The organism is Shigella sp. SIG6, from assembly GCF_053555815.1.
Map to the genome: position 1 here is coordinate 1 of NZ_JBQZXC010000006.1, position 57,671 is coordinate 57,671.

The 57,671-nt window shown below is 52.9% G+C and carries 50 protein-coding genes, 3 tRNA genes and 8 pseudogenes (1 of these 61 running past the window's edge); 31 read left to right on the top strand and 30 right to left on the bottom strand.

Features of this window, described 5'->3' with window-relative positions; genetic code table 11:
- Window positions 1-52: 52 nt before the first annotated feature.
- The 14 genes and pseudogenes from ACUU1M_RS02035 (at window position 53) to emrB (ending at window position 14,064) form a co-directional block, all read left to right on the top strand.
- Window positions 53-382 (top strand): annotated as a pseudogene (locus ACUU1M_RS02035) (DUF883 domain-containing protein).
- A 247-nt stretch (window positions 383-629) separates the two neighbouring features.
- A complete protein-coding gene (gene nrdH, locus ACUU1M_RS02040) occupies window positions 630-875 on the top strand; it encodes a glutaredoxin-like protein NrdH (RefSeq protein WP_001223227.1) in 246 nt (81 codons plus the stop codon).
- The gene (gene nrdI, locus ACUU1M_RS02045) at window positions 872-1,282 is read left to right on the top strand and encodes a class Ib ribonucleoside-diphosphate reductase assembly flavoprotein NrdI (RefSeq protein ID WP_000080947.1); all 411 of its coding nucleotides are present in this window, start codon (window positions 872-874) and stop codon (window positions 1,280-1,282) included. The genes nrdH and nrdI overlap by 4 nt, the downstream gene beginning before the upstream one ends.
- Entirely contained in the window at window positions 1,255-3,399 is a 2,145-nt protein-coding gene (nrdE, locus tag ACUU1M_RS02050) for a class 1b ribonucleoside-diphosphate reductase subunit alpha (protein WP_000246547.1), read from the top strand. The genes nrdI and nrdE overlap by 28 nt, the downstream gene beginning before the upstream one ends.
- Window positions 3,400-3,408: 9 nt before the next feature.
- Window positions 3,409-4,368, top strand: a complete 960-nt coding sequence (nrdF, locus tag ACUU1M_RS02055; RefSeq protein ID WP_000777956.1) for a class 1b ribonucleoside-diphosphate reductase subunit beta — start codon at window positions 3,409-3,411, stop codon at window positions 4,366-4,368.
- Between the two features lie 354 nt (window positions 4,369-4,722).
- On the top strand, window positions 4,723-5,925 hold the full coding sequence (proV, locus tag ACUU1M_RS02060; RefSeq protein ID WP_000985494.1) for a glycine betaine/L-proline ABC transporter ATP-binding protein ProV: 1,203 nt from the start codon (window positions 4,723-4,725) through the stop codon (window positions 5,923-5,925).
- Complete coding sequence (proW, locus tag ACUU1M_RS02065; RefSeq protein ID WP_449144637.1) at window positions 5,918-6,982, top strand: glycine betaine/L-proline ABC transporter permease ProW; 1,065 nt, start codon at window positions 5,918-5,920, stop codon at window positions 6,980-6,982. Before proV ends, proW begins: the two co-directional genes overlap by 8 nt.
- A 57-nt stretch (window positions 6,983-7,039) precedes the next feature.
- On the top strand, window positions 7,040-8,032 hold the full coding sequence (gene proX, locus ACUU1M_RS02070) for a glycine betaine/L-proline ABC transporter substrate-binding protein ProX (protein ID WP_001216544.1): 993 nt from the start codon (window positions 7,040-7,042) through the stop codon (window positions 8,030-8,032).
- Window positions 8,033-8,223: 191 nt separating this feature from the next.
- Window positions 8,224-9,403 (top strand): annotated as a pseudogene (locus ACUU1M_RS02075) (MFS transporter).
- Window positions 9,404-9,526: 123 nt separating this feature from the next.
- The gene (gene ygaZ, locus ACUU1M_RS02080; RefSeq protein WP_000445658.1) at window positions 9,527-10,264 is read left to right on the top strand and encodes an L-valine exporter subunit YgaZ; all 738 of its coding nucleotides are present in this window, start codon (window positions 9,527-9,529) and stop codon (window positions 10,262-10,264) included.
- On the top strand, window positions 10,254-10,589 hold the full coding sequence (ygaH, locus tag ACUU1M_RS02085) for an L-valine transporter subunit YgaH (RefSeq protein WP_000119749.1): 336 nt from the start codon (window positions 10,254-10,256) through the stop codon (window positions 10,587-10,589). The genes ygaZ and ygaH overlap by 11 nt, the downstream gene beginning before the upstream one ends.
- A gap of 90 nt (window positions 10,590-10,679) precedes the next feature.
- Window positions 10,680-11,210 (top strand): multidrug efflux transporter EmrAB transcriptional repressor EmrR, encoded by a 531-nt coding sequence (gene emrR, locus ACUU1M_RS02090; protein ID WP_000378433.1) that lies wholly within the window; start codon window positions 10,680-10,682, stop codon window positions 11,208-11,210.
- A gap of 126 nt (window positions 11,211-11,336) precedes the next feature.
- Window positions 11,337-12,509: pseudogene (gene emrA / locus ACUU1M_RS02095) on the top strand (multidrug efflux MFS transporter periplasmic adaptor subunit EmrA).
- A gap of 16 nt (window positions 12,510-12,525) precedes the next feature.
- A pseudogene (gene emrB / locus ACUU1M_RS02100) lies at window positions 12,526-14,064 on the top strand (multidrug efflux MFS transporter permease subunit EmrB).
- A gap of 63 nt (window positions 14,065-14,127) precedes the next feature.
- Here emrB and luxS read toward each other — a convergent pair.
- From luxS to mltB, 13 genes and pseudogenes are all read right to left on the bottom strand, one after another.
- Entirely contained in the window at window positions 14,128-14,643 is a 516-nt protein-coding gene (luxS, locus tag ACUU1M_RS02105) for an S-ribosylhomocysteine lyase (protein ID WP_001130211.1), read from the bottom strand.
- Between the two features lie 149 nt (window positions 14,644-14,792).
- Entirely contained in the window at window positions 14,793-16,349 is a 1,557-nt protein-coding gene (gshA, locus tag ACUU1M_RS02110; protein WP_000611802.1) for a glutamate--cysteine ligase, read from the bottom strand.
- Window positions 16,350-16,421: 72 nt separating this feature from the next.
- Window positions 16,422-16,850 carry a YqaA family protein gene (locus ACUU1M_RS02115; protein WP_001287454.1) on the bottom strand — a complete coding sequence of 143 codons (429 nt, stop codon included), beginning with the start codon at window positions 16,848-16,850 and terminating at the stop codon, window positions 16,422-16,424.
- Window positions 16,847-17,413 carry a fructose-1-phosphate/6-phosphogluconate phosphatase gene (gene yqaB, locus ACUU1M_RS02120; protein WP_000273292.1) on the bottom strand — a complete coding sequence of 189 codons (567 nt, stop codon included), beginning with the start codon at window positions 17,411-17,413 and terminating at the stop codon, window positions 16,847-16,849. Before yqaB ends, ACUU1M_RS02115 begins: the two co-directional genes overlap by 4 nt.
- A 147-nt stretch (window positions 17,414-17,560) precedes the next feature.
- Window positions 17,561-17,637 (bottom strand) — tRNA-Arg (locus ACUU1M_RS02125).
- A 64-nt stretch (window positions 17,638-17,701) separates the two neighbouring features.
- Window positions 17,702-17,778 (bottom strand) — tRNA-Arg (locus ACUU1M_RS02130).
- Between the two features lie 3 nt (window positions 17,779-17,781).
- Window positions 17,782-17,874: transfer RNA gene (locus ACUU1M_RS02135), tRNA-Ser, on the bottom strand.
- 315 nt (window positions 17,875-18,189) lie between these two features.
- Window positions 18,190-18,375 (bottom strand): carbon storage regulator CsrA, encoded by a 186-nt coding sequence (csrA, locus tag ACUU1M_RS02140; RefSeq protein ID WP_000906486.1) that lies wholly within the window; start codon window positions 18,373-18,375, stop codon window positions 18,190-18,192.
- Window positions 18,376-18,609: 234 nt separating this feature from the next.
- Window positions 18,610-21,240: an alanine--tRNA ligase gene (gene alaS, locus ACUU1M_RS02145; protein ID WP_152028859.1), complete on the bottom strand. Its 2,631-nt coding sequence runs from the start codon at window positions 21,238-21,240 to the stop codon at window positions 18,610-18,612.
- A gap of 127 nt (window positions 21,241-21,367) precedes the next feature.
- Window positions 21,368-21,868: pseudogene (gene recX, locus ACUU1M_RS02150) on the bottom strand (recombination regulator RecX).
- A 242-nt stretch (window positions 21,869-22,110) separates the two neighbouring features.
- The gene (gene recA, locus ACUU1M_RS02155) at window positions 22,111-23,172 is read right to left on the bottom strand and encodes a recombinase RecA (RefSeq protein WP_000963143.1); all 1,062 of its coding nucleotides are present in this window, start codon (window positions 23,170-23,172) and stop codon (window positions 22,111-22,113) included.
- 79 nt (window positions 23,173-23,251) lie between these two features.
- On the bottom strand, window positions 23,252-23,749 hold the full coding sequence (gene pncC / locus ACUU1M_RS02160) for a nicotinamide-nucleotide amidase (RefSeq protein WP_000132231.1): 498 nt from the start codon (window positions 23,747-23,749) through the stop codon (window positions 23,252-23,254).
- A 144-nt stretch (window positions 23,750-23,893) separates the two neighbouring features.
- Window positions 23,894-24,979, bottom strand: coding sequence for a lytic murein transglycosylase B (mltB, locus tag ACUU1M_RS02165; RefSeq protein WP_005051417.1), 1,086 nt, complete (start codon window positions 24,977-24,979; stop codon window positions 23,894-23,896).
- 255 nt (window positions 24,980-25,234) lie between these two features.
- Between mltB and srlA the strand changes: the two genes are divergently transcribed.
- The 7 genes from srlA (at window position 25,235) to gutQ (ending at window position 30,181) form a co-directional block, all read left to right on the top strand.
- Entirely contained in the window at window positions 25,235-25,798 is a 564-nt protein-coding gene (srlA, locus tag ACUU1M_RS02170; protein ID WP_000573317.1) for a PTS glucitol/sorbitol transporter subunit IIC, read from the top strand.
- Window positions 25,795-26,754 carry a PTS glucitol/sorbitol transporter subunit IIB gene (srlE, locus tag ACUU1M_RS02175; RefSeq protein WP_000196940.1) on the top strand — a complete coding sequence of 320 codons (960 nt, stop codon included), beginning with the start codon at window positions 25,795-25,797 and terminating at the stop codon, window positions 26,752-26,754. The genes srlA and srlE overlap by 4 nt, the downstream gene beginning before the upstream one ends.
- Before the next feature lie 10 nt (window positions 26,755-26,764).
- Entirely contained in the window at window positions 26,765-27,136 is a 372-nt protein-coding gene (gene srlB / locus ACUU1M_RS02180; RefSeq protein ID WP_000216201.1) for a PTS glucitol/sorbitol transporter subunit IIA, read from the top strand.
- Window positions 27,137-27,139: 3 nt separating this feature from the next.
- Entirely contained in the window at window positions 27,140-27,919 is a 780-nt protein-coding gene (gene srlD, locus ACUU1M_RS02185; RefSeq protein ID WP_001077342.1) for a sorbitol-6-phosphate dehydrogenase, read from the top strand.
- 104 nt (window positions 27,920-28,023) lie between these two features.
- On the top strand, window positions 28,024-28,383 hold the full coding sequence (gene gutM / locus ACUU1M_RS02190) for a transcriptional regulator GutM (protein ID WP_000252904.1): 360 nt from the start codon (window positions 28,024-28,026) through the stop codon (window positions 28,381-28,383).
- 66 nt (window positions 28,384-28,449) lie between these two features.
- Window positions 28,450-29,223, top strand: coding sequence for a glucitol operon DNA-binding transcriptional repressor SrlR (gene srlR / locus ACUU1M_RS02195; RefSeq protein ID WP_000804550.1), 774 nt, complete (start codon window positions 28,450-28,452; stop codon window positions 29,221-29,223).
- Window positions 29,216-30,181 carry an arabinose-5-phosphate isomerase GutQ gene (gene gutQ / locus ACUU1M_RS02200; protein WP_001287417.1) on the top strand — a complete coding sequence of 322 codons (966 nt, stop codon included), beginning with the start codon at window positions 29,216-29,218 and terminating at the stop codon, window positions 30,179-30,181. Before srlR ends, gutQ begins: the two co-directional genes overlap by 8 nt.
- On the opposite strand, the pseudogene norR reads toward gutQ, so the two are convergent.
- Window positions 30,178-31,692: pseudogene (gene norR / locus ACUU1M_RS02205) on the bottom strand (nitric oxide reductase transcriptional regulator NorR). The gene gutQ and the pseudogene norR overlap by 4 nt on opposite strands.
- A gap of 186 nt (window positions 31,693-31,878) precedes the next feature.
- Between norR and norV the strand changes: the two are divergent.
- Together norV and norW are read left to right on the top strand one after the other, a co-directional pair.
- The gene (gene norV, locus ACUU1M_RS02210; protein WP_000029622.1) at window positions 31,879-33,318 is read left to right on the top strand and encodes an anaerobic nitric oxide reductase flavorubredoxin; all 1,440 of its coding nucleotides are present in this window, start codon (window positions 31,879-31,881) and stop codon (window positions 33,316-33,318) included.
- A pseudogene (norW, locus tag ACUU1M_RS02215) lies at window positions 33,315-34,448 on the top strand (NADH:flavorubredoxin reductase NorW). Before norV ends, norW begins: the two are co-directional and overlap by 4 nt.
- Window positions 34,449-34,575: 127 nt before the next feature.
- Here the strand turns inward: norW and hypF are convergent.
- From hypF to ascG, 3 genes are all read right to left on the bottom strand, one after another.
- A complete protein-coding gene (gene hypF / locus ACUU1M_RS02220; protein ID WP_001107667.1) occupies window positions 34,576-36,828 on the bottom strand; it encodes a carbamoyltransferase HypF in 2,253 nt (750 codons plus the stop codon).
- Window positions 36,829-36,980: 152 nt separating this feature from the next.
- The gene (hydN, locus tag ACUU1M_RS02225) at window positions 36,981-37,508 is read right to left on the bottom strand and encodes an electron transport protein HydN (RefSeq protein ID WP_001078777.1); all 528 of its coding nucleotides are present in this window, start codon (window positions 37,506-37,508) and stop codon (window positions 36,981-36,983) included.
- Between the two features lie 148 nt (window positions 37,509-37,656).
- Window positions 37,657-38,667: a DNA-binding transcriptional regulator AscG gene (gene ascG / locus ACUU1M_RS02230; RefSeq protein WP_024260799.1), complete on the bottom strand. Its 1,011-nt coding sequence runs from the start codon at window positions 38,665-38,667 to the stop codon at window positions 37,657-37,659.
- 259 nt (window positions 38,668-38,926) lie between these two features.
- Here ascG and ascF point away from each other — a divergent pair, with 259 nt between their 5' ends.
- A complete protein-coding gene (gene ascF, locus ACUU1M_RS02235; RefSeq protein WP_001107865.1) occupies window positions 38,927-40,384 on the top strand; it encodes a PTS cellobiose/arbutin/salicin transporter subunit IIBC in 1,458 nt (485 codons plus the stop codon).
- An 8-nt stretch (window positions 40,385-40,392) separates the two neighbouring features.
- A pseudogene (gene ascB / locus ACUU1M_RS02240) lies at window positions 40,393-41,816 on the top strand (6-phospho-beta-glucosidase AscB).
- Window positions 41,817-41,930: 114 nt separating this feature from the next.
- Here ascB and ACUU1M_RS02245 read toward each other — a convergent pair.
- From ACUU1M_RS02245 to hycA, 12 genes are all read right to left on the bottom strand, one after another.
- The gene (locus ACUU1M_RS02245) at window positions 41,931-42,350 is read right to left on the bottom strand and encodes a helix-turn-helix domain-containing protein (protein WP_000126296.1); all 420 of its coding nucleotides are present in this window, start codon (window positions 42,348-42,350) and stop codon (window positions 41,931-41,933) included.
- Window positions 42,347-42,658 carry a type II toxin-antitoxin system HigB family toxin gene (locus tag ACUU1M_RS02250; protein ID WP_000547563.1) on the bottom strand — a complete coding sequence of 104 codons (312 nt, stop codon included), beginning with the start codon at window positions 42,656-42,658 and terminating at the stop codon, window positions 42,347-42,349. Before ACUU1M_RS02250 ends, ACUU1M_RS02245 begins: the two co-directional genes overlap by 4 nt.
- A gap of 172 nt (window positions 42,659-42,830) precedes the next feature.
- Entirely contained in the window at window positions 42,831-43,574 is a 744-nt protein-coding gene (locus ACUU1M_RS02255; protein ID WP_005076621.1) for a hypothetical protein, read from the bottom strand.
- 42 nt (window positions 43,575-43,616) lie between these two features.
- Entirely contained in the window at window positions 43,617-44,087 is a 471-nt protein-coding gene (gene hycI / locus ACUU1M_RS02260; RefSeq protein WP_000132961.1) for a hydrogenase maturation peptidase HycI, read from the bottom strand.
- Window positions 44,080-44,490, bottom strand: a complete 411-nt coding sequence (hycH, locus tag ACUU1M_RS02265; RefSeq protein WP_001291916.1) for a formate hydrogenlyase assembly protein HycH — start codon at window positions 44,488-44,490, stop codon at window positions 44,080-44,082. The genes hycI and hycH overlap by 8 nt, the downstream gene beginning before the upstream one ends.
- Window positions 44,487-45,254 carry a formate hydrogenlyase subunit HycG gene (gene hycG, locus ACUU1M_RS02270; RefSeq protein WP_152028858.1) on the bottom strand — a complete coding sequence of 256 codons (768 nt, stop codon included), beginning with the start codon at window positions 45,252-45,254 and terminating at the stop codon, window positions 44,487-44,489. The genes hycH and hycG overlap by 4 nt, the downstream gene beginning before the upstream one ends.
- Entirely contained in the window at window positions 45,254-45,796 is a 543-nt protein-coding gene (gene hycF, locus ACUU1M_RS02275) for a formate hydrogenlyase subunit HycF (protein ID WP_000955078.1), read from the bottom strand. The genes hycG and hycF overlap by 1 nt, the downstream gene beginning before the upstream one ends.
- Window positions 45,797-45,805: 9 nt before the next feature.
- Window positions 45,806-47,515, bottom strand: coding sequence for a formate hydrogenlyase subunit HycE (hycE, locus tag ACUU1M_RS02280; RefSeq protein WP_152028857.1), 1,710 nt, complete (start codon window positions 47,513-47,515; stop codon window positions 45,806-45,808).
- A gap of 17 nt (window positions 47,516-47,532) precedes the next feature.
- Complete coding sequence (hycD, locus tag ACUU1M_RS02285) at window positions 47,533-48,456, bottom strand: formate hydrogenlyase subunit HycD (RefSeq protein WP_000115208.1); 924 nt, start codon at window positions 48,454-48,456, stop codon at window positions 47,533-47,535.
- A gap of 2 nt (window positions 48,457-48,458) precedes the next feature.
- Window positions 48,459-50,243 carry a formate hydrogenlyase subunit 3 gene (gene hycC, locus ACUU1M_RS02290; RefSeq protein WP_001274475.1) on the bottom strand — a complete coding sequence of 595 codons (1,785 nt, stop codon included), beginning with the start codon at window positions 50,241-50,243 and terminating at the stop codon, window positions 48,459-48,461.
- Window positions 50,240-50,851, bottom strand: coding sequence for a formate hydrogenlyase subunit HycB (gene hycB, locus ACUU1M_RS02295; RefSeq protein WP_001079186.1), 612 nt, complete (start codon window positions 50,849-50,851; stop codon window positions 50,240-50,242). Before hycB ends, hycC begins: the two co-directional genes overlap by 4 nt.
- Window positions 50,852-50,975: 124 nt before the next feature.
- Window positions 50,976-51,437: a formate hydrogenlyase regulator HycA gene (gene hycA, locus ACUU1M_RS02300; protein WP_000158056.1), complete on the bottom strand. Its 462-nt coding sequence runs from the start codon at window positions 51,435-51,437 to the stop codon at window positions 50,976-50,978.
- 212 nt (window positions 51,438-51,649) lie between these two features.
- Here hycA and hypA point away from each other — a divergent pair, with 212 nt between their 5' ends.
- The 6 genes from hypA to flhA all read left to right on the top strand — a co-directional run bounded on the left by hypA (window position 51,650) and on the right by flhA (window position 57,326).
- Entirely contained in the window at window positions 51,650-52,000 is a 351-nt protein-coding gene (hypA, locus tag ACUU1M_RS02305) for a hydrogenase maturation nickel metallochaperone HypA (RefSeq protein ID WP_001299100.1), read from the top strand.
- 3 nt (window positions 52,001-52,003) lie between these two features.
- The gene (gene hypB / locus ACUU1M_RS02310) at window positions 52,004-52,876 is read left to right on the top strand and encodes a hydrogenase nickel incorporation protein HypB (RefSeq protein ID WP_000337683.1); all 873 of its coding nucleotides are present in this window, start codon (window positions 52,004-52,006) and stop codon (window positions 52,874-52,876) included.
- Window positions 52,867-53,100 carry a HypC/HybG/HupF family hydrogenase formation chaperone gene (locus ACUU1M_RS02315; protein WP_000334880.1) on the top strand — a complete coding sequence of 78 codons (234 nt, stop codon included), beginning with the start codon at window positions 52,867-52,869 and terminating at the stop codon, window positions 53,098-53,100. The genes hypB and ACUU1M_RS02315 overlap by 10 nt, the downstream gene beginning before the upstream one ends.
- Before the next feature lie 38 nt (window positions 53,101-53,138).
- The gene (gene hypD / locus ACUU1M_RS02320; RefSeq protein ID WP_001212982.1) at window positions 53,139-54,260 is read left to right on the top strand and encodes a hydrogenase formation protein HypD; all 1,122 of its coding nucleotides are present in this window, start codon (window positions 53,139-53,141) and stop codon (window positions 54,258-54,260) included.
- A complete protein-coding gene (gene hypE, locus ACUU1M_RS02325; protein ID WP_001059931.1) occupies window positions 54,257-55,267 on the top strand; it encodes a hydrogenase maturation carbamoyl dehydratase HypE in 1,011 nt (336 codons plus the stop codon). The genes hypD and hypE overlap by 4 nt, the downstream gene beginning before the upstream one ends.
- Before the next feature lie 73 nt (window positions 55,268-55,340).
- On the top strand, window positions 55,341-57,326 hold the full coding sequence (gene flhA / locus ACUU1M_RS02330) for a formate hydrogenlyase transcriptional activator FlhA (protein WP_152028856.1): 1,986 nt from the start codon (window positions 55,341-55,343) through the stop codon (window positions 57,324-57,326).
- Between the two features lie 36 nt (window positions 57,327-57,362).
- On the opposite strand, the gene ACUU1M_RS02335 is transcribed toward flhA, so the two are convergent.
- A protein-coding gene (locus ACUU1M_RS02335) for a nitrous oxide-stimulated promoter family protein (protein ID WP_000015501.1) crosses the window boundary here: on the bottom strand, window positions 57,363-57,671 show its 3' portion. 45 nt of this gene lie beyond the right edge of the window; the window shows 309 of its 354 coding nt (coding positions 46-354); its start codon lies beyond the right edge, outside the window; the stop codon is at window positions 57,363-57,365.

The window sequence follows — 57,671 nt, forward strand, 5'->3', positions numbered from 1 at the left end:
TACGCAAGCACCTTAAAATCACCATCATACACTAAATCAGTAAGTTGGCAGCATTACCAACCGACCGAACCGCAACGACGTTGATGATGGCGTGCAGGATATCCAGAATGATGTCAATCAATTAGCTGACAGCCTCGAATCTGTATTGAAGTCCTGGGGCAGCGACGCCAAAGGGGAAGCTGAAGCCGCACGCAGTAAAGCTCAGGCGTTGCTGAAAGAAACCAGGGCGCGAATGCATGGTCGTACTCGCGTCCAGCAAGCCGCGCGCGATGCCGTTGGCTGCGCGGATTCTTTTGTTCGTGAAAGACCCTAGTGTAGCGTGGGTACAGCAGCTGCGGTAGGTATTTTTATCGGCGCACTGTTAAGCATGCGCAAATCGTAGTGCAAAAATGATAATAAATACGCGTCTTTGACCCCGAAGCCTGTCTTCGGGGTTTCTTTTTGCCTGGTGAATCACAAAAATCCCCCTCCCCCGTCACGCTCATATCCAGGGTAATTTCGATCACTATTTGCTATATATTGTGTGGTTGAATCTTTTTTCAACTACATCTAGTATCTCTGTATCAACAGAGAGACAACCCGACGCGTATCATCGCGCCGTATCTTCATTTTAAACGGAAATACGAATCATGCGCATAACTATTTATACTCGTAACGATTGCGTTCAGTGCCACGCCACCAAACGGGCGATGGAAAACCGGGGCTTTGATTTTGAAATGATTAATGTCGATCGCGTTCCTGAAGCAGCGGAAGCGTTGCGTGCTCAGGGCTTTCGTCAGTTGCCGGTAGTGATTGCTGGCGATCTTAGCTGGTCTGGTTTCCGTCCGGACATGATTAACCGTCTGCATCCAGCGCCACACGCGGCCAGTGCATGAGCCAGCTCGTCTACTTCTCCAGCAGCTCCGAAAACACGCAGCGTTTTATCGAACGTTTAGGTCTGCCCGCGGTGCGCATCCCGCTCAATGAGCGGGAACGGATTCAGGTAGACGAGCCTTACATCCTGATCGTGCCCTCTTACGGCGGCGGCGGTACGGCTGGCGCGGTGCCACGACAGGTAATTCGCTTTTTAAACGACGAGCACAACCGGGCGTTGCTTCGCGGCGTTATTGCTTCTGGTAATCGCAACTTTGGTGAGGCGTATGGCCGCGCCGGAGATGTGATTGCCCGGAAATGCGGCGTGCCGTGGCTGTACCGTTTTGAACTCATGGGTACGCAAAGCGATATCGAAAACGTTCGTAAAGGAGTAACCGAATTTTGGCAACGACAACCGCAGAATGCCTGACGCAGGAAACGATGGATTACCACGCGCTGAATGCGATGCTTAATCTTTACGATAGCGCAGGTCGCATTCAGTTCGATAAAGACCGCCAGGCCGTTAACGCCTTTATTGCGACGCATGTGCGTCCGAACAGTGTGACCTTCAGTAGCCAGCAGCAGCGCCTGAACTGGCTGGTCAACGAAGGTTACTATGATGAAAGCGTTCTTAATCGCTACTCTCGCGACTTTGTCATTACGCTGTTTGCCCACGCACACACCAGCGGTTTTCGTTTCCAGACATTCCTCGGGGCATGGAAGTTTTACACCAGCTATACGTTGAAGACATTCGACGGTAAACGTTATCTGGAAGATTTTGCCGATCGAGTCACGATGGTGGCGCTGACGCTGGCACAAGGCGATGAGACGCTGGCGTTGCAACTGACCGATGAAATGCTGTCAGGACGCTTTCAGCCAGCCACGCCAACATTCCTCAACTGCGGTAAGCAGCAGCGCGGCGAACTGGTTTCCTGTTTTTTGCTGCGTATTGAAGACAATATGGAGTCGATTGGTCGGGCGGTAAATTCCGCACTGCAGCTGTCGAAACGCGGCGGCGGCGTAGCATTTTTGCTGTCGAATCTGCGGGAAGCGGGCGCGCCAATTAAACGTATTGAAAATCAATCTTCTGGCGTAATTCCGGTGATGAAAATGTTGGAAGACGCATTTTCCTATGCCAACCAACTCGGCGCGCGTCAGGGGGCAGGTGCAGTCTATTTACATGCTCATCATCCCGATATTCTGCGTTTTCTCGACACGAAACGGGAAAATGCCGACGAAAAAATCCGCATTAAAACACTGTCGCTGGGCGTGGTGATCCCGGATATCACTTTCCATCTGGCAAAAGAGAATGCGCAGATGGCGCTGTTTTCGCCCTATGACGTTGAGCGAGTTTATGGCAAGCCGTTTGCCGATATCGCCATTAGCGAACACTATGACGAACTGGTTGCCGATGAACGCATCCGCAAAAAATACCTCAACGCCCGTGATTTCTTCCAGCGACTGGCAGAAATCCAGTTTGAGTCCGGCTATCCCTACATCATGTATGAAGACACAGTAAACCGTGCTAACCCTATCGCCGGGCGCATAAATATGAGTAATCTCTGCTCAGAAATTTTGCAGGTTAACAGCGCCTCAGAGTATGACGAGAATCTCGACTATGCCCGCACAGGCCATGATATTTCCTGCAATTTAGGTTCGTTGAATATTGCGCACACCATGGATTCCCCCGATTTTTCCCGCACGGTAGAGACTGCCGTGCGCGGTTTAACGGCGGTGTCAGATATGAGTCATATCCGCAGCGTGCCGTCCATCGAAGCCGGAAATGCCGCCTCGCACGCCATCGGACTGGGGCAGATGAATTTACATGGTTATCTGGCGAGGGAAGGCATCGCTTATGGTTCGCCGGAAGCCCTGGATTTCACCAATCTCTATTTCTATACCATCACCTGGCACGCACTGCGTACCTCGATGTTGCTGGCGCGCGAACGCGGTGAAACCTTCGCCGGGTTCAAACAGTCACGCTATGCCAGTGGTGAATATTTCAGCCAATATCTGCAAGGTAACTGGCAGCCGAAAACGGCGAAAGTTGGCGAACTGTTTGCCCGCAGCGGTATTACGTTACCTACCCGTGAGATGTGGGCGCAACTGCGCGACGACGTGATGCGCTACGGCATATACAACCAGAATCTCCAGGCGGTGCCGCCAACCGGGTCTATCTCTTATATCAACCATGCTACGTCGAGTATTCATCCGATTGTGGCGAAAGTAGAGATACGCAAAGAGGGCAAAACAGGACGCGTTTACTACCCTGCCCCGTTTATGACTAACGAAAATCTGGCGCTGTATCAGGACGCTTACGAAATTGGCGCAGAAAAGATCATCGACACCTACGCGGAAGCGACTCGCCATGTCGATCAGGGGCTGTCGCTGACGCTGTTTTTCCCCGATACCGCCACCACTCGCGATATCAACAAAGCGCAGATTTACGCCTGGCGCAAAGGTATCAAAACGCTCTATTACATCCGCCTGCGTCAGATGGCGCTGGAAGGCACTGAAATTGAAGGCTGCGTCTCCTGTGCACTTTAAGGAATATCTATGAAACTCTCACGTATCAGCGCCATCAACTGGAACAAGATATCTGACGATAAAGATCTGGAGGTGTGGAATCGCCTGACCAGCAATTTCTGGCTACCAGAAAAGGTGCCGCTGTCGAACGATATTCCCGCCTGGCAGACATTAACTGTCGTAGAACAACAACTGACGATGCGCGTTTTTACTGGCCTGACGCTGCTCGACACGCTGCAAAATGTTATCGGCGCGCCTTCGCTGATGCTCGATGCGCTCACGCCTCATGAAGAGGCGGTATTATCGAATATCAGCTTTATGGAAGCGGTTCATGCCCGCTCTTACAGTTCGATTTTCTCGACGCTGTGCCAGACCAAAGATGTCGATGCCGCCTACGCCTGGAGTGAAGAAAACGCACCGTTGCAGCGAAAAGCTCAGATTATTCAGCAACATTATCGCGGTGATGATCCGCTGAAAAAGAAAATCGCCAGTGTGTTTCTTGAATCTTTTTTGTTCTATTCCGGTTTCTGGCTGCCGATGTATTTTTCCAGCCGCGGAAAGCTGACCAATACCGCGGACCTGATCCGTCTGATTATCCGCGATGAAGCAGTCCACGGTTACTACATAGGCTATAAATATCAGAAAAACATGGAAAAGATATCTCTGGGACAACGTGAAGAGTTGAAGAGTTTCGCCTTCGATTTGTTGCTGGAACTCTACGACAACGAGTTGCAATACACCGATGAGCTGTACGCCGAAACCCCGTGGGCTGACGATGTGAAAGCGTTTCTCTGTTACAACACCAATAAGGCTTTGATGAATCTGGGCTACGAACCGTTATTTCCCGCAGAAATGGCGGAAGTGAATCCGGCAATCCTCGCCGCGCTTTCGCCGAATGCAGATGAAAATCACGATTTCTTTTCCGGTTCAGGCTCCTCTTATGTGATGGGGAAAGCGGTTGAAACAGAAGATGAAGACTGGAATTTCTGAGGGTGTTATTTTCAAAAATATCACTACCCGCAGCAGGGAAATAATTCCCGCCAAATAGCTTTTTATCACGCAAATATTCTGTAGTGATCTACACTGATATTCTGTTGCATTATTCGCCTGAAACTACAATATTCAGGCGTTTTTTCGCTATCTATGACAAAAAATATCAACTTTTCTCGATTTGCTCTCAGCCCTTATATCACGGAAAATTCCGGCGATTTGCTCGCATCAATATTCATGCCACATTTGCCCTCAGGGGTTGCCTCAGATTCTCAGTATGTTAGGGTAGAAAAAAGTGACTATTTCCATTGGGTAATATATCGACATAAACAAATAAAGGAATCATTCTATTGCATGGCCATTAAATTAGAAATTAAAAATCTTTATAAAATATTTGGTGAGCATCCACAGCGAGCGTTCAAATATATCGAACAAGGACTTTCAAAAGAACAAATTCTGGAAAAAACTGGGCTATCGCTTGGCGTAAAAGACGCCAGTCTGGCCATTGAAGAAGGCGAGATATTTGTCATCATGGGATTATCCGGCTCGGGTAAATCCACAATGGTACGCCTTCTCAATCGCCTGATTGAACCCACCCGCGGGCAAGTGCTGATTGATGGTGTGGATATTGCCAAAATATCCGACGCCGAACTCCGTGAGGTGCGCAGAAAAAAGATTGCGATGGTCTTCCAGTCCTTTGCCTTAATGCCGCATATGACCGTGCTGGACAATACTGCGTTCGGTATGGAATTGGCCGGAATTAATGCCGAAGAACGCCGGGAAAAAGCCCTTGATGCACTGCGTCAGGTCGGGCTGGAAAATTATGCCCACAGCTACCCGGATGAACTCTCTGGCGGGATGCGTCAACGTGTGGGATTAGCCCGCGCGTTAGCGATTAATCCGGATATATTATTAATGGACGAAGCCTTCTCGGCGCTCGATCCATTAATTCGCACCGAGATGCAGGATGAGCTGGTAAAATTACAGGCGAAACATCAGCGCACCATTGTCTTTATTTCCCACGATCTTGATGAAGCCATGCGTATTGGCGACCGAATTGCCATTATGCAAAATGGTGAAGTGGTACAGGTCGGCACACCGGATGAAATTCTCAATAATCCGGCGAATGATTATGTCCGTACCTTCTTCCGTGGCGTTGATATTAGTCAGGTGTTCAGTGCGAAAGATATTGCCCGCCGGACACCGAATGGCTTAATTCGTAAAACTCCTGGCTTCGGCCCACGTTCGGCACTGAAATTATTGCAGGATGAAGATCGCGAATATGGCTACGTTATCGAACGCGGTAATAAGTTTGTCGGCGCAGTCTCCATCGATTCGCTTAAAACCGCGTTAACGCAGCAGCAAGGTCTTGATGCGGCGCTGATTGATGCGCCGTTAGCAGTCGATGCACAAACGCCTCTTAGCGAGTTGCTCTCTCATGTCGGACAGGCACCCTGTGCGGTGCCCGTGGTCGACGAGGACCAACAGTATGTCGGCATCATTTCGAAAGGAATGCTGCTGCGCGCTTTAGATCGTGAGGGGGTAAATAATGGCTGATCAAAATAATCCGTGGGATACCACGCCAGCGGCGGACAGTGCCGCGCAATCCGCAGACGCCTGGGGTACACCGACGACTGCACCGGCTGACGGCGGTGGTGCTGACTGGCTGACCAGTACGCCTGCGCCAAACGTCGAGCATTTTAATATTCTCGATCCGTTCCATAAAACGCTGATCCCGCTCGACAGTTGGGTCACTGAAGGGATCGACTGGGTTGTTACCCATTTCCGTCCCGTCTTCCAGGGCGTGCGCGTTCCGGTTGATTATATCCTCAACGGTTTCCAGCAATTGCTGCTGGGTATGCCAGCGCCAGTGGCGATTATCGTTTTCGCTCTCATCGCCTGGCAGATTTCCGGGGTCGGAATGGGCGTGGCGACGCTGGTCTCGCTGATTGCCATCGGCGCAATCGGTGCCTGGTCGCAGGCAATGGTGACTCTGGCGCTGGTGTTAACTGCCCTGCTGTTCTGTATCGTCATCGGTTTGCCGTTGGGGATATGGCTGGCGAGAAGTCCGCGAGCGGCGAAAATTATTCGTCCACTGCTTGATGCCATGCAGACCACGCCAGCGTTTGTTTATCTGGTGCCAATCGTCATGCTATTTGGTATCGGTAACGTGCCGGGCGTGGTGGTGACGATCATCTTTGCGCTGCCGCCGATTATCCGTCTGACCATTCTGGGGATTAACCAGGTTCCGGCGGATCTGATTGAAGCCTCGCGCTCATTCGGTGCCAGCCCGCGCCAGATGCTGTTCAAAGTTCAGTTACCGCTGGCGATACCGACCATTATGGCGGGCGTTAACCAGACGCTGATGCTGGCCCTTTCTATGGTGGTCATTGCCTCGATGATTGCCGTCGGCGGGCTGGGTCAGATGGTACTTCGCGGTATCGGTCGTCTGGATATGGGGCTTGCCACCGTTGGCGGCGTCGGGATTGTGATCCTCGCCATTATCCTCGATCGCCTGACGCAGGCCGTTGGGCGCGACTCACGCAGTCGCGGCAACCGTCGCTGGTACACCACTGGCCCTGTTGGTCTGCTGACCCGCCCATTCATTAAGTAACTCTGCACTTGCCCGGTGACGCCGGGCATTATCACCCTGCCAAAAAAAGGAATAACAATGCGACATAGCGTACTTTTTGCGACAGCGTTTGTCACGCTTATCTCTACACAAACTTTTGCTGCCGATCTGCCGGGCAAAGGCATTACTGTTAATCCAGTTCAGAGCACCATCACTGAAGAAACCTTCCAGACGCTGCTGGTCAGTCGTGCGCTGGAGAAATTAGGTTATACCGTCAACAAACCCAGCGAAGTGGATTACAACGTTGGCTACACCTCGCTTGCTTCCGGCGATGCAACCTTCACCGCCGTGAACTGGACGCCACTCCATGACAACATGTACGAAGCTGCCGGTGGCGATAAGAAATTTTATCGTGAAGGGGTATTTGTTAACGGCGCAGCACAGGGTTACCTGATCGATAAGAAAACCGCCGACCAATACAAAATCACCAACATCGCACAACTGAAAGATCCGAAGATCGCCAAACTGTTCGATACCAACGGCGACGGTAAAGCGGATTTAACCGGTTGTAACCCTGGCTGGGGCTGCGAAGGTGCGATCAACCACCAGCTTGCCGCGTATGAACTGACCAACACCGTGACGCATAATCAGGGGAACTACGCAGCGATGATGGCCGACACCATCAGTCGCTACAAAGAGGGCAAACCGGTGTTTTATTACACCTGGACGCCGTACTGGGTGAGTAATGAGCTGAAGCCAGGGAAAGATGTGGTCTGGTTGCAGGTGCCGTTCTCCGCACTGCCGGGCGATAAAAATGCCGATACCAAACTGCCGAATGGCGCGAATTACGGCTTCCCGGTCAGCACCATGCATATCGTTGCCAACAAAGCCTGGACCGAGAAAAATCCGGCGGCAGCCAAACTGTTTGCCATTATGCAGTTGCCAGTGGCCGATATTAACGCCCAGAACGCCATTATGCATGACGGCAAAGCCTCAGAAGGCGATATTCAGGGCCACGTTGATGGCTGGATCAAAGCCCACCAGCAGCAGTTCGATGGCTGGGTGAATGAGGCGCTGGCAGCGCAGAAGTAATTTTTATTCGGGCGGATAAGGCGTTTTCGCCTCATCCGCCGCTCTGTACACAATGCCTGATGCGACGCTGACGCGTCCTATCATGCCTACAAACCACATCGCACATTTCAACAAGCTATCTTTCATCCCATATTCATCAACATCCGCTATTATTGATTTCCAGCTTAATCATCACCTGATGAACAAAAATAATGACTAAACCTAATCATGAGCTTAGCCCGGCGCTGATCGTGCTGATGTCTATCGCCACCGGTCTGGCGGTAGCCAGTAACTATTACGCCCAGCCATTGCTCGACACCATCGCGCGTAACTTTTCCCTTTCCGCCAGTTCGGCAGGCTTTATTGTTACCGCCGCGCAGTTGGGCTATGCCGCAGGTCTACTGTTTCTTGTTCCCCTCGGTGATATGTTTGAACGCCGCCGCCTGATTGTCTCGATGACCTTACTGGCAGCGGGCGGTATGTTAATCACTGCCAGCAGTCAGTCACTGGCGATGATGATCCTCGGAACGGCATTAACCGGTTTATTCTCAGTCGTGGCACAAATTCTGGTTCCGCTGGCAGCGACGCTGGCTTCACCGGATAAACGCGGCAAAGTGGTTGGCACCATTATGAGCGGTCTGCTGTTGGGGATATTGCTGGCACGAACCGTTGCCGGGTTACTGGCAAACCTCGGCGGCTGGCGCACCGTCTTTTGGGTTGCTTCGGTGTTTATGGCACTGATGGCGCTGGCATTATGGCGTGGTCTGCCACAAATGAAATCAGAAACCCACCTCAACTACCCACAGTTGTTGGGTTCCGTTTTCAGCATGTTCATCAGCGATAAGATCCTGCGCACCCGCGCGTTGCTGGGCTGCATGACCTTTGCCAACTTCAGCATTCTCTGGACCTCAATGGCCTTTTTGCTTGCCGCTCCACCTTTTAACTACAGCGATGGTGACATTGGTCTGTTTGGGCTTGCGGGAGCTGCCGGAGCGTTGGGCGCTCGTCCGGCGGGCGGTTTTGCCGACAAGGGCAAATCGCACCACAACTTTCGGTCTGCTTCTGCTGTTACTTTCATGGCTGGCAATCTGGTTTGGTCACACTTCCGTACTGGCGTTGATTATCGGCATTCTGGTGCTGGACCTCACCGTACAGGGCGTGCATATCACTAACCAGACGGTAATTTATCGAATACATCCTGATGCGCGTAATCGCCTGACCGCAGGTTACATGACCAGCTACTTTATTGGCGGTGCCGCCGGTTCGCTAATTTCAGCCTCAGCCTGGCAACATGGCGGTTGGGCTGGCGTTTGTCTGGCTGGCGCGACGATTGCCCTGGTTAACTTATTGGTCTGGTGGCGAGGTTTTCATCGTCAGGAAGCCGCAAATTAAGCAATCAGCAACCGTTTTCGTGGCTTTACACTTATAATGGTGTTAAGAAGCCCATCAGTCTGATAAGGTTAAGATATTCATTCAGTCTATTTATAATATTAACAATCGTTAAGCGTACACTCTATGGAAAGCCCTACTCCACAGCCTGCTCCTGGTTCGGCGACCTTCATGGAAGGATGCAAAGACAGTTTACCGATTGTTATTAGTTATATTCCGGTGGCCTTTGCGTTCGGTCTGAATGCGACCCGTCTGGGATTCTCTCCTCTCGAAAGCGTTTTTTTCTCCTGCATCATTTATGCAGGCGCGAGCCAGTTCGTCATTACCGCGATGCTGGCAGCCGGGAGTAGTTTGTGGGTTGCTGCACTGACCGTCATGGCAATGGATGTTCGCCATGTTTTGTATGGCCCGTCACTGCGTAGCCGTATTATTCAGCGTCTGCAAAAATCGAAAACCGCCCTATGGGCGTTTGGCCTGACGGATGAGGTTTTTGCCGCCGCCACCGCAAAACTGGTACGCAATAATCGCCGCTGGAGCGAGAACTGGATGATCGGCATTGCCTTCAGTTCATGGTCATCGTGGGTATTTGGTACGGTAATAGGGGCATTCTCCGGCAGCGGCTTGCTGCAAGGTTATCCCGCCGTTGAAGCTGCATTAGGTTTTATGCTTCCGGCACTCTTTATGAGTTTCCTGCTCGCCTCTTTCCAGCGCAAACAATCTCTTTGCGTTACCGCAGCTTTAGTTGGTGCCCTTGCAGGCGTAACGCTATTTTCTATTCCCGTCGCCATTCTGGCAGGCATTGTCTGTGGCTGCCTCACTGCGTTAATCCAAGCATTCTGGCAAGGAGCGCCCGATGAGCTATGAGGTTCTGCTGCTTGGGTTACTGGTTGGCGCGGCGAATTATTGCTTCCGCTATTTGCCGCTGCGCCTGCGTGTGGGTAATGCCCGCCCAACCAAACGTGGCGCGGTAGGTATTTTGCTCGACACCATTGGCATCGCCTCGATATGCGCTCTGCTGGTTGTCTCTACCGCACCAGAAGTGATGCACGATACACGCCGTTTCGTGCCCACGCTGGTCGGCTTCGCGGTACTGGGTGCCAGTTTCTATAAAACACGCAGCATTATCATCCCAACACTGCTTAGTGCGCTGGCCTATGGGCTCGCCTGGAAAGTGATGGCGATTATATAACCCACAAGAATCATTTTTCTAAAACAATACATTTACTTTATTTGTCACTGTCGTTACTATATCGGCTGAAATTAATGAGGTCATACCCAAATGGATAGTTCGTTTACGCCCATTGAACAAATGCTAAAATTTCGCGCCAGCCGCCACGAAGATTTTCCTTATCAGGAGATCCTTCTGACTCGTCTTTGCATGCACATGCAAAGCAAGCTGCTGGAGAACCGCAATAAAATGCTGAAGGCTCAGGGGATTAACGAGACGTTGTTTATGGCGTTGATTACGCTGGAGTCTCAGGAAAACCACAGTATTCAGCCTTCTGAATTAAGTTGTGCTCTTGGATCATCCCGTACCAACGCGACGCGTATTGCCGATGAACTGGAAAAACGCGGTTGGATCGAACGTCATGAAAGCGATAACGATCGCCGCTGCCTGCATCTGCAATTAACGGAAAAAGGTCACGAGTTTTTGCGCGAGGTTTTACCACCGCAGCATAACTGCCTGCATCAACTCTGGTCCGCGCTCAGCACAACAGAAAAAGATCAGCTCGAGCAAATCACCCGCAAATTGCTCTCCCGTCTCGACCAGATGGAACAAGACGGTGTGGTTCTCGAAGCGATGAGCTAACGCGTCATCTCGCTCAAAAATCCAGATTTATAAAAGAAAAAATGACCGGCCAGCATCGCAACATGCTGGCCTTTTTGGCAAGCAGGTCGGCTCAGCCGATGAGTTAAGAAGATCGTGGAGAACAATATGAGCGCAAATGCGGAGACTCAAATCCCGCAGCAACCGGTAAAGAAGAGCGGCAAACGTAAGCGTCTGCTCCTCCTTCTCACCTTGCTCTTTATAATTATTGCCGTAGCGATAGGGATTTATTGGTTTTTGGTACTGCGTCATTTCGAAGAAACCGATGACGCATACGTGGCAGGGAATCAGATTCAAATTATGTCTCAGGTGTCTGGCAGCGTGACGAAAGTCTGGGCCGATAACACCGATTTTGTAAAAGAAGGCGATGTTCTGGTCACTCTCGACCCGACAGATGCTCGCCAGGCGTTTGAAAAAGCCAAAACTGCACTGGCTTCCAGCGTTCGCCAAACCCACCAGCTGATGATTAACAGCAAACAGTTGCAGGCGAATATTGAGGTGCAAAAAATCGCCCTCGCGAAAGCACAAAGCGACTACAACCGCCGTGTGCCGCTGGGCAATGCCAACCTGATTGGTCGCGAAGAGCTGCAACACGCCCGCGACGCCGTCACCAGTGCCCAGGCGCAACTGGACGTCGCTATTCAACAATACAATGCCAATCAGGCGATGATTCTGGGGACTAAACTGGAAGAACAGCCTGCCGTGCAACAGGCTGCCACCGAAGTACGTAACGCCTAGCTGGCGCTGGAGCGTACCCGTATTGTCAGTCCGATGACCGGTTATGTTTCCCGTCGTGCCGTGCAACCGGGTGCGCAAATTAGCCCAACGACGCCGCTGATGGCGGTCGTTCCAGCCACCAATATGTGGGTGGATGCCAACTTTAAAGAGACGCAGATTGCCAATATGCGCATCGGTCAGCCGGTCACCATCACCACCGATATTTACGGCGATGATGTGAAATACACCGGTAAAGTGGTTGGTCTGGATATGGGCACAGGTAGCGCGTTCTCACTGCTTCCGGCGCAAAATGCGACCGGTAACTGGATCAAAGTCGTTCAGCGTCTACCTGTGCGTATCGAACTGGACCAGAAACAGCTGGAGCAATACCCGCTGCGCATTGGTTTGTCCACGCTGGTGAGCGTCAATACCACTAACCGTGACGGTCAGGTACTGGCAAATAAAGTACGTTCAACACCGGTCGCGGTAAGTACCGCGCGTGAAATCAGCCTGGCACCTGTCAATAAACTGATCGACGATATCGTAAAAGCTAACGCTGGCTAATCCAGAGGTGCGTGTGATGCAACAGCAAAAACCGCTGGAAGGCGCGCAACTGGTCATTATGACGATTGCGCTGTCACTGGCGACATTCATGCAGGTGCTGGACTCCACCATTGCTAACGTGGCGATCCCCACTATCGCCGGGAATCTGGGCTCATCGCTCAGCCAGGGAACGTGGGTAATCACTTCTTTCGGGGTGGCGAATGCCATCTCGATCCCGCTTACCTGCTGGCTGGCAAAGCGCGTCGGGGAAGTGAAACTGTTCCTTTGGTCCACCATCGCCTTTGCTATTGCGTCGTGGGCGTGTGGTGTCTCCAGCAGCCTGAATATGCTGATCTTCTTCCGCGTGATTCAGGGGATTGTCGCCGGGCCGTTGATCCCGCTTTCGCAAAGTCTATTGCTGAATAACTACCCGCCAGCCAAACGCTCGATCGCGCTGGCGTTGTGGTCGATGACGGTGATTGTCGCGCCAATTTGCGGCCCGATCCTCGGCGGTTATATCAGCGATAATTACCACTGGGGCTGGATATTCTTCATCAACGTGCCGATTGGCGTGGCGGTGGTGTTGATGACACTGCAAACTCTGCGCGGACGTGAAACCCGCACCGAACGGCGGCGGATTGATGCCGTGGGGCTGGCACTGCTGGTTATTGGTATCGGCAGCCTGCAGATTATGCTCGACCGCGGTAAAGAGCTGGACTGTTTTTCATCACAGGAAATTATCATTCTTACCGTGGTGGCGGTGGTGGCTATCTGCTTCCTGATTGTCTGGGAGCTGACCGACGATAACCCGATAGTCGATCTGTCGTTGTTTAAGTCGCGCAACTTCACCATCGGCTGCTTGTGTATCAGCCTCGCGTATATGCTCTACTTCGGCGCTATTGTTCTGCTGCCGCAGTTGTTGCAGGAGGTCTACGGTTACACGGCGACCTGGGCAGGTTTGGCCTCTGCGCCGGTAGGGATTATTCCGGTGATTCTGTCGCCGATTATCGGCCGCTTCGCGCATAAACTGGATATGCGGCGGCTGGTAACCTTCAGCTTTATTATGTATGCCGTCTGCTTCTACTGGCGTGCCTATACCTTTGAACCAGGTATGGATTTTGGCGCGTCGGCCTGGCCGCAGTTTATCTAGGGGTTTGCGGTGGCCTGCTTCTTTATGCCGCTGACCACCATTACGCTGTCTGATTTGCCACCGGAACGACTGGCGGCGGCATCGAGCCTCTCTAACTTTACGCGAACGCTGGCGGGGTCTATCGGCACGTCGATAACCACGACCATGTGGACCAACCGCGAGTCGATGCACCATGCGCAGTTGACTGAGTCGGTAAACCCGTTCAACCCGAATGCCCAGGCGATGTACAGTCAACTGGAAGGGCTTGGGATGACGCAACAGCAGGCATCAGGCTGGATTGCCCAGCAGATAACCAATCAGGGGCTGATTATTTCCGCCAATGAGATCTTCTGGATGTCAGCCGGGATATTCCTCGTACTGCTGGGGCTGGTGTGGTTTGCTAAACCGCCATTTGGCGCAGGTGGCGGCGGAGGCGGTGCGCACTAAGTACAACTAAGCCAGTTCATTTGAACTGGCTTTTTTCAATTAATTGTGAAGATAGTTTACTGACTAGATGTGCAGTTCCTGCAACTTCTCTTTCGGCAGTGCCAGTTCTTCGTTGCTGTTGATGCGTACGTCACGTTCCAGAATGCTACGCGCAATATCCTGCGCTTCCTGCAACGAGTGCATCTGGTAAGTGCCACACTGGTAGACGTTCAGTTCCGGGATCTGATTCTGATCCTGCACTTTCAGCACGTCTTCCATTGCCGCTTTCCAGGCATCAGCAACACGCTGCTCATCTGGCGTACCAATCAGACTCATATAAAAACCGGTGCGGCAGCCCATTGGCGAGATATCGATAATCTCTACACCATTACCGTTAAGATGGTTACGCATAAAACCAGCAAACAGGTGCTCCAGGGTATGGATCCCTCTTTCTGGCATCACTTCTTTGTTCGGCACGCAGAAGCGCAGATCGAACACGGTGATTGCGTCGCCATGCGGGGTGTTCATTGTTTTCGCCACCCGAACTGCAGGCGCTTCCATCCGGGTATGATCGACTGTGAAGCTATCTAACAACGGCATTTAGCCACCTCCGGTAATTTTTTTAAAAATTTTCTGAACTCTTTCTTCCCAGGCGAGTCTGAGTATATGAAAGACGCGCATTTGTTATCATCATCCCTGAATTCAGAGATGAAATTTTGGCCACTCACGAGTGGCCTTTTTCTTTTCTGTCAGGCGTGTTTTTCCAGCCACACCGCAAACGGTTCGGTATCAGCGGTTTCCATTTCCTGCTGACGGCGTTCAGATGCCTCGCGCTCGGCTACAAAATCCTCTTCGCGCAGAATTTCCAGCGGCTCTTCACGCAGCAGATTACGGTAGGCTTCTGCAAACGCTTTGCCTGTTCCGCCAATACCAGTATCAATCATAGACCTTAAGATACGGGCAGAGAAAGTCAGATCGGGATTATCGAAGCAGGCAACCAGTTCATCACACACTTTCTGATACGCTTCGCCGCCGTTAATGCTATCCAGCGTTTGCGCGACGCGTTTCAGATCGCGGAACAGATCTTTACCCACCTGCAGTAACGGGAACTGCGCGGTTTCGCAGCCGATACCCAGCGTCAGGCCCGGTTTGCGACCTTCAAGGATCACCCGGTTCCAGTTAACGCGCGTACAGGCAAGTTCGCTACTGCTCATTTCCGGTGCATCAGCCAGCGCACACCAGACCATAAACAGGTCGAGGAATCGCACCTGCTGTTCATCTACACCAATCGGCGAGAACGGGTTGATGTCCAGCGAACGCACTTCAATATATTCAATGCCGCCACGTAACAGCGCATCAGAAGGTGACTCGCCGCTGCGGGTAACGCGTTTTGGACGAATCGGCGCATACAGTTCGTTTTCAATCTGCAGCACGTTGCTATTGATTTGCAGCCTCTTACCGTCTTTCTCAATACCAATCTTCGCGTACTCTTCCGATGGCGTTTTGATTGCCTGTTTAAGGCCCGCTACGTACTCGTAAAGATCGTTGAAGGTAATACCAAGATTGCTTTGCGATTTATTGGTATAGCCGAGATCGCTCAAACGAAGAGAGGTCGCATACGGCAGGTAATACATACCGCACTCGGTTTTCTCAAACGGCAGCGACGTTGGTTTTCCTTGCAGGAAAGAAGAACAAATCGCCGGAGATGCACCAAACAGATAAGGAATGACCCAACCGAAACGATAGTAATTGCGGATAACGCGGAAATAGCCCGCAGAAATTTTCTCTTTGGCATCAGCGCCCGAGATATCACCGCACTTCGCTTGCCAGAATGCCATTGGCAAAGAGAAATTGTAGTGCACGCCGGAAATGGTTTGCATCAGTGCGCCGTAGCGATTTTTCAGCCCTTCACGATACAGCGTTTTAAAGCGTCCGGTGTTAGAAGTGCCGTACTGTGCCAGTTCGATGTCCTGACCTTCTGCGATGTAGCATGGCATACTTAACGGCCACATCCGCTCATCGCCCATATTGCGCGCCGTATAACGATGCAGATCGCGCATAAAGGTCAGCATATGTTCAATATCACCATCCACTGGTGTAATGAATTCCAGCAATGCTTCCGCAAAATCGGTAGTAATCCATTTGTGCGTCAGTGCGGAACCTAATGCTTCAGGATGACCTGTTGTTGCCAGTGTGCCATCAGCATTAACACGCAAAGTTTCGCGCTCCAGCCCACGCTGTATCCCTTTTAACGCCTGAGGATGTTTTTCCAGCCAGGCCAGCGCCTGTGATACGTCCGGGATCAAATTGACCTCCCGCCTGTCAAAATCGTTTTAATTAGCATAACTGTAATGGTGACCATATGTGCAGGCCTACAATTAGTGCCACCACATCATGCCCTGAACGGTCGCTGCTGCAACTGCAACATAGCGTAACGCTTTACCAAGGCACAAAAAAAAGATTACTGGCCCCCAGGAGATGCGCATCCATCCCGCTAACAGACACAGTAAATCGCCAACCACGGGCATCCAGCTTAATAATAGCGTGACTGCACCATAGCGTTTCAGCCAGCCGGTAGCTTTCTCTTGCCAGCGCGATGTTTTACGCAATGGAAAGAAACGCCCAAGGATAACGTTAGTTAACCCTCCAAGGCTATTACCCATTGTTGCTGTTAAAACTAAAACCCAGGGATGACTGATCCCGGAAAGCAACATTGCCACCAGCACGACTTCGGAGTTGCCGGGTAATAGTGTAGCGCTGAGAAAACTACTGGCAAACAACGAGAAAAGCGATAACGCTTCACTCACAGCAAGCGAACATCCACAGCGTCCATGCCTGCTGCACGGGCCGCCTGAATACCGAAATCGGCATCTTCAAAGACCACACACTGCGTCGGTTGCACGCCCATACGCTGCGCGCACAACAAAAATGTGTCTGGCGCGGGTTTATGGTGTTTGACGTGATCAGCAGCGACGACGGCGTCAAAATAACGGCGTAATCCCAGGTGCGCCAGCAATGCCTCAGCGATGGCGCTTTCACTCCCCGTTCCTACAGCCATTGGGCGACGACCATGCCAACTTTTCACCACTTCAACAAGAGGAAGCGGCTCGACACTATCCAGCAGCATACTTCTTACTGCTTCTGTTTTTTCACGCGCTAACGCATGCGGGTCGAGATCGGCCTGATTCAGCTCAATAATTGCCTGAGCAATACGCCAGGTGGGCGATCCATTAAGCGCAATCATCGCCTGAATATCGTACTGAAGACCGTAGTGCCCTAATACTTCGCGCCACGCTTTACGGTGCGTAGGCTCCGTATCCAGGATTGTGCCATCCATATCAAAAATTAAACCTGCATAACGCTCGTACATGGTCTTCTCGCAAGTCGAAAAATATGACGCTACTTTAGCGTAATTGCTTGATTTTGTCGCTGATGGCGAAGGAGAAGAAAATTCAGGAAACGGATAAAGTAGTTATTTAGAAATGAGATATTTTTGAAGGAAATTTTTTGGAGAATATGGTGCATCCGGGAGGATTCGAACCTCCGACCGCTCGGTTCGTAGCCGAGTACTCTATCCAGCTGAGCTACGGATGCATCGGGAAACTTACTTTACTGCAGATTTTTTGATACCGCTACTAAAGCCGTATCAAGTAAGAGATGGTGCATCCGGGAGGATTCGAACCTCCGACCGCTCGGTTCGTAGCCGAGTACTCTATCCAGCTGAGCTACGGATGCAAATGGCGGTGAGGCGGGGATTCGAACCCCGGATGCAGCTTTTGACCGCATACTCCCTTAGCAGGGGAGCGCCTTCAGCCTCTCGGCCACCTCACCACACGCCTCTTACGAGTGCTTCGAAGAACTTGTTTATCGCTCATCGTCGCTGCGTGGCGCACATATTACTTTCTGAGACTTATAAGTCAAACAATTTTTCCCACACTTTTATCGTTTGCACACTTCACGCTCAATTAGTCTGTAAAAACGTCAAAAAGAGTGTTTTATCTACAGAAAAACGGAGGTCTGGCAGATAGCAGTAATGCAAAAAAATGGAGACTTAAGTTGAATGAACGGGAGTAAAGCGAAAAGACTATAGAGTGAAGGAGAAATTTTGAGGGTGCGTCTCACCGATAAAGATGAGACGCGGAAAGATTAGTAACTGGACTGCTGGGATTTTTCAGCCTGGATACGCTGGTAGATCTCTTCACGGTGAACAGAAACTTCCTTCGGGGCATTTACGCCAATACGTACCTGGTTGCCCTTTACCCCTAAAACTGTCACGGTGACCTCATCCCCAATCATGAGGGTCTCACCAACTCGACGAGTCAGAATCAGCATTCTTTGCTCCTTGAAAGATTAAAAGAGTCGGGTCTCTCTGTATCCCGGCATTATCCATCATATAACGCCAAAAAGTAAGCAATGACAAACACATTACATGTAAGCAGTCATGGCATTACATTCTGTTAAACCTAAGTTTAGCCGATATACACAACTTCAACCTGACTTTATCGTTGTCGATAGCGTTAATGCGAATGCCGTGAAGCGAGTCCACGGCATTGCCTGACGCTTATATTATTGCAATTTCGCGCTGACCCAGCCTTTCACACTGGCTAACGCTGCAGGTAAGGCCGCAGCATCCGTACCACCGGCTTGCGCCATGTCAGGACGTCCACCACCCTTGCCGCCCACCTGCTGAGCGACCATACCAATCAGTTCCCCTGCTTTCACACGATCTGTGACGTCCTTAGATACGCCTGCAATCAGAGAAACCTTACCTTCGGCTACCGTTGCCAGCACGATAATTGTCGACCCCAGCTGATTTTTTAAATCGTCAACCATGGTACGCAACATTTTCGGCTCAACACCGCTAAGCTCGCTAACCAACAGCTTAACACCATTAACATCAATTGCCTTACTGGAAAGATTTGCGCTCTCCTGTGCGGCAGCTTGTTCTTTAAGCTGTTGTAGTTCTTTTTCTAACTGACGCGTACGTTCCAGTACTGAGCGCACTTTATCCGCCAGATTATTGCTATCGCCTTTCAGCAGATGCGCGACTTCGCTTAAGCGATCGCTGTCTGCATGAACGGTGGTGATAGCGCCTTCTCCGGTTACCGCTTCGATACGACGAACGCCTGCAGCAGTACCCGATTCAGAGATGATGCGGAACAGACCAATATCACCAGTGCGGCTGGCGTGAGTACCGCCACACAGCTCGGTGGAGAAATCGCCCATGCTCAGCACGCGTACACGCTCATCATACTTCTCGCCGAACAGCGCCATCGCACCTTTCGCTTTCGCCGCTTCGAGATTCATGATGTTGGTTTCGATCGGCAAATTGCGACGAATCTGTGCGTTCACCAGGTCTTCGACCGCACGAATCTCTTCCGGTTTCATCGCTTCGTTGTGTGAGAAGTCGAAGCGCAGCATCTTGTCGTTAACCAGTGAACCTTTCTGCGATACATGAGTCCCCAGAACCTGGCGCAGCGCAGCGTGCATCAGGTGCGTTGCGGAGTGATTCAGACGAATACGGGCGCGACGAGCCTCATCAATATCAGCCTGCACAGCGTCGCCCACTTTCAGAGAACCCGCAGCAAGTTTACCGATGTGACCAATCGCCTGGCCGTATTTCTGCGTATCTTCCACCGCGAAGGAGAAGTTAGCGCCTTTCAGTTCGCCTTTATCACCAACCTGACCGCCGGATTCCGCATAGAATGGCGTTTGATCCAGCACGACCACAGCTTCCTGGCCTGCATTGATGGCATCAACCGCTTTACCATCAACAAACAGCGCGGTCACTTTGCCGTTCAGTTCCAGATGGTCATAGCCTTTAAATTCAGATGCACTATCAACACGGATCATTGCGTTGTAATCGGCACCAAAGCCGCTGGCTTCGCGCGCGCGACGACGCTGCTCTTCCATTGCTGCTTCAAAACTAGCTTCGTCAACTTTGATGTTGCGCTCACGACAAACATCAGCCGTTAGGTCAACCGGGAAGCCATAGGTGTCGTACAGACGGAAAGCCGTTTCACCATCCAGCGTATCACCAGAAAGTTTTGCCAGCTCTTCATCCAGCAACGCCAGACCGCGCTCCAGAGTACGGGCAAACTGCTCTTCTTCAGTCTTCAGCACCTGCTCAACCTGCGCCTGCTGGCGTTTCAGGTCTTCACCCGCAGAGCCCATAACGTCGATCAGCGGACCAACCAGTTTGTAGAAGAAGGTTTCTTTCGCGCCGAGCATATTGCCGTGACGCACTGCGCGACGAATGATACGACGCAGTACATAACCACGGTTTTCATTGGACGGCATTACGCCATCCGCGATCAGGAACGCACAAGAACGAATGTGGTCAGCGATTACGCGCAGCGATTTATTGCTCAGATCGGTCGCGCCAGTGACTTTCGCTACCGCCTGGATCAACGTGCGGAACAGGTCGATGTCATAGTTAGAGTTAACGTGTTGCAGCACCGCAGCAATACGCTCCAGACCCATACCGGTATCTACAGACGGCTTCGGCAGCGGTTCCATCGTGCCATCTGCCTGGCGGTTGAACTGCATGAAGACGATGTTCCAGATCTCAATGTAGCGGTCGCCGTCTTCTTCCGGACTTCCCGGAGGGCCACCCCAAATGTGGTCGCCGTGATCGTAGAAGATTTCGGTGCACGGGCCGCACGGACCAGTGTCACCCATCTGCCAGAAGTTGTCAGATGCGTATGGCGCACCTTTGTTATCTCCGATGCGAATAATACGTTCGCGCGGGATCCCGACTTCTTTTTCCCAGATTTCGTAGGCTTCGTCGTCGCTTTCATAGACGGTAACCCACAGACGCTCTTTCGGCAGGGCAAACCATTTTTCGCTGGTCAGCAGTTCCCATGCAAACTGAATGGCATCGTGTTTGAAATAGTCGCCGAAGCTGAAGTTGCCCAGCATTTCGAAGAAGGTATGGTGACGTGCGGTGTAACCGACGTTTTCCAGGTCGTTGTGTTTACCACCCGCACGCACGCAGCGTTGGGAAGTGGTAGCGCGGGAATAATTACGCTTGTCGAGCCCAAGGAACACATCCTTGAACTGGTTCATCCCGGCGTTGGTAAACAACAAAGTTGGGTCGTTATGGGGTACCAGGGAGCTGCTGGCAACTACCTGATGTCCCTTACTATGGAAAAAGTCGAGAAACGCCTGACGGATCTCAGCGGTGCTCTTGCTCATAATTATCCTGAAATCAAGCTAACGAAATATCGCCACCAGCTCCAGCGTGTCTTAACCGCCGGGCTGGTAACTGAAAAGTGGGAATAAGATAAGTTTTCTTGACTGGGAAGTAAAATACCGTATGCGTTCAGTCGGCAAAATTTCGCCAAATATCCTGGATATCTTCCATCAGATAGCCACGATAGAGCAGAAAACGCTGGATCTTAACTTTTTCTGAAAAGACAGTTGGCAAAGGTTCACCATATTTTCGCGTCCCCTGATCGCGCGCCAGTGCGCACCAGTCGATGTCACATTCACGCATCGCTTTTTCTGTCGCTTCGCGGGAAATACCTTTCTGATTCAGTTCCTGACGAATACGTGCAGGTCCATAACCTTTGCGGCTACGGCTGGCGATAAAGCGCGCAACAAATCGGCTGTCATCGAGATAGCCATGTTCATGGCACTAGGCAATAACGCGCTCGTAATCTTCTGCCGTAGCATCAATCTCTTCTGGGCCATTTTTGCCCATAATCGGTGCCGCGAGTTTACGTCGCAGTTCTTGCTCACTGTGATCGCGCACCGCCAGAATGCGTACCGCACGATCCAACAGGCGAGCATATGCCGGGCGACGGGATGTTGATTCTGTCATGGCATATCCTTACAACTTAAAAAAGCAAAAGGGCCGCAGATGCGACCCAGGTTTTGCTGATAAACAGATTTAATAGTCAATGAGTATGCAGAATGTTCCCGCAGGCCCAATTCGTTAGAGGATCGAGGTGAGAGTAATTTTTCACGCCAGTGCTGGCCTGTTCCCCTCACCCTAACCCTCTCCCCAAAGGGGCGAGGGGACCGTCCGTGCACACATTATCTATTATCATCAATAACGAACGATTAAAAATCTTCGTTAGTTTCTGCTACGCCTTCGCTGTCATCTACAGAGAAATCCGGCGTTGAGTTCGGGTTGCTCAGCAGCAACTCACGTACTTTCTTCTCGATCTCTTTCGCGGTTTCCGGGTTATCTTTCAGCCAGGCAGTTGCATTCGCTTTACCCTGACCGATCTTCTCACCTTTGTAGCTGTACCACGCGCCTGCTTTCTCGATCAGCTTCTCTTTTACGCCCAGGTCAACCAGTTCGCCGTAGAAGTTGATACCTTCGCCGTAGAGGATCTGAAATTCAGCCTGTTTAAACGGTGCAGCGATTTTGTTCTTCACCACTTTCACGCGGGTTTCGCTACCCACCACGTTTTCGCCCTCTTTCACCGCGCCGATACGACGGATGTCGAGACGAACAGAGGCGTAGAATTTCAGCGCGTTACCACCGGTAGTGGTTTCCGGGTTACCGAACATCACACCAATTTTCATACGGATCTGGTTGATGAAGATCAGCAGCGTGTTGGACTGCTTCAGGTTACCCGCCAACTTACGCATCGCCTGGCTCATCATACGTGCCGCAAGGCCCATGTGAGAGTCGCCGATTTCGCCTTCGATTTCCGCTTTCGGCGTCAGTGCCGCCACGGAGTCAACGACGATAACGTCTACTGCGCCAGAACGCGCCAGGGCGTCACAGATTTCCAGTGCCTGCTCGCCGGTGTCCGGCTGGGAGCACAGCAGGTTATCGATATCGACGCCCAGTTTACGTGCGTAGATTGGGTCCAGCGCGTGTTCAGCATCGATAAACGCACAGGTTTTACCTTCACGCTGAGCTGCGGCGATCACCTGCAGCGTCAGCGTGGTTTTACCGGAAGATTCCGGTCCGTAGATTTCGACGATACGGCCCATCGGCAGACCACCTGCCCCAAGCGCGATATCCAGTGAAAGCGAACCGGTAGAGATGGTTTCCACATCCATGGAACGGTCTTCACCCAGGCGCATGATGGAGCCTTTACCAAATTGTTTCTCAATCTGGCCCAGTGCTGCCGCCAACGCTTTCTGTTTGTTTTCGTCGATAGCCATTTTTACTCCTGTCATGCCGGGTAATACCGGATAGTCAATATGTTCTGTTGAAACAATTATACTGTATGCTCATACAGTATCAAGTGTTTTGTAGAAATTGTTGCCACAAGGTCTGCAATGCATACGCAGTAGCCTGACGACGCACCGCATCACGGTCGCCGCTGAAGCATTCCCGCCGGGTAATGCCTTCACCGCGGGCAGTGGCAAAAGCAAACCAGACGGTGCCGACAGGCTTCTCTTCACTGCCGCCATCCGGCCCGGCGATACCACTAATAGACACGGCATAATCAGCACGAGCCGCTTTCAGTGCACCTATCGCCATTTCCACCACGACGGGTTCACTCACCGCGCCATGCTGCGCCAGCGTCTCTTCGCGTACGCCGATCATCTGCGCTTTGGCTTCGTTACTGTAGGTGACAAATCCGCGTTCAAACCAGGCGGAGCTACCGGCAATATCGGTAATCACTTTCGCTACCCAACCACCGGTACAAGACTCGGCAGTTGTTACGGTTGCGCCACGGGCTTTCAGCGCCTGCCCAACCTGTTCGCTTAACTGCATCAGTTCACTGTCAGTCATCACAACCTCTGTCAGTCAAAAATTTATGCCGGACAAGATAGCACTTTCGTCAGGAAGATGGTGTTGGCGTTGCAATTTTACGAGGAGGATTCAGAAAAAAGCTGATTAGCCAGAGGGAAGCTCACGCCCCCCTCTTGTAAATAGCTACTGTACTCGCGCCAGCGCCACGGCTTGTCCTAACTGCCAGACCGCCATTGCGTAATGGGTGCTGTGGTTGTAACGGGTGATGGTGTAGAAGTTCGGCAGACCGTACCAGTACTGGTAGCCGGTGCCAACATCCAGACGCAGCAGGCTGGCTTGTTGATGGTTGCCCAGCGGCTGCTGTGGCGTTAAACCTGCGGCGGCAAGCTGCGAAATGCTGTACTTAGTTTTGAAACCATTTGGCAAGCCTGGAGCCTGACCGTTTGCCATTATCGCGACCTGATCGCCTTTCACCCAGCCGTGCGCTTTGAAATAGTTCGCCACGCTACCGATCGCATCAACCGGATCCCACAGGTTGATATGCCCGTCGCCGCTGAAATCTACCGCATATTGTTTGTAAGACGACGGCATAAACTGTCCGTAGCCCATCGCCCCGGCAAAGGAACCTTTCAGATTGAGCGGATCGTCCTGCTCGTCGCGCGCCATCAGCAGGAAGGTTTCCAGCTCGCCAGAGAAATACTCCGCGCGGCGTGGGTAGTTAAATGACAGCGTTGCCAGCGCATCGAGGATGCGAGTTTTCCCCATCACGCGCCCCCAGCGGGTTTCAACGCCGATAATCCCGACGATAATTTCCGGCGGTACGCCATACACCTGCCACGCGCGATTCAACGCATCTTCATACTGATTCCAGAAAACCACACCGTTCTGCACGTTGTCCGGCGTAATAAATTTTTTGCGATAACGCAGCCATGCGCCGTTCGGACCTGATGGCGGTTTCACCGATGTGGTTGGTGCCTGGTTATCCATCAGCCGCAGTACCGAATCCAGACGCTTCGCCTGGGAGAGAATTTCCTGCAACTGCTGACGATCGAAACCGTGTTTGTTCACCATTTTGTCGATGAACTGCTGGGCATTCGGGTTATTAGCGAAATCGCCGCCCATCTGCATCACATTGTGCTGCGGCTCAAGCAGGAAGCCGCCAGACGGCGTTCCGGTGGTCGTTTCAGTCTCAGTAGGTTTTGGCTTGCTGCTACAGGCGGCAAGCAACACAAAAAGGGGAAGCAATGTTACATAACGACGCTTGAACATGAGGGGTCCATTTAACAGATTCAACCAAGGGCAAGTATGGTAAAGCATCACGCCCCGCACAAGGAAGCGGTAGTCACTGCCCGATACGGACTTTACATAACTCAACTCATTCCCCTCGCTATACTTTTATTCAAACTTTCAAATTAAAATATTTATCTTTCATTTTGCGATCAAAATAACACTTTTAAACCTTTCAATCTGATTAGATTAGGTTGCCGTTTGGTAATAAAACAATAAATCCTGAAGGAGAGAACAATGATAGAAACCATTACTCATGGTGCAGAGTGGTTTATCGGGCTGTTCCAAAAGGGCGGAGAGGTGTTTACCGGGATGGTGACCGGCATTCTTCCGCTGTTGATTAGTCTGCTGGTTATCATGAACGCACTGATTAATTTTATCGGTCAGCATCGTATTGAACGTTTTGCTCAACGTTGCGCCGGTAACCCTGTTTCCCGTTACCTACTGTTACCGTGCATTGGCACGTTTGTCTTTTGCAATCCGATGACCTTAAGCCTGGGTCGCTTTATGCCGGAAAAGTACAAACCCAGCTACTACGCGGCGGCCTCTTATAGCTGCCACTCAATGAATGGCCTCTTCCCCCATATCAACCCTGGCGAACTGTTTGTTTATCTTGGCATTGCCAGCGGTCTGACAACGCTGAACCTGCCACTTGGCCCACTGGCGGTGATTTATCTGCTGGTTGGTCTGGTCACCAATTTCTTCCGCGGCTGGGTGACCGATCTGACCACCGCCATTTTTGAGAAAAAGATGGGCATTCAACTTGAACAAAAAGTTCACCTGGCAGGAGCAACATCATGACGCGTATTCGGATCGAAAAAGGAACGGGTGGCTGGGGCGGCCCGCTTGAGCTGGAAGCCACGCCGGGCAAAAAAATCGTCTATATCACCGCCGGTACCCGGCCTGCGATTGTTGACAAACTGGCACAACTTACTGGCTGGCAGGCTATTGACGGATTTAAAGAAGGTGAATCCGCGGAGGCGGAAATTGGTGTCGCGGTAATCGACTGTGGCGGCACATTACGCTGCGGCATCTATCCGAAACGACGTATTCCCACCATTAATATCCACTCGACGGGCAAGTCCGGTCCGCTGGCGCAGTACATTGTGGAAGATATTTATGTCTCTGGCGTAAAAGAAGAAAACATCACTGTAGTGGGTGATGCGACACCACAACCCTCTTCCGTGGGCCGTGACTATGACACCAGTAAGAAAATCACCGAACAAAGCGATGGTTTACTGGCGAAGGTGGGAATGGGCATGGGGTCCGCCGTTGCCGTGTTGTTTCAGTCTGGTCGTGACACCATCGACACTGTATTAAAAACCATTCTGCCGTTTATGGCATTCGTCTCGGCGCTCATTGGCATCATTATGGCTTCTGGCCTTGGTGACTGGATTGCCCACGGTCTTGCTCCGCTGGCGAGCCATCCACTGGGTCTGGTCATGCTGGCGCTCATCTGCTCCTTCCCACTGCTTTCACCTTTCCTCGGCCCAGGCGCAGTTATCGCACAGGTTATCGGCGTATTGATTGGCGTGCAGATTGGTCTCGGCAATATTCCGCCGCATCTGGCTTTACCGGCACTGTTTGCCATCAACGCGCAGGCGGCCTGCGACTTCATCCCGGTCGGTTTGTCGCTGGCGGAAGCCCGTCAGGACACGGTTCGCGTCGGTGTCCCTTCTGTACTGGTGAGCCGCTTTTTAACCGGCGCGCCGACTGTACTGATCGCTTGGTTTGTCTCCGGTTTTATCTATCAATAGAGGCTGAAACATGACCGTTATTTATCAGACCACCATCACCCGTATCGGCGCGAGTGCCACTGACGCCCTCAGCGACCAGATGCTCATCACCTTTCGTGAAGGCGCGCCAGCGGACCTCGAAGAGTATTGCTTCATTCATTGCCACGGCGAGTTGAAAGGTGCACTCCATCCCGGTTTGCAATTTTCACTCGGGCAGCATCGCTATCCGGTGACCGCTGTTGGCAGCGTGGCGGAAGACAACCTTCGCGAACTGGGTCATGTCACCCTGCGCTTCGATGGTTTAAACGAAGCGGAATTTCCGGGCACTGTCCATGTGGCAGGCCCTGTACCCGACGATATCGCGCCGGGATCGGTTTTGAAGTTTGAATCTGTTAAGGAGTAAAAAATGAATCAGGTTGCCGTTGTCATCGGTGGTGGGCAAACCTTAGGCGCGTTCCTGTGCCACGGTCTGGCTGCCGAGGGGTATCGCGTCGCGGTTGTCGATATTCAGAGCGACAAAGCCGCAAATGTGGCACAAGAAATTAACGCCGAATATGGTGAAGGTATGGCGTACGGTTTTGGTGCTGACGCCACTAGCGAGCAAAGCGTTCTGGCGCTCTCTCGTGGGGTAGATGAAATCTTTGGTCGCGTGGATTTGCTGGTCTATAGCGCCGGAATAGCAAAAGCAGCCTTTATCAGCGACTTCCAGCTCGGCGATTTTGACCGTTCGCTACAAGTGAATCTGGTGGGTTATTTCCTGTGTGCCCGTGAATTTTCGCGTTTGATGATCCGCGACGGGATTCAGGGTCGCATTATTCAGATCAACTCGAAATCCGGCAAAGTGGGCAGCAAACACAACTCTGGCTACAGCGCAGCGAAATTTGGTGGCGTCGGGCTGACTCAATCACTGGCGCTGGATCTGGCGGAGTACGGCATTACGGTGCATTCACTGATGCTCGGTAACCTGCTGAAATCGCCGATGTTCCAGTCACTGTTGCCACAATACGCGACCAAGCTGGGTATCAAACCGGATCAAGTCGAGCAGTATTACATCGACAAAGTACCGCTCAAACGCGGCTGCGATTATCAAGATGTGCTGAATATGCTGCTGTTCTACGCCAGTCCTAAGGCGTCGTACTGCACCGGACAGTCGATCAATGTCACCGGCGGTCAGGTGATGTTCTGATCAACAGCGGAGATCCGTTAAGGATCTCCGTGAGACTATAGAATGCCTGATGCGCTACGCTCATCAGGCATACAGGACTTCCGCCACTACATTAAGGAAAAGTTATGGTATCCGCACTCATCACCGTCGCCGTTATCGCCTGGTGTGCGCAACTGGCCTTAGGCGGCTGGCAAATTTCTCGTTTTAACCGTGCCTTCGACACACTATGCCAGCAAGGACGGGTTGGCGTGGGCCGTTCCAGCGGGCGCTTTAAACCGCGGGTCGTGGTCGCCATCGCGCTGGACGATCAGCAGTGCATCGTCGACACCTTGTTTATGAAAGGACTGACTGTCTTCGCCCGACCGCAAAAAATTCCCGCAATTACCGGCATGCATGCGGGTGATTTACAGCCCGATGTGATCTTTCCCCATGATCCACTATCACAGAATGCTCTATCATTGGCGCTTAAACTGAAACGTGGATAATTTCGTTGTGAATGTTACTTGCTTGCGAAGTTATCATTTTGAAACCTAAATCAGGTAATCACGCCCATGAAACCTCGTCAGCGTCAGGCCGCCATTCTGGAGTATCTGCAAAAGCAGGGTAAATGCTCGGTTGAAGAATTGGCGCAATACTTTGACACCACAGGCACAACCATTCGCAAAGATCTGGTCATTCTGGAACATGCCGGAACCGTCATTCGTACTTATGGCGGAGTGGTGTTGAATAAAGAGGAATCCGATCCGCCTATCGATCATAAAACGCTCATCAACACCCACAAGAAAGAGCTGATTGCAGAAGCTGCCGTTAGTTTTATCCATGATGGCGATTCGATCATTCTTGATGCTGGCAGTACCGTTTTGCAGATGGTTCCCCTGCTCTCGCGCTTTAATAACATCACGGTGATGACCAACAGCCTGCATATCGTCAATGCGCTATCCGAACTGGATAACGAACAAACTATCCTGATGCCAGGCGGAACATTTCGCAAAAAATCGGCCTCATTTCACGGGCAACTGGCAGAGAATGCCTTCGAGCATTTCACCTTCGATAAATTGTTTATGGGCACCGACGGCATCGATCTCAATGCGGGCGTAACCACGTTCAACGAGGTTTATACCGTCAGTAAGGCAATGTGCAATGCCGCGCGCGAAGTGATTTTGATGGCGGACTCATCAAAGTTTGGCCGTAAAAGCCCCAACGTAGTTTGCAGTCTTGAAAGCGTCGATAAGCTAATTACCGACGCAGGTATCGATCCGGCGTTTCGTCAGGCGCTGGAAGAGAAAGGGATCGATGTGATCATAACCGGAGAGAGCAATGAGTGAAGCACTACTGAACGCGGGACGTCAGACGTTAATGCTGGAGTTGCAGGAAGCAAGCCGTTTACCGGAACGTCTGGGCGATGATTTTGTTCGCGCCGCCAATATCATCCTGCACTGCGAAGGCAAAGTGGTGGTTTCGGGAATTGGCAAATCGGGCCACATTGGTAAGAAAATCGCCGCAACACTTGCCAGTACCGGCACACCGGCTTTTTTTGTCCATCCGGCAGAAGCACTGCACGGCGATCTGGGGATGATTGAAAGCCGCGATGTGATGCTGTTTATCTCTTACTCCGGTGGCGCGAAGGAACTGGATCTGATTATTCCGCGTCTGGAAGATAAATCTATCGCGCTGCTGGCGATGACCGGCAAACCGACGTCACCGCTGGGCCTGGCGGCGAAAGCGGTGCTGGATATCTCCGTAGAACGCGAAGCCTGCCCGATGCACCTTGCGCCGACCTCCAGCACCGTCAATACCCTGATGATGGGTGACGCGCTGGCGATGGCGGTCATGCAGGCGCGCGGTTTTAATGAAGAAGATTTTGCCCGCTCCCACCCAGCTGGGGCACTGGGCGCTCGCTTGCTGAATAAAGTGCATCATCTGATGCGTCGTGATGACGCTATCCCACAGGTAGCGTTAACCGCCAGCGTGATGGATGCGATGCTGGAACTCAGCCGCACCGGTCTGGGGCTGGTGGCGGTATGTGACGCTCAACAACAGGTACAAGGCGTCTTTACCGACGGCGATTTACGTCGCTGGCTGGTAGGCGGCGGCGCACTCACCACGCCAGTTAATGAAGCGATGACGACAGGCGGCACCACATTACAGGCACAAAGTCGCGCCATCGACGCCAAAGAAGTTCTGATGAAACGCAAAATCACTGCCGCACCAGTGGTAGATGAAAACGGCAAACTCACCGGCGCAATTAACCTGCAGGATTTCTATCAGGCCGGGATTATTTAATCCTTCAATCCCAGACGTTTCGCCAGCCGATGCAGGTTGGCGACGTCAGTTTCCAGCATTCGCGCACAGGCTGCCCAGTTGTGATGATTTTGTGCCAGTGCCTGGCGAATAGTTTCACGCTGGAACGCTTCTGTCGCTTCACGCAGGTTTTACTTAACAACGGGCACCGCCGCCGCTTCTGGCGGCGGCAACGTCACCTCAGGAAAAGCAAAATGTTGCGCCTCAAGAATCACTTCATCGCCGTTGCGGGTGGCTCTCGCCAGCACTACCGCCCGATGAATAGCATGTTCCAGTTCGCGCACGTTTCCCGGAAAACTGTAGTGTTGCAGTAAATTTCGCGCCCCGGCACTTAATACCACGCGGGAGAGCCCCTGCCGCAAACGACACTGCTCGCAGAAATACCCCGCCAGCAGAATGACATCATCGCCCCGCTCACGCAGCGGCGGCACCGAAAGTGGAAACACGCTCAGGCGATGAAACAAATCGGCGCGGAATCGCCCTGCCAGCACCTCTTCGCGTAAGTCGCGGTTAGTCGCCGCCAGCACGCGCACATCGACCCGCAAACTACGGTCATCGCCAACGCGCTGAATATCGCCATACTGCAACACCCTCAGCAGCTTGGCCTGCAATGCCAACGACAACTCGCCGATCTCATCGAGAAACAGAGTACCGTTATCCGCCATTTCAAACTTCCCGCTGCGGTTACTGATAGCGCCAGTAAACGCTCCTTTCACATGCCCGAACAACTCACTTTCCGCCACACTTTCCGGCAGTGCGGCACAGTTGAGATAGACCAGCGGATTCACCGCCCGTGGCGAGGCTTCATGAATCGCTTTCGCCACCAGCTCCTTACCGGTTCCCGTCTCACCGCTGATCAGAACGTTGAGATCGGACGCCGCCACAATCTCAATCTCTTTTTTCAGTTGCGTCATGCCAGGGGACAAGCCAATCATCTGCGTCTGTTTCACCGCTTCAAACTGCGTGGCATCGCCTGGCAGCATATTCTGGCTTTCCAGTTGTTCAATCAGCAACGCATTGCTTAACGCTCCCGCCGCCAGCGCGGCAATCAGCCGTAACTCTTCGTCGCTGAAAACATCGAACTGATCGGGCTGCATCCCGTCGAGCGTCAGTGCGCCGATCAGGTTTTGTCCGACAAACAATGGCAGACCAACGCAGGCGTGAACCTTCAGACTCTCCTGCCCAGGAATCAAACCGTCATAGGGATCGGGCAATTCGCTGTCTGCGGGAAAGCGCACCACATCCCCGGCGCGGGCAATCGCTTCCAGCCGTGGATGCCCTTCCAGCGCAAAGCGTCTACCGAGTACATCCTTTGCCAGACCGTCGATGGCAAGCGGAATAAACTGCCGCGAATCGTAACGTAGCAACGCAGACGCATCGCACTCCAGCACCTGACGTAGCGTGGTGATCAGGCGCTGAAAACGATCCTGATGACCAATCCCACGCTGCAATTCGATGGCGATATTCGCCAGCACATCAACGGAAAAACTCATCTTTGCCTCACTGTCAATTTGACTATAGATATTGTCATATCGACCATTTGATTGATAGTCATTTTGACTACTCATTAATGAGCATAATTTTATTTATAGAGTAAAAACAATCAGATAAGAAACTGGCACGCAATCTGCAATTAGCAAGACATCTTTTTAGAACACGCTGAATAAATTGAGGTTGCTATGTCTATTGTGGTGAAAAATAACATTCATTGGGTGGGTCAACGTGACTGGGAAGTGCGTGATTTTCACGGCACGGAATATAAAACGCTGCGCGGCAGCAGCTACAACAGCTACCTCATCCGCGAAGAAAAAAACGTGCTGATCGACACCGTCGACCATAAATTCAGCCGCGAATTTGTGCAGAACCTGCGTAATGAAATCGATCTGGCGGATATCGATTACATCGTGATTAACCATGCAGAAGAGGACCACGCCGGGGCGCTGACCGAACTGATGGCGCAAATTCCCGATACGCCGATCTACTGTACTGCCAACGCTATCGACTCGATAAATGGTCATCACCATCATCCGGAGTGGAATTTTAATGTGGTGAAAACTGGCGACACGCTGGATATCGGCAACGGCAAACAGCTCATTTTTGTCGAAACACCAATGCTGCACTGGCCGGACAGCATGATGACTTACCTGACAGGCGACGCGGTGCTGTTCAGTAACGATGCTTTCGGTCAGCACTACTGCGACGAGCATCTGTTCAACGATGAAGTGGATCAGACGGAGCTTTTCGAGCAGTGCCAGCGTTACTACGCCAATATCCTGACGCCGTTCAGCCGCCTGGTAACGCCGAAAATTACCGAGATCCTAGGCTTTAACTTACCAGTCGATATGATAGCGACCTCCCACGGCGTGGTCTGGCGCGATAACCCGACGCAAATTGTCGAGCTGTACCTGAAGTGGGCCGCTGATTATCAGGAAGACAGAATCACCATTTTCTACGACACCATGTCGAATAACACCCGCATGATGGCTGACGCTATCGCCCAGGGAATTGCGGAAACCGACCCACGCGTGGCGGTGAAAATTTTCAACGTCGCCCGAAGCGATAAAAACGAAATCCTGACCAATGTCTTCCGCTCAAAAGGCGTGCTGGTCGGCACTTCGACGATGAATAACGTGATGATGCCGAAAATCGCCGGGCTGGTGGAGGAGATGACCGGATTACGCTTCCGTAACAAACGCGCCAGTGCTTTCGGATCTCACGGCTGGAGCGGCGGTGCGGTGGATCGCCTTTCCACGCGCCTGCAGGATGCGGGTTTCGAAATGTCGCTCAGCCTGAAAGCCAAATGGCGACCAGACCAGGACGCTCTGGAGTTATGCCGTGAACACGGTCGCGAAATCGCCCGTCAGTGGGCGCTCGCGCCGCTGCCGCAGAGCACGGTGAATACGGTAGTTAAAGAAGAAACCTCTGCCACGACGACGGCTGACCTCGGCCCACGAATGCAGTGCAGCGTCTGCCAGTGGATTTACGATCCGGCAAAAGGCGAGCCAATGCAGGACGTTGCGCCAGGAACGCCGTGGAGTGAAGTCCCGGATAACTTCCTCTGCCCGGAATGCTCCCTCGGCAAAGACGTCTTTGACGAACTGGCATCGGAGGCAAAATGAGCAACGGCATTGTGATCATCGGTTCGGGCTTCGCCGCCCGCCAACTGGTGAAAAATATTCGCAAACAGGACGCCACTATTCCATTAACCCTGATTGCCGCCGACAGCATAGATGAGTACAACAAACCCGACCTCAGCCATGTTATCAGTCAGGGGCAACGTGCCGACGACCTTACCCGCCAGACGGCGGGTGAATTTGCCGGGCAGTTTAATCTGCGCCTGTTTCCGCACACCTGGGTGACGGATATCGATGCCGAAGCCCATGTGGTGAAAAGCCAGAATAATCAGTGGCAATACGACAAGTTAGTGCTGGCAACCGGTGCCAGCGCCTTTGTCCCGCCTGTGCCTGGGCGTGAGTTAATGCTGACGTTAAATAGTCAGCAAGAGTATCGCGCCTGTGAAACGCAACTGCGGGATGCCCGACGCGTGTTGATTGTCGGCGGTGGTTTGATTGGTAGCGAACTGGCGATGGATTTTTGTCGTGCAGGCAAAGCGGTCACGCTAATCGACAACGCTGCCAGTATTCTGGCGTCATTAATGCCACCAGAAGTAAGCAGCCGCTTGCAGCATCGGTTGACGGAGATGGGCGTTCATCTGCTGTTGAAATCTCAGTTGCAGGGGCTGTAAAAAACGGATTCTGGCATTCTGGCAACGCTGGACCACCAGCGTAGTATCGAAGTGGATGCGGTAATTGCCGCCACCGGACTGCGCCCGGAAACAGCCCTGGCACGACGCGCCGGGCTGACGATTAATCGCGGCGTTTGCGTCGATAGTTATCTGCAAACCAGTAATGCCGATATTTACGCGCTGGGCGATTGCGCGGAAATTAACGGTCAGGTATTGCCGTTCCTGCAGCCGATTCAACTTAGCGGGATGGTGCTGGCAAAAAATCTTCTCGGCAATAACACGCCGCTGAAACTACCGGCGATGCTGGTGAAAATCAAAACGCCGGAATTACCGCTGCATCTGGCAGGCGAAACCCAGCGTCAGGATTTACGCTGGCAGATTAATACCGAACGCCAGGGAATGGTGGCGCGCGGCGTTGACGATGCTGACCAGCTTCGCGCCTTTGTGGTCAGTGAGGATCGGATGAAAGAGGCATTTGTATTGTTGAAAACGTTGCCGGTGTAGGTGGGCTACTGTGCCTAAAATGTCGGATGCGACGCTGGCGCGTCTTATCCGACCTACGGGGACGCATGTGTAGGCCGGATAAGGCATTTACGCCGTATCCGGCAAGGGTGTCCAAATGCAACACGCTTTATCCGTTCTGGACTTCACCCGCTAACCAACGCGCCGCAGCAATAACCCCCTGCCCCAGAGACAAACCGCCATCACCCGCCGGTAAACTCTGTGGAAAGAGCAATGTGAAATCAGCGAGATAATGCGCCAGACGTGCACGCAGCAAACGGTTATGAATAACCCCGCCGCTAAATACCAGCGTAGTGATACCACGCATCGTGGCCTGCTCACGCATCAACGCGGCAAAACCCTGCGCCAGCGCATCATGAAACGCCCACGAGCGTTGATTAACCGGTGCCTGCCAGTTCAGCCACTGCTGCCAGAAAGTGGCGAGATCCAGTTGATTGTCCACCCGCGGCATCGTCACCGGATGCGTCACTCCGTCGCATGAGGCTGCGAGCGCCTCCAGAGCACAAGCCGCTTCACCTTCATAACTTAACGTGGCTGGCGCACAGCCCAGTGCCGCCGCCACTGCATCGAACAACCGCCCACACGATGATGCCAGCGGCGCGTTAATTCCACGCTCAATGGCCCGCGCCAGTACGCTCCAGTTTTGCTGTTGCACACTTGCTGTTTCAGGGTAATTCTGCCACTCCGGCACAAAGCGCAGGCACTGCGCCAGCAGGTTTCGCCACGGCTGCTTCGCCGCCAAATCGCCACCCGGAAGCGCCACTGCAGGCAAGCCGCCCAGGTGCTCACATTCGCGATAGTTCACCCGCAGGCACTCGCCGCCCCACAAAGCGCCATTCTCCCCCATACCGATACCGTCGAGCGTCAAAGCAATGACATCACCGCCATCCAGCGGCCACTGATGCTCTGCCAGACACGCCGCTGCATGGGCATGATGATGCAGTACCGTTTGCGTCGGCAGATTCATTTCGCTCGCCCACTGGCTGGAGACATAGCCCGGATGCACATCATGCACAATGTATTGCGGAGTGAAATCGTAGATGTTTTGCATCAGGCGTAACGCTTCGCGCCACTGCATCTGGATGCCATCGTCACTTAAATCGCCCAGATGCTGACTCAACACCGCTTGTTCACCGCGCACCAGGCAGAAGGTATTTTTCAGATCCGCGCCAAGACACAGCACAGGCGGAACATTTTTAAAGCCCGGAGGCAAAACCAGCGCATCCGGCACATACCCCCGCGAACGGCGCAGCATTTCGCCGCTTTCGCGCACCACTGAATCATCCATCCGCTGCACGATGTCGCGGTTATGTAGCAAGAATCCGTCGGCAATGCCCTGCAAATCCGCCAGCGCCTGTTCGTTGCTGATAGCTGGTGGTTTACCGCTCAGGTTGCCGGAGGTCATCACCAGCGGGCATTGCAGTTCCTGTAACAGCAAATGCTGGAGCGGGTTCGCAGGCAACATCACCCCGACTTCGTTAAGGCCAAGGGCGATATCATCACAAAGCTCAGGTACGTATTTTTTATCCACCAGCACAATCGGCGCAGCGGGCGTGGTAAGCAACTGGCGCGCAGCGTCTGGTAAACTTTCTGCCACTGGCAACATGACTGCCAGCGGTTTCGCCGGGCGATGTTTGCGCTCCCGCAGTGTCGCCACCGCGTTACTGTTACGTGCATCGCAGGCAAGATGAAATCCGCCAATCCCTTTGATGGCGACAATGTTGCCCATTTTTAACTGTGCGATAGCTGCCTGTAATGCCGCCTCTTGTTCTGCATGTTCACCATGACTTACCCATTCAAGATGCGGGCCACACTCCGGGCAGGCCACCGGCTGGGCGTGGAAGCGACGATCGAGCGGGTCGCGGTACTCTTTGTCACAGGCCGGACATAGCGGAAACGCCGCCATCACGGTAAACGGGCGGTCGTAAGGCATCGCGCGAATAATGGTGAAACGCGGGCCGCAGTGGGTACAGTTGATAAACGGATAACGATAACGCCGCTCGCCTGGGGTATTCATTTCGGCAAGGCAAGCAGGGCAAGTGGCGGCATCCGGGACAATTTGCGTATTCATGGTGCCGCCGGTGCTCTGGCGGATGGTGAACTCGGTGGGCAGTTGTGACCAGATAAACGGCTCACGCTCGACGCTATCAATACGCGCCAGTGGCGGACAGTGCTGATGCAATTGAACAAGAAACGTTTCCGGGTCTTCCAGCAGCCGGACTTCTACGCCATCGCCGTCATTACATACATCGCCGTGAAGATTTAATTGCTGTGCCAGCTGCCAGACAAACGGACGAAAACCGACGCCCTGCACTTTGCCACGAATACGCAGTTGGACACCGCAAGATGTGTTTTTTGCCATTGAGTTATTCCCGCCATCATGAATTGCGTAACCCGCCCTGCCGGACACGACAGCGTCGTATCCGGCAGTCTCAGGTCGGTGATACCGCCCGCTCCGTATTCTACGAATATTTCCGGGAATTCCTTTGATGCCAGAACAGTTCTGTAAGATTTTTAGAACATCAGCGCCGTACGGCGGCGTTTTTCTGCGCTCAGTTGTTCAAGTTTATTACGATCGACACAAATCAGCGCATGGGTCGGGCAAGCCGCCATACACGCCGGGCCGTCTTCACGATGGTTGCACAGGTCGCATTTATTGGCTTCGGCTTTGTCAGCCCGTACATTCAGACCCGCGCCGCTGTTGCGAATCACAGGACGTACCACCACTTCCATCGCGCCATACGGGCAAGCCACCACGCAGGTTTTGCAACCAATGCAACGTTCCTGCATCACATGAACAAACCCTTTATCACGGCTGATAGCACCATTCGGGCAGACGTTAGCGCACGGTGCATCTTCACACTGACGGCAAACTGTCGCCGTGGAAATGTTCACACCTTTAATGACATGGATACGCGGTAAAAATGTTTCCGGGGTCAGCGATGCACAGTCCTGATTTTCCTGATGAGAAACCACGCACGCCACTTCACAGGTACGGCAACCAATACATTTACTCGCGTCAGCAATGATGAAACGGTTCATCAAATTCTCCAGCAATGACAGTTAATGCGCCGATACACTCACAAATCATGCCAGTTTTTAATTTGCTGTTATTTAAGGAAATTAATTTCTGTAATGCAGGAAAAAAGATGTCATCGACACTAGTGACGATGACATGTGATGACAATGTTTATCGCGAAAGGGCAATGAGTGAGTCGCGGCGGATCAGTTTTCCGCTAAAGGTTTTCGGCGGTGAGAAATCCCCGCCATCGAGCATAAAAATCAGCCGTCCAATAATTTCCTGAATCATCTCAGTCACCGGAATTTTTACGCTGGAGAGCGCCGGAACGATATAGGGGGCAATTGCGATATCATCGAATCCGATAACTGACACCTGCTCTGGCACCGCTACGCCGCGCTCGTGCAACGCTTTGAGCGCACCTATCGCCATATCGTCGTTACTGGCAACTAACGCGCTAAATTTAGCCCCACGTTCGAGCAACGTTTCTACCCCTTCGGCCCCGCTGGCGGGCGTCCATTTACCGTTAGCGATAAGTTTTTCATTGAGCGCAATACCATGCTGCGACAGCGCGTCTTTATACCCGGCAAGACGTTCAATGCTGGTGGGGGAATCCATCGAGCCGGTAAGGAAAGCAATCTCCTGATGCCCGGCGTTTATCAACTCTGCCACGGCGTTAAAGCTGGTCTGTTTATGATCGCACCAGACGCTATGGCTGCTATTATTGCGCAGGCGGCGATTAAGCACCATTATCGGCTGACTGTGCGCGTCAATGATGTCATCAATCTCATCCACGCTTAAAAAACGCGGGTAAATCATAATGGCGTCGCAGCGCAAATCCAGCAGATACTGAATCGCCTGGCGCTCTTCTTCGGCGCTGTGTTTACCATCTGCCAATAGCAACTGTCGCCCTTTCTCTTCCGCCATTCGCGCGGCATGAAACAGTAATTCACTAAAATAAATGCCGTGATAAAGCGTGTTGGTCACTACCAGCCCCAGCGTCTGAGTACTCTTCGCCGACAGATTGCGGGCCAGCAAATTTGGGCGGTAACTGCTCTCTTCTACCGCCTGAAACACGCGATCTTTAGTCTCCTGGCTGACGTAGCCATTACCTGAAAGCACGCGGGAAACGGTCGCTTTTGAAACCCCGGCGCGCTTCGCCACTTCCAGCATCGTCGTCATCATTTTCATCCCTTTACACGCAATCAACGCAGTGTACTGCACCGTTTGCCGATTGTCCTTGCGCAATCGGCGGGAAAAATATTCAGGTGACCGGTTTCACAAATATAAAAAATGAACAATTAACTCTCTTGCTTATTTAGTGACAACTATTCATGATTTTGTGAAACCGGTTTCTTAATTCCGTTTCAGCATCGGCATTTTTCCGTCACGTCGACTGATAACAACTACATCTACCCTACTGATAACAGGATAAAATCCGATGGCCAAAAATTATGCGGCGCTGGCACGCTCGGTGATAGCGGCACTGGGCGGCGTTGATAACATCTCGGCAGTCACGCACTGTATGACGCGTTTGCGCTTTGTTATCAAAGATGACCAGCTTATCGACAGCCCGACGTTAAAAACCATCCCCGGCGTGCTCGGCGTGGTACGTAGTGACAACCAGTGTCAGGTAATTATCGGCAATACGGTTTCGCAGGCCTTTCAGGAAGTCGTCAGCCTGCTGCCGGGAGATATGCAGCCCGCACAGCCCGTGGGTAAACCCAAACTCACGCTGCGTCGCATTGGTGCGGGGATCCTCGATGCGCTGATCGGCACCATGTCACCGCTGATCCCGGCGATTATCGGCGGATCGATGGTCAAACTGCTGGCGATGATCCTCGAGATGAGCGGCGTGCTGACAAAAGGATCGCCGACCTTAACCATTCTGAATGTGATTGGTGACGGTGCTTTCTTCTTCCTGCCGCTAATGGTCGCGGCATCTGCCGCCATCAAATTTAAAACCAATATGTCGCTGGCGATTGCCATCGCGGGTGTGCTGGTACATCCGAGTTTTATTGAATTAATGGCGAAAGCGGCCCAGGGTGAACATGTCGAATTTGCCCTGATCCCGGTCACCGCGGTGAAATACACCTACACGGTGATCCCGGCGCTGGTGATGACCTGGTGCCTGTCATATATCGAACGCTGGGTGGATCGCATTACACCGGCGGTGACCAAAAACTTCCTCAAGCCAATGCTGATTGTGTTGATTGCCGCACCGCTGGCAATCCTGCTGATTGGCCCGATTGGTATCTGGATCGGTAGCGCCATTTCGGCGCTGGTTTACACCATTCATGGTTATCTGGGCTGGCTTTCAGTCGCCATTATGGGCGCGCTGTGGCCTCTGCTGGTAATGACCGGGATGCACCGCGTCTTTACGCCAACCATCATTCAGACCATTGCCGAAACCGGCAAAGAAGGAATGGTCATGCCATCAGAGATCGGCGCTAACCTGTCGCTGGGCGGTTCATCACTGGCGGTGCCGTGGAAAACGAAAAACCCGGAACTGCGCCAGACGGCGCTGGCTGCGGCGGCATCAGCCATTATGGCGGGGATTTCCGAACCGGCGTTATACGGCGTGGCGATCCGCCTGAAACGTCCGCTTATCGCCAGTCTTATCAGCGGTTTTATTTGCGGCGCGGTTGCCGGTATGGCGGGGCTTGCCAGCCACTCAATGGCAGCGCCGGGGCTATTTACCAGCGTGCAATTCTTCGATCCGGCGAATCCAATGAGCATCGTCTGGGTGTTCGCGGTCATGGCGCTGGCGGTGGTGCTGTCGTTTATCCTCACACTGTTGCTCGGCTTTGAGGATATTCCTGTTGAGGAAGCGGCTGCCCAGGCGCGAAAGCATCAGAGCGTACAACCGACCGTCGCCAAAGAAGTAAGTCTTAATTGAGGATGAAAATGTCAGTATTTCCAGAAGGTTTTTTATGGGCGGCGCGCTTGCCGCCAACCAGTCTGAAGGTGCGTTCCGTGAAGGCGGAAAAGGGCTGACCACCGTCGATATGATCCCACACGGCGAGCATCGAATGGCGGTGAAACTGGGGCTGGAAAAACGTTTTCAGTTGCGCGATGACGAGTTTTATCCCAGCCATGAGGCGACGGATTTTTATCATCGTTATAAAGAAGATATCGCCCTGATGGCAGAGATGGGATTCAAGGTTTTCCGTACCTCAATTGCCTGGAGCCGTCTCTTTCCGCAGGGCGATGAAATCACGCCCAATCAGCAGGGCATTGCTTTTTATCGTCCTGTCTTTGAAGAGTGTAAAAAGTACGGTATCGAACCGCTGGTCACGTTGTGCCACTTCGATGTGCCGATGCATCTGGTCACCGAATATGGCTCCTGGCGTAACCGCAAGCTGGTGGAGTTTTTCAGCCGCTACGCCAGAACCTGCTTTGAAGCATTTGATGGTTTGGTGAAATACTGGCTAACCTTCAATGAAATCAACATTATGTTGCATAGCCCGTTCTCCGGCGCGGGTCTGGTGTTTGAAGAAGGTGAAAATCAGGATCAGGTGAAATATCAGGCCGCGCATCACCAGCTGGTTGCCAGTGCGCTAGCCACCAAAATCGCCCATGAGGTTAACCCGCAAAATCAGGTGGGCTGTATGCTGGCGGGCGGTAACTTCTACCCTTACAGCTGCAAACCGGAAGATGTCTGGGCGGCGCTGGAGAAAGATCGGGAAAACCTGTTTTTTATCGATGTGCAGGCGCGTGGCGCGTATCCGGCTTACTCTGCCCGCGTATTTCGCGAAAAAGGGGTAACCATAGATAAAGCGCTGGGCGATGATGAGATCCTGAAAAACACCGTCGATTTTGTCTCTTTCAGCTATTACGCCTCGCGCTGCGCCTCGGCGGAGATGAACGCCAACAACAGCAGTGCGGCGAACGTGGTGAAATCGCTGCGTAACCCGTATCTGCAAGTGAGCGACTGGGGCTGGGGAATTGATCCACTCGGTCTGCGTATCACCACGAATATGATGTACGATCGTTATCAGAAGCCGCTGTTTCTGGTGGAAAACGGCCTCGGCGCAAAAGATGAACTTGCTGCCAATGGCGAGATTAACGATGACTATCGCATCAGCTATTTACGCGAACATATCCGCGCAATGGGCGAAGCGATTGCAGATGGCATTCCGCTGATGGGCTACACCACATGGGGCTGTATTGATTTAGTTTCCGCCTCTACGGGTGAAATGAGCAAACGCTACGGTTTTGTCTACGTAGACCGTGACGACGCAGGCAACGGCACGCTGACGCGCACACGTAAGAAATCGTTCTGGTGGTATAAAAAAGTGATTGCCAGTAATGGGGAAGATTTAGAGTAAGTAACAGTGCCGGATGCGGCGTGAACGCCTTATCCGGCCTACATAGTTCGTGCGACATGTAGGCCCGATAAGCGCAGCGCATCGGGCAATTTAGCATTTGGCATTAGTCAAAAATCAAAGAAACCATTCCGGCTTAACGCCAAATCGGGCTGAAAGTGCCTTAATGTGGGATATCGTCAGGGATCGTTGTCCAGACAAAATCTGACTGACCAGGGATTTAGAGCCGATTTCGTTCTTCAAATCCGCATAGGTCAGATTATGTTGATCAATCAGCGTGCGAAGTAACGCCACGCCAACAGGCATTGCCGCAACGGCTTTGTCGAACTCTGCAAACTCTTGGTTGTTGTTTTCATATTCTGCAATGCGGCTCGCCAGAAAGTCGATAAGTGGATTGGTGTCATCTTCTTCAATCAAATATTCGACCAGTTCCAGTGCTTCACGATAATCATCTTCTGAGTCACTACCTCCCAGAAAGGGGACTGCATTGACCAGTTCTCTTGTTGCTTTAACAGCGCGTGCAGCATTAGCAGTCATTCTTTGTTCTCTCTGTAGTAACGTGTCAGTTTGTCATACTCGGCGTGATTAGTTATGTGCTTCACAAAGAACCGCTTATTAACAAAGTTTATGTAGGCAATCACCCTTAGGTTGTTCCCACCTACATCCAGAACGTACCATTTGTTGCGATATTTAAAATTGTCGAGGTTGGGAAACGCCGTTCGCATCTCTTCTGGCGTAGAAAAATCCGTTTCCTTAATAACCCGATACAATGCCTGAAGAGCCAGAGCGTCGTTAGGATATTTACGCGCAGACTCTTCAAATGGCGCTTTAGAAATGATGTGCATTTTTAAGTTTTAACTTCCTTATAGTAAGTAAACAGCCACATCTGCGAGTTCTATCCTTATGTGTTCGGAAACTATAGCTCATCAAATCCAAGTTCACAATATGTAAACACTTGTGCGCGATATAATTACCCCCAAAATCCTCATAGCCACTCTGCAAAAAGTCAGTTCTGGTTCACCCCTCAAGCACATCCCCCTTTATCAAGCAACGCTGCGTCTGCGCCAGATCTTCCGTTTGCGGGTCGCGCCCGGCGATGGGTTTGAGGACGAGTTTACGGTTGGGGGTATAAGTAAAACGCGTGAGCGCGGGATAGCTTAACTTGTCAAACCAGCCGTGAACACGCTGCCATTTGGCGTCTTTTACCTGATACAGACTGGTTATCCAGTAACCAGAATTAAACTGCATATCCAGCAATTGCGTGTGACCATTGCCTTGCAAATCCAGCAAATCATCTACGCCAGTTTTGCTTGCGGTGTAGAATCCCTTGGGTTCAAAGACACAGGGACGGCCTTCGCGCGTGAACGTCATAAGAATTAAATGTGCATAAGGAGCCAGACCATTACCGGTACTTGGTAACCAGATAACCAGATCCTGAATGCCGTTACGATCAAGATCGGCGCGATAGAGTTGCCCTTTGCCCGCTATGTTTGCCAGCATACCCACAGGCACAGTCCAGGATTTACCGGCGCGGTCTTTAGCGGTTAATTGCCAGTAATCTTCTTCATTTGGCATCTTCTCAAGCGTCACGCCAGCAACGCCCACTTTCCTAAAATGCCAGGTTTGCTCGGCATCATAAGGCATGGTCAGGAGAGGTTTCAGCGCCCGCTTTTGCGCGTATTCGCTGTCACTCATTGGTAGATATTCGGTAAAGCTGGTGGCCTGTGCAGGCAGCACTAAGCTCAATAAAAAAGCGCACATCCCTGTTCTGATGTTCAATTCCCTGAATTCCCTGATGGAGAATTATTCTTCTTCCACCGCTAACTGCGCAAATCCACCATTTCCTTCCCAACCTTCCAGTCGTTGATAAACGGTTTCTACCGCATCTTTAATCGGCTGGGTCATCGGGTAGTAAAAGCCGACGATATCCGGCTGAATGCCGAGGAAAATCACTTCACCAATGTCTTCTTTTAACTGGTCGATAAGGTAATTCAACGGCATGTTATGGGTAGTCATCATAAACATCTCGGCGATATCATCCGGGTCGATGATGCGGATTTCGCCGGGGTTTAGCCCCATATCCGTGGCGTCGACAATCAGCAGTCGTGTCGGGCGCAGTTCACGGATGGCGACGATGTCGTTTTCCGGTGCACTACCGCCGTCAATCACCACCCAGTTACCTTTCGGCGCGGCGGCGCACTTTTCCGCCAGCAGCGGGCCAGCGCCATCATCGCCCATCATGCTATTGCCAACACAGAGTAAAACGTCAGTCACGCAGTCTCCTCACCATCAAATAGATGGCGTTTTCCTGATGAATATCATGCAGCATACTTAACAGCATTGTACTCCATTCCTGCTGCTGCGAAGTTTGCGCTGCCCGGGCTTTATCGAATGCGTTGGCCAGCATCGGCACATGGTTAATGTCGATGACGATCTCGCCATATTTCGGTACGCCTTCCATTTTGTGGCGGGCTTCGCTGCCCGCCTCCAGAGTGGCAATCCATGCCAGATATTCATCCCATGGGCAGGTGAGCGCCGCTTCCAGGCAATCGATAACCCCAAGGTGGTGACCAATCGCCAGGCTGTAATAGACCACCTGCTGCGCCTCGGCGGGCGTGGCATCGTTCTCATCAATAAATTTACGGCTCAGTTGACTGAACACCACCTTTTCACTCATCGGATACGCGCCTCTTCAACAACATGATTCAGATGGCTGACAATCTCGTTCAGACGCGGATCGTTTTCCGCTTCCAGCCAGCGTGCAACCTGTTCTTCGCCCTGCCCTAACTGTGTAAGGTAATCATCGGCAATCTGACGACCGTAACGATAACCCGCCAGGCGACGTGCTTCGCGATCCACTTTCACGCGCAGCGGCTGCACCATATCGCCATGCAGGATCTCCGCCGGTTGTTCATCCAGTTCACCCGGCCCACGGGCGTGAATTTTTTGCTCCAGCAGGCCGAGCGCCATTGCAAAGCCGTACAGCGTGGCGGCAGGCGTTGGCGGGCAGCCAGGGATATAAACATCCACAGGGACAATTTTATCCGTACCGCCCCACACGCAGTAGAGATCGTGGAAGATCCCGCCGCTGTTACCGCAGGCACCGTATGAGATACAGATTTTCGGGTCCGGCGCGGACTGCCACGCACGCAGCGCAGGGGATCGCATTGCACGGGTGACCGCGCCGGTAAACAGTAAAATATCCGCATGACGCGGTGAAGGAACGACTTTAATGCCGAAGCGTTCTGCATCGAACAGCGGAGAAAGCGTGGCGAAAATTTCGATTTCGCAGCCGTTGCAGCCGCCGCAGTCCACGCGGTAAACATAGGCAGAACGTTTGATTTTTTTCAGTAACGACGCCTTCATGCTGGCGATGGATTCATCCACCGTCATCGGGATCGGAATGCCGTTGGCGTCACGGGGGCCTAATAAATTGCTCATCAGATGGCCTCTTTCATATGGCGAGTCAGTTCAATACGGTCGGACGGCACCAGGCATTTCTGGCGCTTACATTCCGGGCAAGTCTCAAAGCTTTCGCGGTGGTTTTCCGCGCGGCTGTCACCATTGTGCTTAAGCAGCGCAATGGCGTAGTCGATCTCTTTCTGTACGGCGAAAGGACGATTGCAGACGCGGCAGTTGCACAGCGCGAAGCGGGACTGTTGCAGGAAGTCTTCTTTCTTCCACACCGCCAGTTCGAACTCTTGCGACAGTTTGATCGCCGCCGTCGGGCAAACTTCTTCGCAGCGTCCACAGAAGATGCAGCGCCCGAGATTAAACTCCCACGCCAGCTCTCCTGTGGGGAGGTCAGTTTCAACCGTTAAGGCGTTTGACGGGCAGGCATTGACGCAAGCCGCGCAGCCGATGCACTGCTGCGGGTTCTGCTCTGGCTTACCACGGAAGTTTTTATCAACCGCAATCGGCTCCAGCGGATAAGACGAGGTCGCCGTGCCGGTTTTGATGACTTTTTTGATAAAGGTCAACATGGCGATTCCTTATTTCAGCGGCGAGTTTTTACGCTCAATGCTGTAACGCTCGAGTTCTTTGTACGGCACCACTTTGCTCTTCTTCTTACGCACATCGACTACGGTCATGCGGTCGGTACAGGAGTAGCAAGGGTCCAGGCTACCGATAATCAGCGGCGCATCGGAAACGGTATTGCCACGCAGCATGTAGCGCAGGGGCGGCCAGTTCGCGTAGGTCGCGGCACGGCAGCGCCAGCGGTACAGCTTCTGGTTGTCGCCGGTCATGCTCCAGTGGATATCGTCGCCGCGCGGCGCTTCGGCAAAGCCCAGCGCGAAACGGTGCGGAATGTAGGTAAAGCCTTCCACCATCAGCGGACCGCCCGGCAGGTTATCCAGACCGTAGTCGATCATATTCAGCGCGGTATAGACCTCGTTGATTCGCACTTTCAGACGGGAAATAACGTCGCAGCCCTGCTCGCTGTGGACTTCCATTGGCAGCAGGCCATAACCGACAAACGGGTGATCGGCGCGAGTATCGCGGGCGAGACCGCTGGCGCGAACCATCGGGCCAACGTTACTGAAATCGCGGGCGATTTCCGGGTCCAGACGACCAATGCCGACGGTGCGTTGTTCCATGTTCGGCGTACTCAGCAGCACATCCACCAGCTCCTGCACTTCACGACGCATTTGTTGCGCCAGCTGGCGGGTCTGGATCATGTCATCTTTCAGCAGATCGCGACGAATCCCGCCGATCAGGTTCAGGCCGTAGGTTTTACGCGCACCGGTAAGGATCTCTGCCATTTTCATGGAGGTTTCACGCACGCGGAAGAACTGCATAAAGCCGGAGTCGAAGCCGGTAAAGTGACAGGCGAGGCCGAGGTTGAGCAGATGCGAGTGCAGGCGTTCCACCTCCAGCAGAATGGCGCGGATCATCTGCGCGCGTTCTGGCACCTGAATACCCATCGCGTTTTCCACCGACGTGGTGTAGGCGGTGCTGTGGGCAAAGCCGCAGATCCCGCACACACGGTCAGAGAGGAAGGTCACTTCGTTATAACCCATGCGGGTTTCCGCCAGTTTTTCCATACCGCGATGGACGTAGAACAGACGGTAGTCGGCGTCGATAATGTTTTCGCCATCGACGAACAGACGGAAGTGACCCGGTTCGTCAGAAGTGACGTGCAGCGGACCAATCGGCACGACGTTGTTTTTCTTGTCGCCCAGTTCGTTGATGAACTCGTAGGTTTCAGCATCGGTAGTCGGTGCCGGACGCTGACGATAATCCATGCTGTCTTTACGCAGCGGATAAAGTTCATCCGGCCAGTCATCCGGCAGCACCAGACGACGTTCATCCGGCAGACCAACCGGAATCAAACCGTACATATCGCGCACTTCGCGCTCGCCCCACACCGCCGCCGGAACGCGCGGCGTCACGGACGGATACTCCGGTTTGTTGGCGTCAACTTCGACGCGAACCGTTACCCAACACTTGGTGCCCTTCTCCATCGACAGCACGTAATAAACGGCGTAATGACCATTCAGTTTGCGTTCGTCGTTACCAAACAGCACCGACAGCCAGCCACCCTGCTTGTAGTAGAGAAACTCCACCACTTCCGGCAGATAGTTCACCTTTACGGTGACAGTCAGCTGAGCTTTGGTCTGCCAGGCGTGGTCCAGCACGACGCCTGGAAATGCCTCATTCAGCGCGGCGAGATAATGTTGACCTAATTTTTCTTCAGACATGCTCAAACTCTCTTTAATCACGCCGCCAGCAAGGAGACGAACGCTAAAAATGCAAAGCCAAACCCAGCCCAGGTAATGCGCGGAGTAATATCAAGACGCAGACGGGCCATGCTGTTTTCGAACAGCGCGATAACCAGGACGCCGACCACCAGTTTGACGATGGCAATCACCAGCGCCAGCAGCAGTCCACCGACGGTGAAGGTTTCCATTTGTCCCCACGGAATAAACACCCCGACGAACATCTGCAACACCACCAGCTGTTTCAGGCTGATACCCCATTTCATGACGCCAAAGCCGCTACCGCTGTATTCGGAGAGCGGACCTTCCTGCAACTCCTGCTCGGCTTCCGCCAGGTCGAACGGCAGTTTGCCCATTTCGATAAAAGTGGCGAACGCACAGGCGCAGAGCGCCAGCACCAGCGGGATGCTTTGGCTCAGCGGCCAGTGATAAACGGTGTCGGTAATGTTGCTGATGTTGGTGGAACCGGCAACCTGTGCGGCAACCCACAGACCAAGCAGCAACATCGGTTCGACCAGCACGCCAAGCATCGCTTCACGGCTCGCACCGATAGCGGTAAACGGGCTACCGGTATCCAGACCGGAAATGGCAAAGAAGAAACGCGCGATGGCGAAGAGATACAGTAAGGTGATCAAATCGCCCAGTTGCGGCAGCGGAGAACCGACGGTCACCACCGGCAGCGCAGTAGCGATAGTCAGCATGACGCCCACCATCACATACGGCGTCAGGCGGAACATCCAGCCAGAGGCATCCGGGCCAACGCTCTGGCGGCCCAGCAGTTTGATAATGTCGCGATACTCCTGCAACACGCCCGGCCCGCGACGGTTATGCAGACGGGCGCGCGCCACGCGGGTAATACCGGAGAGCAGCGGCGCAACGGCAAATAACACCAGCGCCTGAATTAACGGATATAAAACACTCATTCTCAGGCTCCTCGTGAAACAATAATCACCACCAGTACCGCCAGTTCAACCAGCGCCATCCGGCGGAACAGCAACGCACTACCTTCGCACTGCCAGCCCGGCACCAGCGACACCGGATTCAGCCATTTGCGCAGTTTCAGCACTGGCGCAAACGCCTGTTTAACCGGCATGGCAAAACCGTGAGCGGTAATCACCATTGATTTTTCATGGTCGTAGCCGCACACCCAGGCCGCACCGCGGGAACGTGACGGCAGGCGGTCGCCTTTGCAAATCGCCATAATGATGAATGGCAGCAGCGGGCAGGCAATCAGCAGCAATGTGATCATTGGTTGAGAAACGGTGGTGTTAGCAGGCTCCAGAGGCAGAGGTACAGCAGCAGAGAGCATCGGCAGCAGCCACGGCGCAGCAACACCGCCAATTACGCAGCAAATCGCCAGTGCCACTACGCTTACGCTCATCAGGAGCGGCGCACAGGTGGCGTTTTCGGCTTCTTTGGTACGCGGCGCGCCGAGGAACGTGACGCCATAGACTTTCGCCATACACATCACCGCCAGCGCACCGGTAATTGCCAGACCCACAGCGAGCAGCGGCCCCAGCAGACGGGCAACAAACGCGCCGCTATTGCTCAGTTTGAAGAAGGATTGATAGATAACCCATTCCCCGGCAAACCCGTTCAGTGGCGGCAGCGCAGCCATTGCCATCAACCCGACTAACATGGCGATGGAGATAACCGGCATTTTCTTGCCAATACCACCGAGTTTTTCGATATCGCGATGACCGGTACGGAACCAGACGCTCCCCGCCCCGAGGAACAGTACGCTTTTGAACAGGCTATGGTTAAGCAGATGGTACAGACCACCGACCAGGCCAAGAGCAATCAGCGCCGGTTGTTCGAGCGCGATACCCGTTACGCCAGCGCCCAGCCCCAGCAGGATAATGCCGATATTTTCCAGGGTGTGGTAAGCCAGCAGGCGCTGGATGTTGTGTTCCATCAACGCATACAGACCACCGACGAACGCGGTGATCATGCCGAGCACCAGCAGCGCGATCCCCCACCACAGCGGTGCATTACCGCCCAGCAGTGACAGGGTTAACATGCCCAGCAGGCCAATTTTCATGACTACCGTAGAAAACAACGCGGCAGCTGGCGCAGAGGCGTTAGCATGTGCCTGCGGCACCCAGCCGTGCAGCGGAATAATCCCAGCCAGCAGGCCAAAGCCAATCACACCGAGCAGCCAGATATCGGAACCGAGCGGCAGCTGTTGCATACGCATATCCAGCAGGCGCAGATCCAGCGTGCCATAACGCTGCCACAGCAGCCAGCAAGCAATCACCAGCAGCAGAGTGCCAAGACGCCCCAGCGCAAACCACAGTTTGCCCTCTTTGCTGTTGCTGGTGAGGAACACCGCACACAAGGCCATGACTTCGGCCATTACCACGAACATGCCGAGGTTGCTGGCGATGACGGCGCAGACGGCGCAGACGGCGGCAGCCATCAACATATTGATCTGCAAGCCGTTGCACTTCACCTGCGCGTGGCGATGCCAGTCAATGTTATAGAGGCTGACAAACAGACCGCAAAGGCCGAGGGTAATCAGCCAAATCGCGTTAAGCGGGGAGATTTGCACATCGTAGCTTACCAGCGACAGCGCACCGCTCACGCCAACCGCGCCGCCAATTCCGGCTATCCAGCCACTTAGCGCTTTTTGAAAAGAAAAGAGAAATGCCAGAACAGCGGCGGCGACAAACCATGCCACGCCGCTATTGCTCAGGGAAATTGCGCTCATTTAGCCTCTCCACTTTGAGCCTGCTGAAACAAGGTGAGATCGCCAAAGTCCGTGTTAAAGGTCAGCTCACGCTTACGTTTGCTGACGCGGGCGATATCGGTGTTATCCACCAGATGCAGGGCTTTAGTCGGGCACATCCGCACACAGGCCGGACCTTGTTCATCAAAGCTACAAAGGTCACATTTGACGGCGATCGCGCGAATACCTGGCACCCAGTCAAGCAATGTGCTGACACGCGCCGGAGCAGGCGGTGCCGGTGGCGCTTTCGGGGTATTGGCGTTTGCCGGAATATCCAGCGGACGGCTGCCGGAAAATTCAATTGCGCCAAACGGGCAGGCGATGCCGCACAGTTTGCAGCTTACGCACAGACTTTCATTCAACTGCACGGCCCCATCAACGCGGGTGATGGCGTTAACCGGGCAGACCACCGCGCAGGGTGCATCTTCACAGTGGTGACAGAGCTGCGGCGCAGATTCTTTTTCATTGAGCATCACTCTCAGGCGCGGCATTGATTGCAGGCCGTGCTGGCGATGCGTCTCTGAACAGGCGGCCTCACAGGTGTGGCAGCCGATACAGAGCGTGGAGTCGGCAATTACAAAACGATTCACCAGGCATTCCTCAGGTGATTGTCATTTTTGACGAAAACATGCCGATGAAATGTCATTTTCGACACTCATCGACACGCCCATCCCCAAACAGGCGTAACGCCTGCAAAACGGGCAAAGCCTCAGCTCATGCTGCCGGGCTTTGTCCCTTTACCAGTTGGCTTAAATTCACCGGCACATTGTTTTCAATGGCGGTGTATAAGCTGTCGTAAACGCCAGCGATTTTTTCGAGATAGTGTTCCAGAACCTGTTCGCGATCGCGGATGTTGACCTTGCCATCAATCATGCCGTCAATGCTCAGTTGCGCCTGCGCAATCCGCTGTTTGTCTTCGCCATCTTTTGTTTCGACGTAATACTCGATGGTGTGGCTGTTAAAGCCATCCGCCAGGGTGACGTAAATACGAAAATGTTCAAAAAGGACGAAACAGAGTTCTTTGTCCGGCGCGCAGCTCATGGCGTGATGCAGGCGCGCTTTCGATAACGTGATCCCCTGAACCAGCGAATTGCAGTAGATGTGCCACTGGTCCTGTAGGCGACGATGCCGCTGTGCGATGTAATCGGCTTTCTCGCTTATTTCCCAAATAGTCATTGTCAGGTTACTCGTTTAACAGAGATGCCAGCTTTAAGCATTTTTTTGTGCCAACTTTTAATTTATTGTTATTAAAGAGATTTTTAAGCTAAAGATGAATTTCGTCGCCGTGTCGACGTGTCATTTCGACATCATCGACATTATTCACCGCAGGGATAATCAACACTGGCGCAATTATTGCTTGTAGCTGGCAATAGTTAATGGGAGGCGATATGCACGAAATAACCCTCTGCCAACGGGCACTGGAATTGATCGAACAGCAGGCCGCAAAACACGGCGCAAAACGCGTAACTGGGGTCTGGCTCAAAATTGGCGCATTTTCTTGTGTCGAAACCAGCTCTCTTGCCTTTTGTTTTGATCTGGTTTGCCGCGGCAGCGTGGCGGAAGGTTGTAAACTGCACCTCGAAGAACAAGAGGCCGAATGCTGGTGTGAAACATGCCAACAGTATGTGACGCTACTGACCCAGCGCGTCCGCCGCTGTCCACAGTGTCATGGTGACATGCTACAGATTGTGGCAGACGACGGTTTACAGATTCGGCGGATAGAAATAGACCAGGAGTGAGCGATGTGTACAACATGCGGTTGCGGTGAAGGCAACCTGTATATCGAGGGTGATGAACATAACCCTCATTCCGCGTTTCGTAGCGCGCCATTTGCCCCGGCGGCACGCCCGCAGATGAAAATCACCGGCATTAAAGCGCCTGAATTTACCCCCAGCCAGACTGAAGAAGGCGACCTGCATTACGGTCATGGCGAAGCGGGCACTCACGCACCGGGCATGAGCCAGCGTCGGATGCTGGAAGTCGAAATTGACGTGCTGGACAAAAACAACCGTCTGGCTGAACGCAACCGCGCGCGCTTTGCTGCCCGCAAGCAACTGGTGCTCAACCTGGTTTCCAGCCCTGGTTCCGGTAAAACCACCCTGCTGACGGAAACCTTAATGCGCCTGAAAGACAGCGTTCCGTGCGCGGTTATTGAAGGCGACCAGCAAACCGTGAACGATGCCGCACGCATTCGCGCTACCGGTACACCAGCGATTCAGGTGAACACCGGTAAAGGCTGCCATCTTGACGCACAGATGATTGCCGACGCCGCACCGCGTCTGCCACTGGACGATAACGGTATTCTGTTTATCGAAAACGTTGGCAACCTCGTATGCCCGGCCAGCTTCGATCTCGGTGAAAAACACAAAGTAGCGGTGCTTTCCGTTACCGAAGGTGAAGACAAACCGCTGAAATATCCGCATATGTTTGCCGCCGCCTCGCTGATGCTGCTCAACAAAGTTGACCTGTTGCCGTATCTCAACTTTGACGTTGAGAAGTGCATCGCCTGCGCCCGCGAAGTCAATCCAGAAATTGAAATCATCCTTATTTCCGCCACCAGCGGCGAAGGGATGGACCAGTGGCTGAACTGGCTGGAGACACAGCGATGTGCATAGGCGTTCCCGGCCAGATCCGCACCATTGACGGCAACCAGGCGAAAGTCGACGTCTGCGGCATTCAGCGCGATGTCGATTTAACGTTAGTCGGCAGCTGCGATGAAAACGGTCAGCCGCGCGTGGGCCAGTGGGTACTGGTTCACGTTGGCTTTGCCATGAGCGTAATTAATGAAGCCGAAGCACGCGACACTCTCGACGCCTTACAAAACATGTTTGACGTTTAGCCGGATGTCGGCGCGCTGTTGTATGGCGAGGAAAAATAATGCGTTTTGTTGATGAATATCGCGCGCCGGAACAGGTGATGCAGTTAATTGAGCATCTGCGCGAACGTGCTTCACATCTCTCTTACACCGCCGAACGCCCTCTGCGGATTATGGAAGTGTGTGGCGGTCATACCCACGCCATTTTTAAATTCGGCCTCGACCAGTTACTGCCTGAAAACGTTGAGTTTATCCACGGTCCGGGTTGCCCGGTGTGCGTACTGCCGATGGGTAGAATCGACACCTGCGTGGAGATTGCCAGCCATCCGGAAGTCATCTTCTGTACCTTTGGCGACGCCATGCGCGTACCAGGGAAACAGGGATCGCTGTTGCAGGCAAAAGCACGCGGTGCCGATGTGCGCATCGTTTACTCGCCGATGGATGCGTTGAAACTGGCGCAGGAGAATCCAACCCGCAAAGTGGTGTTCTTCGGCTTAGGTTTTGAAACCACCATGCCGACCACCGCCATCACTCTGCAACAGGCGAAAGCGCGTGATGTGCAGAATTTTTACTTCTTCTGCCAGCACATTACGCTTATCCCGACGCTGCGCAGTTTGCTGGAACAGCCGGATAACGGTATCGACGCGTTCCTCGCGCCGGGCCACGTTAGTATGGTTATCGGCACTGATGCCTATAATTTTATCGCCAGCGATTTTCATCGTCCGCTGGTGGTCGCTGGTTTCGAACCCCTTGATCTACTGCAAGGCGTGGTCATGCTGGTGGAGCAGAAAATAGCGGCCCACAGCAAGGTAGAGAATCAGTATCGTCGGGTGGTACCGGATGCCGGTAACCTGCTGGCGCAACAGGCGATTGCCGATGTGTTCTGTGTCAACGGCGACAGCGAATGGCGCGGCTTAGGCGTGATTGAATCTTCTGGCGTGCACCTGACGCCGGATTATCAACGATTCGATGCCGAAGCACATTTCCGCCCGGCACCGCAGCAGGTCTGCGATGACCCGCGCGCGCGTTGTGGTGAGGTATTAACGGGCAAATGTAAGCCGCATCAATGCCCGCTGTTTGGTAACACCTGTAATCCTCAAACCGCATTTGGTGCACTGATGGTCTCCTCCGAAGGAGCGTGCGCCGCGTGGTATCAGTATCGTCAGCAGGAGAGTGAAGCGTGAATAATATCCAACTCGCCCACGGCAGCGGCGGCCAGGCGATGCAGCAATTAATCAACAGCCTGTTTATGGAAGCCTTTGCCAACCCGTGGCTGGCAGAGCAGGAAGATCAGGCACGTCTTGATCTGGCGCAGCTGGTAGCGGAAGGCGACCGTCTGGCGTTCTCCACCGACAGTTACGTCATTGACCCGCTGTTCTTTCCTGGCGGTAATATCGGCAAGCTGGCGATTTGCGGCACCGCGAATGACGTTGCGGTCAGTGGCGCTATTCCGCGCTATCTCTCCTGTGGCTTTATCCTCGAAGAAGGATTGCCGATGGAGACACTGAAAGCCGTAGTGACCAGCATGGCAGAAACCGCCCGCACGGCAGGCATTGCCATCGTTACTGGCGATACTAAAGTGGTGCAGCGCGGCGCGGCAGATAAACTGTTTATCAACACCGCTGGCATGGGCGCAATTCCGGCGAATATTCACTGGGGCGCACAGACGCTAACCGCAGGCGATGTATTGCTGGTTAGCGGTACACTCGGCGACCACGGGGCGACTATCCTTAACCTGCGTGAGCAGCTGGGGCTGGATGGCGAACTGGTCAGCGACTGCGCGGTGCTGACGCCGCTTATTCAGACGCTGCGTGACATTCCCGGCGTGAAAGCGCTGCGTGATGCCACCCGTGGTGGTGTAAACGCGGTGGTTCATGAGTTCGCGGCAGCCTGCGGTTGTGGTATTGAAATTTCTGAATCAGCGCTGCCGGTTAAACCTGCCGTGCGCGGCGTTTGCGAATTGCTGGGACTGGACGCCCTGAACTTTGCCAACGAAGGCAAACTGGTGATCGCCGTTGAACGCAACGCGGCAGAGCAAGTGCTGGCAGCGTTACATTCCCATCCACTGGGGAAAGACGCGGCGCTGATTGGTGAAGTGGTGGAACGTAAAGGTGTTCGTCTTGCCGGTCTGTATGGCGTGAAACGAACCCTCGATTTACCACACGCCGAACCGCTTCCGCGTATATGCTAATAAAATTCTAAATCTCCTATAGTTAGTCAATGACCTTTTGCACCGCTTTGCGGTGCTTTCCTGGAAGAACAAAATGTCATATACACCGATGAGTGATCTCGGACAGCAAGGGTTGTTCGACATCACTCGGACACTATTGCAGCAGCCCGATCTGGCCTCGCTGTGTGAGGCTCTTTCGCAACTGGTAAAGCGTTCTGCGCTCGCCGACAACGCGGCTATTGTGTTGTGGCAAGCGCAGTCTTATTACGCGTCGCGTGAAAAAGACACCCCCATTAAATATGAAGACGAAACTGTTCTGGCACACGGTCCGGTACGCCGCATTTTGTCGCGCCCTGATACGCTGCATTGCAGTTACGAAGAATTTTGTGAAACCTGGCCGCAGCTGGCCGCAGGTGGGCTATACCCCAAATTTGGTCACTATTGCCTGATGCCACTGGCGGCGGGAGGGCATATTTTTGGTGGCTGTGAATTTATTCGTTATGACGATCGTCCCTGGAGCGAAAAAGAGTTCAATCGTCTGCAAACATTTACGCAGATCGTTTCTGTCGTCACCGAACAAATCCAGAGCCGCGTCGTCAACAATGTCGACTATGAGTTGTTATGCCGGGAGCGCGATAACTTCCGCATCCTGGTTGCCATTACCAACGCGGTGCTTTCCCGCCTGGATATGGACGAACTGGTCAGCGAAGTCGCCAAAGAAATCCATTACTATTTCGACATTGACGATATCAGCATTGTCTTACGCAGCCACCGTAAAAACAAACTCAACATCTACTCCACTCACTATCTTGATAAACAACATCCCGCCCACGAGCGGGACGATTTAGCCCCCTATGAACGCATGTTGTTCGACACCTGGGGCAACCAGATTCAAACCTTGTGCCTGTTACCGCTGATGTCTGGCGACACCATGCTGGGCGTGCTGAAACTGGCGCAATGCGAAGAGAAAGTGTTTACCACTACCAATCTGAATTTGCTGCGCCAGATTGCCGAACGTGTGGCAATCGCTGTCGATAACGCCCTCGCCTATCAGGAAATCCATCGTCTGAAAGAACGGCTGGTTGATGAAAACCTCGCCCTGACCGAGCAGCTCAACAATGTTGATAGTGAATTTGGCGAGATTATTGGCCGCAGCGAAGCCATGTACAGCGTGCTTAAACAAGTTGAAATGGTGGCGCAAAGTGACAGTACCGTACTGATCCTCAGTGAAACTGGCACGGGTAAAGAGCTGATTGCCCGTGCGATCCATAATCTCAGTGGGCGTAATAATCGCCGCATGGTCAAAATGAACTGCGCGGCGATGCCTGCCGGATTGCTGGAAAGCGATCTGTTTGGTCATGAGCGTGGGGCTTTTACCGGTGCCAGCGCCCAGCGCATTGGTCGTTTTGAACTGGCGGATAAAAGCTCTCTGTTCCTCGACGAAGTGGGCGATATGCCACTGGAGTTACAGCCGAAGTTGCTGCGTGTATTGCAGGAACAGGAGTTTGAACGTCTCGGCAGCAACAAAATCATTCAGACGGACGTACGTTTAATTGCCGCGACTAACCGCGATCTGAAAAAAATGGTCGCCGACCGAGAGTTCCGTAGCGATCTCTATTACCGCCTGAACGTATTCCCGATTCACCTGCCGCCACTACGCGAGCGTCCGGAAGATATTCCGCTGCTGGCGAAAGCCTTTACCTTCAAAATTGCCCGTCGTCTGGGGCGCAATATCGACAGCATTCCTGCCGAGACGCTGCGCACCTTGAGCAACATGGAGTGGCCGGGTAACGTACGCGAACTGGAAAACGTCATTGAGCGCGCAGTATTGCTAACACGCGGCAACGTGCTGCAGCTGTCATTGCCAGATATTGCTTTACCGGAGCCTGAAACGCCGCCTGCCGCAACGGTTGTCGCCCAGGAGGGCGAAGATGAATATCAGTTGATTGTGCGCGTGCTGAAAGAAACCAACAGCGTGGTTGCCGGGCCTAAAGGCGCTGCGCAACGTCTGGGGCTGAAACGCACGACCCTGCTGTCACGGATGAAGCGGCTGGGAATTGATAAATCGGCATTGATTTAACTGCAAATTGCCGGACAGATCTGCCTGTCCGGCATACTATTCACGAGGTTTTTTCGGACGATATTTTTCCGGCAGTTCTGGCACCGGACGCTTGTCATCGATGAGATGACGCACGGTTAAGATCGGATGACGCCACAGCATTCTCGGCCCGGCCCAACGCATAATCTGTTTCATCTCTTCACGCTTTGCAGGCTGGTAACAGTGCACCGGACACTGCTTACAGGCTGGTTTCTCTTCGCCGAACACACATTTATCCAGCCGCTTTTGCGCGTAAACAAACAACGTCTCGTAATGCTCCGGCTCCGCTGACGCCTGCGGGCATTTCGCTTGATAAAGATCGATCAT

Coding starts and splice junctions, on each gene's coding strand:
- nrdH (WP_001223227.1), top strand. CDS start 630: ATGCGCATAACTATTTATACTCGTAACGATTGCGTTCAGTGCCACGCC.
- nrdI (WP_000080947.1), top strand. CDS start 872: ATGAGCCAGCTCGTCTACTTCTCCAGCAGCTCCGAAAACACGCAGCGT.
- nrdF (WP_000777956.1), top strand. CDS start 3,409: ATGAAACTCTCACGTATCAGCGCCATCAACTGGAACAAGATATCTGAC.
- proV (WP_000985494.1), top strand. CDS start 4,723: ATGGCCATTAAATTAGAAATTAAAAATCTTTATAAAATATTTGGTGAG.
- proW (WP_449144637.1), top strand. CDS start 5,918: ATGGCTGATCAAAATAATCCGTGGGATACCACGCCAGCGGCGGACAGT.
- proX (WP_001216544.1), top strand. CDS start 7,040: ATGCGACATAGCGTACTTTTTGCGACAGCGTTTGTCACGCTTATCTCT.
- ygaZ (WP_000445658.1), top strand. CDS start 9,527: ATGGAAAGCCCTACTCCACAGCCTGCTCCTGGTTCGGCGACCTTCATG.
- ygaH (WP_000119749.1), top strand. CDS start 10,254: ATGAGCTATGAGGTTCTGCTGCTTGGGTTACTGGTTGGCGCGGCGAAT.
- emrR (WP_000378433.1), top strand. CDS start 10,680: ATGGATAGTTCGTTTACGCCCATTGAACAAATGCTAAAATTTCGCGCC.
- luxS (WP_001130211.1), bottom strand. CDS start 14,643: ATGCCGTTGTTAGATAGCTTCACAGTCGATCATACCCGGATGGAAGCG.
- yqaB (WP_000273292.1), bottom strand. CDS start 17,413: ATGTACGAGCGTTATGCAGGTTTAATTTTTGATATGGATGGCACAATC.
- csrA (WP_000906486.1), bottom strand. CDS start 18,375: ATGCTGATTCTGACTCGTCGAGTTGGTGAGACCCTCATGATTGGGGAT.
- alaS (WP_152028859.1), bottom strand. CDS start 21,240: ATGAGCAAGAGCACCGCTGAGATCCGTCAGGCGTTTCTCGACTTTTTC.
- recA (WP_000963143.1), bottom strand. CDS start 23,172: ATGGCTATCGACGAAAACAAACAGAAAGCGTTGGCGGCAGCACTGGGC.
- pncC (WP_000132231.1), bottom strand. CDS start 23,749: ATGACTGACAGTGAACTGATGCAGTTAAGCGAACAGGTTGGGCAGGCG.
- mltB (WP_005051417.1), bottom strand. CDS start 24,979: ATGTTCAAGCGTCGTTATGTAACATTGCTTCCCCTTTTTGTGTTGCTT.
- srlA (WP_000573317.1), top strand. CDS start 25,235: ATGATAGAAACCATTACTCATGGTGCAGAGTGGTTTATCGGGCTGTTC.
- srlE (WP_000196940.1), top strand. CDS start 25,795: ATGACGCGTATTCGGATCGAAAAAGGAACGGGTGGCTGGGGCGGCCCG.
- srlB (WP_000216201.1), top strand. CDS start 26,765: ATGACCGTTATTTATCAGACCACCATCACCCGTATCGGCGCGAGTGCC.
- srlD (WP_001077342.1), top strand. CDS start 27,140: ATGAATCAGGTTGCCGTTGTCATCGGTGGTGGGCAAACCTTAGGCGCG.
- gutM (WP_000252904.1), top strand. CDS start 28,024: ATGGTATCCGCACTCATCACCGTCGCCGTTATCGCCTGGTGTGCGCAA.
- srlR (WP_000804550.1), top strand. CDS start 28,450: ATGAAACCTCGTCAGCGTCAGGCCGCCATTCTGGAGTATCTGCAAAAG.
- gutQ (WP_001287417.1), top strand. CDS start 29,216: ATGAGTGAAGCACTACTGAACGCGGGACGTCAGACGTTAATGCTGGAG.
- norV (WP_000029622.1), top strand. CDS start 31,879: ATGTCTATTGTGGTGAAAAATAACATTCATTGGGTGGGTCAACGTGAC.
- hypF (WP_001107667.1), bottom strand. CDS start 36,828: ATGGCAAAAAACACATCTTGCGGTGTCCAACTGCGTATTCGTGGCAAA.
- hydN (WP_001078777.1), bottom strand. CDS start 37,508: ATGAACCGTTTCATCATTGCTGACGCGAGTAAATGTATTGGTTGCCGT.
- ascG (WP_024260799.1), bottom strand. CDS start 38,667: ATGACGACGATGCTGGAAGTGGCGAAGCGCGCCGGGGTTTCAAAAGCG.
- ascF (WP_001107865.1), top strand. CDS start 38,927: ATGGCCAAAAATTATGCGGCGCTGGCACGCTCGGTGATAGCGGCACTG.
- ACUU1M_RS02245 (WP_000126296.1), bottom strand. CDS start 42,350: ATGACTGCTAATGCTGCACGCGCTGTTAAAGCAACAAGAGAACTGGTC.
- ACUU1M_RS02250 (WP_000547563.1), bottom strand. CDS start 42,658: ATGCACATCATTTCTAAAGCGCCATTTGAAGAGTCTGCGCGTAAATAT.
- ACUU1M_RS02255 (WP_005076621.1), bottom strand. CDS start 43,574: ATGTGCGCTTTTTTATTGAGCTTAGTGCTGCCTGCACAGGCCACCAGC.
- hycH (WP_001291916.1), bottom strand. CDS start 44,490: ATGAGTGAAAAGGTGGTGTTCAGTCAACTGAGCCGTAAATTTATTGAT.
- hycG (WP_152028858.1), bottom strand. CDS start 45,254: ATGAGCAATTTATTAGGCCCCCGTGACGCCAACGGCATTCCGATCCCG.
- hycF (WP_000955078.1), bottom strand. CDS start 45,796: ATGTTGACCTTTATCAAAAAAGTCATCAAAACCGGCACGGCGACCTCG.
- hycE (WP_152028857.1), bottom strand. CDS start 47,515: ATGTCTGAAGAAAAATTAGGTCAACATTATCTCGCCGCGCTGAATGAG.
- hycD (WP_000115208.1), bottom strand. CDS start 48,456: ATGAGTGTTTTATATCCGTTAATTCAGGCGCTGGTGTTATTTGCCGTT.
- hycC (WP_001274475.1), bottom strand. CDS start 50,243: ATGAGCGCAATTTCCCTGAGCAATAGCGGCGTGGCATGGTTTGTCGCC.
- hycA (WP_000158056.1), bottom strand. CDS start 51,437: ATGACTATTTGGGAAATAAGCGAGAAAGCCGATTACATCGCACAGCGG.
- hypA (WP_001299100.1), top strand. CDS start 51,650: ATGCACGAAATAACCCTCTGCCAACGGGCACTGGAATTGATCGAACAG.
- hypB (WP_000337683.1), top strand. CDS start 52,004: ATGTGTACAACATGCGGTTGCGGTGAAGGCAACCTGTATATCGAGGGT.
- ACUU1M_RS02315 (WP_000334880.1), top strand. CDS start 52,867: ATGTGCATAGGCGTTCCCGGCCAGATCCGCACCATTGACGGCAACCAG.
- hypD (WP_001212982.1), top strand. CDS start 53,139: ATGCGTTTTGTTGATGAATATCGCGCGCCGGAACAGGTGATGCAGTTA.
- flhA (WP_152028856.1), top strand. CDS start 55,341: ATGTCATATACACCGATGAGTGATCTCGGACAGCAAGGGTTGTTCGAC.